This window comes from Alsobacter sp. R-9, from assembly GCF_054612375.1.
In genome coordinates, this window is record NZ_JBTSWJ010000002.1 from 503,421 (window position 1) to 558,796 (window position 55,376).

A 55,376-nucleotide genomic window follows, 5' to 3' on the forward strand; every position below is an offset into this window, starting at 1 on the left:
CCGGCATCCCCCTGCGGCGCCGGACATTTCCCATAACTGTGGCGGGAATTGTCCCATCTGCCACAATTCGGCCCCGTTCGCCCGGCTCCCTGCCGGCAAGGCTCTCGCCGGGCATGGCGACGGGGGCGATTCGGCGTGGGCTTGTCGGGAGACGGGCTTGCGCTTAACACTCCCTTCACGCTGCGAGAGCTAACAAAGCGTATGCGGTGTCAGGGCCGCACGAGGACGGGGTGGTCTTCGTGACGGTCGCAGGGGAAAGTCGCATGTCTGACCGGCCGGGCCTTGTGTTGCGTTCGCCCGCGATCCCGATGTTCGTCCGGCCGCAGGATGGCCGGTCTGCTCTGCGCATCGGACTTCGCCTCACCGCCGTCGCCTTGACGGGTCTCGTCGTCGCCAACTGCAGCTCGGCGCAGAAAGTCGCGTCCAGCCGCGGCGGCATCGACCCGAAATACGGCGTGGCGCCGAGCCCGAAGGTAGTGGCCGACGGCGAGGCCGTTCCCAAGGGCGGCGGCCGCGAGATGGTCGGCAAGCCCTACGTGGTGGCGGGCCGCCTCTACACGCCACGCGAAATGCCCAATTATTCCGCCGTGGGGACGGCATCCTGGTACGGGCCGTCCTTCCATGGCCGCATGACCGCCAATGGCGAGGTGTTCGACCGCATGTCGATCTCGGCCGCGCATCCGACGATGCCGCTGCCGAGCTACATCCGCGTGACCAACCTCTCCAACGGCCATTCGATCATCGCCCGCGTGAACGACCGCGGCCCCTACCACGGCAACCGGCTGATCGACGTGTCGCAGCGCGTCGCGGATGCGCTGGCGTTCCGCCACAAGGGCACGGCGCGCGTGCGCGTCGACTACGTCAGCCGCGCCTCCACCGCGGGCAGCGACGACGAGCGGCTCTACGCTACGCTGCGGACGGACGGACTGCCGGCGCAGTTGCGCGGCGGGCCGACCATGGTGGCCTCGGCGCCTGCGCCTGCGCCAGCGCCCGAGCCGGTCGAGACGGTCGTCGCGAAGACGCCGGCTCCGGTGGCGGCGCCCATGGCCGTGGCTCCGGCTCCGCGGCAGGCGACGCTGGCCAGCGCGCCGGTGGCGCCCGCGCCGATCATCGGCAAGCCGGCTCCCGGCGTGCCACTCCCGCCCGACAGGCCCTTCGATCTCGGCACCGCCGCCTCGGCCGCCCGGACGGCGCCCCTGCCGGTGCCGCGCACGGCCTCGACGCAGGGCCTGCGGACCGCAGGGCTGTTCTATGCCGAGGTCGAGCCTCAGACGGCCGCGCGCTTCCGCAAGGACGACCCGATGGCGGCGCTCATCGCGCAGACCTTCGTGCCGCTCAACGGCAAGGCTGGTTTCTGAGCCAGCCGGGCGCCCCGTGGCGTTGATTTCCCCCGCGTTCCCGCCCATCGTTCGGGTGGGTGTGGCGGGTGACTCGATGTTCAGGTCTTTCTCACGGCTCGTGCTGCCGGCCTTGGCGGCGCTGATCGTAGCGGTGGCGGCGCCCCGCGGGGCTCACGCCCAGGCGCAGCAGGCGTTCCAGACCACGGCGCCCTACGCCATCCTCATGGATTCCGACACCGGCGCCGTCCTCTTCGAAAAGGCGGCGGACGACCTCATGGTCCCGGCCAGCATGGCCAAGCTGATGACCATCGAGGTGCTGTTCGACCAGATCGCCAAGGGCAAGGTCAGCCTCGACGACGAGTTCCCGATCTCGGAGAGCGCATGGCGGCGCGGGGGAGGGCCCTCGGGCGGCTCCAGCATGTTCGCGGTGCTCAACAGCAAGGTGAAGGTCTCCGACCTGATCCTTGGAATCACGGTGATGTCGGGCAACGACGCGGCGATCGCCGTGGCCGAGGGACTGGCGGGGTCCGAGGGCGCCTTCGCCACCCGGATGACGGCGCGGGCGCGCGAACTGGGGCTCAAAAAGTCTGTCTTCACCAACGCCACCGGCATGGGCGACCCGGACCAGAAGGTGACGGCGCGCGAGCTCGCCCTGCTCTCGAACCACATCATCAAGACCTACCCGGATCTCTACAAGGCTTTCGGGCAGCGCGAGTTCACCTGGAACAAGATCAAGCAGCAGAACCGCAACCCGTTGTTGACGATGGACGTGGGGGCCGACGGCCTGAAAACGGGCAACATCGGCGACAGCGGCTTCGGGCTCGTCGGCTCGGCGGTGCAGAACGGCCAGCGGCTCATCGTCGTCGTCAACGGGCTCAAGACCGCCAAGGACCGCGCCGACGAGGCCCGCCGGATCATGACGTGGGGCTTCCGCTCGTTCGAGACGCGGGAGCTCTTCGCGGCGAACGACGCGATCGGCGAGGCGAAGGTGTTCGGCGGCGATCCGGGCAGCGTGCCGCTGACGGCGCGCGGACCTGTCCGCATCCTCGTGCCGCGCGGCAGCACGGAACGCCTCGTGGCGCGCATCGTCTATCAGGGGCCCCTGCGTCCGCCGGTGGCGGCGGGCCAGGAGGTGGGGCGGCTCAGGGTGCAGCGCGGCGACGTGCAGGTGCTCGACATCCCGCTGGTGGCGCAGGCGGACGCCGTTCGCGGGCCGCTGACCAAGCGTGCCTTCGACGCGGCGACCGAGTTCGTCATCACCACGGTGCGCAGCAAGTTCCAGAAGACCGGGTCATGAACGTCCCCGCGGCGCGCGGGCGCTTCATCACGTTCGAGGGCGGGGAGGGGGCCGGCAAGTCGACCCAGTGCGCAGCGCTGGCGGAGCGGCTGGGGGGCCTCGGGCTACGCGTCATCCGTACGCGGGAGCCGGGCGGGTCGCCGCGCGCGGAGGAAATCCGCAGCGTGATCCTCTCTGGCACGGCGGCGCGGCTTGGCCCGCTGGCCGAGGCGCTGCTGTTCTACGCCGCCCGCGCCGACCATCTCGCAGCGACGATCCGCCCGGCCTTGGCGCGCGGCGACTGGGTGGTCTGCGACCGCTTCTCCGACTCGACGCGGGCTTACCAGGGCGCGGCCGGCGGCGTGAAGGCCGATGTGCTCGCAGCGCTGGAGCGCATCGTAGTGGGCGAGGACCGGCCGGACCTCACCGTGATCCTTGACCTGCCGGCGGCGGTCGGGCTGGAACGGGCGGCCAGGCGCCGCGGGGACGGCGAGACCGACCGCTTCGAGCAGGAGGCGCTTTCCTTCCACGAGGCGCTGCGGGAGGGATTTCTGGCGATCGCCGCGCGCGAGCCCGGTCGCTGCGTCGTGATCGACGCCGGCGGAAGTCCCGGGTCCGTCGCGGACGCCGTCTGGAACGCGGTTCGCCAGCGCCTCAACCTCACGGGTCCGGCGGAGAACGCGTCGTGAGCGACGCGGCGGACATCCCCGAGGTCGACCGGCTCCCCGATGCGCCGCACCCGCGGGAGGCGTCCGTGCTGGTGGGGCACAGGCCGGCGGAGGCCGCGTTCCTGGATGCCTACCGCGGCGGGCGCTTCCCGCATGCGTGGATCCTCGGCGGGCCCGAGGGGATCGGCAAGGCAACCTTCGCCTACAGGGCCGCGCGATTCCTGCTCGCCAATCCGGATCCGTCCGCGCCGGCGGTGCAGGCGGCGGCCGACCTCTCGGTGCCTGCGTCCAGTCCCGTGGTTGCGCGGGTCGCGGCGCAGTCGCATGGCGGGCTGTTCGTGCTGCGGCGGCAGTGGAACGCCGAGAAGAAGTCGATGCCGACACAGATTCCCGTCGAGTTCGTGCGGCGGAGCCTCGATTTCTTCGCCTCGACCGCGGCGCTCGACGGCTGGCGCGTCTGTATCGTCGACAGTGCCGAGGACCTGAACGCCAACGGCGCCAATGCGCTGCTCAAGACGCTCGAGGAGCCGCCGAGCCGGGCCTTGTTCCTCATCGTGTCGCACGTGCCGGGCCGGCTGCTGCCGACGATCCGCTCCCGCTGCCGGATGCTCTCGTTGCGCCCGCTGGGAGCCGCAGACCTCGTGGCGGCGGCCCGCGCCGCCGGGTCCGAGGCGCCCGAGGCGGACCTCCTGCGGGCGGTGCCGTTCGCCGACGGCTCGGTGCGCCAGCTCCTCAAGCTGATGGACGAGGAGACGCTGGCGGTCGTCGCGCACATGCGCACCGCGCTGTCACGGCTGCCCGCCGTCGACTGGACGGACGCGCACGCGATTGCCGAGGGCGTGGCGGGGCGCGCCAACGACGCTACCTTCGAGGCCGTGGTGGAGAGCATGTTCACCTGGCTGAGCGAGCAGGCGCACGCCGCAGCTGGGGAGGGGGCGGCCCGCCTTGCACCCCTCGCGGAGGTATGGGACAAGATCGCCCGCGCCTTGCGCGAGGCGAGGGCGTTCAACCTCGATCGCCGGGCCCTGATCCTGTCCCTGTTCTCGGACCTGTCCGAGGCGGCGCGTCTGACGCGGGCCTCGTGAGGCCCGCATCCGAAGAAGCCGCGATGGCCGACCGCTCAACCTTCTACATCACGACCGCGATCTCGTATCCGAATGGCAGGCCGCACATCGGCCACGCCTACGAGCTGATCGCGACGGACGCCATCGCCCGCTTCCAGCGGCTCGACGGGCGCGACGTGTTCTTCCTGACGGGGACGGACGAGCACGGCCAGAAGATGCTCCAGACCGCGGCGAAGGAGGGCGTGACGGCGCGCGAGCTCGCCGACCGGAACGCCGCCGTGTTCCGCGACATGGGACGGGCGCTGAACGCGTCGAACGACGACTTCATCCGCACCACCGAGGCCCGCCACCACGCGACCTGCCAGGAGATCTGGAAGCGCATGGAGGCGGCCGGAGACATCTATCTCGACGCCTACTCAGGCTGGTATTCGGTGCGGGACGAGGCGTTCTTCGCCGAGAGCGAGACCACGCTCGGCGGCGACGGCGTGCGCCGCGGCCCGACCGGCGCGCCCGTGGAGTGGGTGGAGGAGGAGAGCTACTTCTTCCGCCTCAGCGCCTACCAGGACCGCCTCCTCGCGCTCTACGAGAGCCAGCCGGACTTCATCCGGCCGGAGGAGCGGCGCAACGAGATCATGAGCTTCGTGCGCTCGGGCCTGAAGGACCTCTCGGTCAGCCGCACGGCCTTCGACTGGGGCATCCCGGTGCCCGGCAACCCGCGCCACGTGATGTACGTCTGGGTCGATGCGCTGACGAACTACGTCACCGCCACGGGCTATCCCGATCCGGCGGCGCCGCGCGCCCGCTACTGGCCGGCGGACGTCCACATCATCGGCAAGGACATCGTGCGCTTCCACGCGGTCTATTGGCCTGCCTTCCTGATGTCGGCCGGCTGGCCGCTGCCCGGGAGCGTCTTCGGCCACGGGTTCCTTTTCAACCGCGGCGAGAAGATGTCGAAGTCGGTCGGCAACGTGATCGACCCGTTCTCGCTCGCGTCCCACTACGGCGTCGACCAGCTGCGCTACTTCCTCCTGCGCGAGGTGCCGTTCGGCCAGGACGGCAATTACTCGCACGAGGCGATCGTCGCGCGCATCAACGCCGACCTCGCCAACGACCTGGGCAACCTGGCGCAGCGCTCGCTGTCGATGGTGGCCAAGAACTGCGACGGCGTCGTCCCGGCGCCCGGGGCCTTCACGGCCGCCGACACGGCGCTGCTCGAGGCCGCCGCGGCGCTGCCGGAGCGGGCGAGGGGGGCAATGCGGGACCTCGCCCTGCACACCGTGCTCGCCGACATCTGGCGCGTGGTGGCGGACGCCAACCGCTACTTCGCCTCCGAGCAGCCGTGGGTGACGCGCAAGACGGATTCGGAGCGTTTCGGAACCGTCCTGTACGTGACGATGGAGACGCTGCGCATCATCGGCATCATGGCGCAGCCGGTCATCCCGACGGCGGCTTCGGCGCTGCTCGACCTCCTCGCGGTGCCCGCGGGCGAGCGTGCCTTCGCCGACATCGCGGGGCGACGGCTCGCCGCCGGAAGCCGTCTCCCGGCGCCCAGCCCCATCTTCCCCCGCTACGTCGAGGACGAGGCGGCGGGCGAGGCGCCGTAGGCGCCGATGCTGGTCGACAGCCACTGCCACCTCGATTTTGCCGACTTCGCGCCGGAGCGCGACGCTGTCGTGGAGCGGGCCCGTGCCGCGGGCGTGCGCACGATGCTCACGATCTCGACGCGCGTGAGCAAGTTCGACACCGTGCGCGGCATCGCCGAGCACTACCCGGACGTGTACTGCACGGTGGGCACGCACCCGCACAACGCCCACGAGGAACCCGACGTCAGCGCGGCGGACCTCGTGGCGCTGGCCGCGCATCCGCGCTGCGTCGGGATCGGGGAGGCGGGGCTCGACTACCACTACGACCGGTCGCCGCGTGACATTGCGGAGCGCGTGCTGCGCACCCACATCGCCGCCGCGCGGACGTCCGGCCTGCCGCTGGTGATCCACAGCCGCGACTGCGACGCCGACATGATCCGGATCCTGTCGTCGGAGATGGAGCAGGGGCGGTTCGACGCCGTGCTGCACTGCTTCAGCTCCGGTGCTGCGCTGGCGCGGGCAGGCGTCGAGATGGGGCTCTTCGTCTCGTTCTCCGGCATCCTGACGTTCAAGACGTCCGACGCCCTGCGCGCCATCGCGGCCGAGGTGCCGATGGACCGCCTGCTGGTGGAGACGGACGCGCCCTACCTGGCGCCCGTGCCGTTCAGGGGCAAGCGCAACGAACCGTCCTATGTGGTTCAGACGGCTCGCGTTCTCGCCGACGTGAAAGGCGTCGACGCCGGCACGATGGCGGCGGTCACGACTGACAACTTCTTCCGCCTGTTCGCCAAGGCGCAGCGACCGGAGGGGCCGGCCGCATGAGTGCAGGGCGCCTGACGATCCTCGGTTGCGGATCCTCCGGCGGCGTGCCGCGCGTGGGCTCGGGCTGGGGAGCGTGCGATCCGGCCAACCCGCTGAACCGGCGCCGCCGGTGTTCCGTGCTCGTCGAGCGCACCGGCCCGTCGGGCACGACCAGCGTCCTCGTCGACACGTCTCCGGACCTTCGCGAGCAACTGCTTGACGCCGACGTCACCGCGCTCGACGCGGTGCTCTACACGCACGACCATGCCGACCATACGCACGGCATGGACGACCTTCGGCCGCTCGTCATCCACCGGCGCCGCGTCATGCCGGTCTACATGGACGAGGCGACGTCCGCGCTCACGCGCGACCGGTTCCTGTACTGTTTCGTGTCGCCGCCCGGCAGCGACTATCCGCCGATCGTGCGCGAGTTCCGGATCACGCTGGGTCACGACGTCGTCGTCGATGGCGACGGCGGTGCGATCCGGGCGGCACCCATCCGCCTGGAGCACGGCAACCGCGATGCGCTCGGCTTCCGGTTCGGCACGATGGCCTATACGCCCGACGTGAGCCGGATCCCGGACGAGAGCGTCGGGCTGCTCGAGGGGCTCGACCTGTGGGTCATCGACGCGCTGCGCCACACGCCGCACCCGACGCATTTTTCGGTCTCCGAGGCGCTGGCCTGGATCGAACGGTTGGCGCCGAAGCGTGCCGTCCTGACGAACCTCCATACGGACCTGGACTACGCCGCGCTCAAGGCCTCGCTGCCGGCGAACGTCGTCCCGGCCCATGACGGCCTGCAGTTGTCCTTCGATCCGGACTGACTGTCGCGATCAGGCTTCACCTTCGACGACCGGAGCGGCGCAGATCGTTGGCTTTCCTGCCGCATCACGCCATCCGCTTGAGTTCCATAATATAGCTTATGCGAATCATGGACACGGGCGCGGGGCCCGTGCCCGGCGTCGTCAGGCTGCCGGCGACGGGACGCTCCCCTTCGGCGGGGCGAAGACCTCGATGGCGCCGGGGCGCACCACGAAGCGGGCCGGCGTCTCGGTGACGAGTTCGCCGTCGGTATTGATCGGCCGCGGGCGGCGCGTGCGGATCTCGAACTCCGTGCACCGCGCGGTCCTCACCTCCTTCCACGCGCCATGCTGGCCCTGGCGGAACGAGCGCAGCATCAGCGCAAGCTTCCAGACGTTGGCGAGTTCGAGGCTGTAGAGGTCGAGGTGCGCGTCGTCGATCTCGGCCGTGTGCTCGACGACGTTGCCGCCGCCGTAGTGCCGGCCGTTGCCGACGGCGATCTGCAGCGTCTTCACCCGGTCCTCGCCGCTGCGGCTCGTGATGGTCGCGCTGAAGGGTTCGGCACGGGCCAGGACCTTGGCGGCGGCGATGGCATAGCCCAGCCGCCCCCAGCGGCGCTTGATGTCCGGCGACAGCGTCTGCGCGAGTTCCGCGCTGAGGCCGATGCTGGCCACGTTGAAGAACGGATGGCCGTTGACCTCGCCGATGTCGATGCGGCGGGTGTGGCCGGCGGCGATGACACCTGCGGCATCGGTCAGGGTCATCGGCAGGCCGAGCGTGCGCGCGAGGTCGTTCGCGGTGCCCATGGGCATGATCCCCATCGGCAGTCCGCTCTCCATCACCGCCCTTGCTGCCGCGTTGATCGTGCCGTCGCCGCCGCACACGATCACGAGGTCCATGTCGGCGCGGCGGCGGGCGATGTCCGCGGCGAGTTCGTCCGGGGTCGCGAAGGTCTCGACCGCCGCGTCGATGCCGCCCGCGCCCAGCCGTTCGAGGATGCGGTCGAGCGGGGTCTTCCCCTGGCGGGCGTTGGGATTGACGAGCATGAGCGCGCGGCGGCGTGCGGCAGCGCCCGTCATCGGCGTCTGGTGTTCGGCGAGCGTCGACATGGCGCCGACTTGGCGAGCCGACCGGCGTGTTTCAACCCCCGGAGGCGAGCCGGGATACAGCCATGCCCGAGGCGTCGTCCTCTGCAAGCCTGGCCGCGAATGACGCGTAGAAGGCCGCAAACTCGGGTGCGGCCCGGGTCTCGCAGGCGCGGGCGAGGGCGATCGCGTCCTGGAAGCGCCCTGCCCTCCACGCCGTCATCATCGCATCGTGATCCGCCTGCAGCGCCTTGAAGGCCGGCGTCCCGGCCACCGTCTCATCGCCGTAGAGGGCGTACAGGCGCAGCGCCGCGGATTTCCCCTTCAGCGGGACGGCGTCGACGTCGAGCACGGCGAAGCCAGGCGCCTGCCGGACGGTGGCCTCGGACACGAGGATCTCGGTCGCGAAGCCCTTCGAGGCGGACTCGATCCGCGCCGCGACGTTCACCGCGTCGCCGACCGCCGAGTAGTTGAAGCGCCGCTGCGAGCCCATGTTGCCGACGCACGCTTCGCCGGTGTTGATGCCGATGCCGATCTTCACCGCGAGGTCGGTTCGGCCGGCCGCGCGGAAGCCGAAGGCGTCGGCGGCGTTCATCTCGCGCACGACCGACCGCATGGCGAGTGCGGCCCTGCAGGCCCTCGCGGCATGGTCCGGCACGTCCAGCGGGGCGTTCCAGAAGGCCATGATCGAGTCGCCGATGTACTTGTCGATGGTGCCGCCCTGCGCCTGGATGGCGTCCGAGAGCGGCGACAGGAGGCTGTTGAGGAAGCCGACGAGCTCCGTCGCGCTGATGGACTCGGAAATCGGCGTGAAGTCCCGCACGTCCATGAACATGATGGTCAGCGGCCTGATCTCGCCGCCGAGCACCATGCGGTCCGGCGCCTTCTCGAGCTCCGCGAGGAGCTGGGGCGCGAGGTACTGGCCGAAGGCCTGCCGGACGAAGCGACGGTCGCGGTCCGTGGTAACGAACAGGCCGCCGGTGACCGCGAGGTGCGTGGCGAGCGCCCCCAGCGCAGGATAGACAGGATCGAACAGAAGACTGGCCTGCGAGAACGCCACCCATGATGCGGCGAACGCCGCGCCCGCTGCGACCGTTCCGACCGCGAGCGACAGCGCCGGCCCGAACGCCAGGGTCAGTCCCAGCACCACGAGCCCCAGCACGAGCGTCGCCACGGTTTCCAGTCCGTCGGCCCAATCGTAACGGGTGAGGAACGACCCCTGCACCATCTGCTCGAGCACCTGCGCCTGCAGGTCGACCCCGGGGATCGATTCGCCGAGCGCAGTTCCCCACGAGTCCCCGAGGCCGGCCGCGGTGAGGCCGACCACGACGATCTGCCCGTCGACCCGCGAGGCGAGGTCGGCGCGGCGGGCGGTGTCGAGCACGTCCCGGGCCGAGATGCGCCGCTCCGGGCGGGTCCGGTCGTAGTAGACCCAGAATTCCCCGTCGCCGGTCATCGGCACGACGACGTCGCCGATGCGGGTGTCGATGAGGCTGGTGCGCCCTGCCCCGAATTCGCCGCTCGCGCCGGTGCCGCGGATCACGAGCGTGCGCGCGCCCTGCGCCACCCGCAGCGCTTCGACCGGGAAGGACGGGAACAGCGTCTTTCCGTCCGAGACGTAGAGCGGCACGCGCCGGACCACGCCGCCACTGATGCCGCCCGACCGGAGGCTCGTGGCCCCGATGCCCTTGGCCCCCTGCTCCAGCAGCGGGAGCGGCGGGGTCGTGCCGGCGAAGGGCGGGATGAGCCGCGCTGGGTCGGCGCTGGCATAGGCCCAGCGCGTCTTGACCTGCGGGCGGAGGGTGTTCGGCTCGCCCGTTGTCGCGAAGGCGAGGATGGAAGGCGTCGTGCGCAGCGTGGCCGCGAAGGCTTCGTCGGCGTCGGGCAACTCCGCGACGACCGCCTTGACGGCCGGCCGGTCGGCGACGTCGGCCGGCAGCTGGCGGACCATCTGCGCGGGGGACAGGCGGTCCGGCTCGCTGAACAGGACGGCGAAGCCGACCGCGGCGGCGCCGAGGTCGACGAGGGACTGCGTGAGCTCGGCCATCCGGGTGCGGGGCCATGGCCACTGCCCGAGCGCCGCGAGCGCGTCGTCGTCGATCGCGACGACCCGGACGGCGGGGTCGCCGTACTCGCGCGGCTTCAGGCGCTGGTAGGCGTCGAAGGTCAGGTTGCGGAGGCCGCTGACGATGCCGGGGTCCGCGGCGCGGACGCCGACGATGGCCATCAGCGTCGCGAGCGCAGCGAGCACGGGAAGGCGGCGCCGCGAAAGGGACGAGGCGACCGACATGTCAGGCCCCTGCCCTCATCGTCCGCCCGCCAGCGGCGCGCGCACGAACGGCCTCGCCTTCACCCGCGTGCGATGGTCGTCGGACGTCGCCTGCCCGTCGGGCGAGCGGCCCTGGTGGTAGTGACGCTGCCAGAGCGGTGCGTCGGCCGGACGGCCGGGCTCCAGAAGGCCTGCGTTGAACTCCCGCCGCGACCGGGCCCAGGCCGCATGGCCCGCGGCGAGGACCGGGTCCTCGGACAGGAAGGACCACTCCGGTTCCATCTCCTCCACCAGCCCCCGCCGCAACGGCATCAGGTGGGCGAAGGGCTCACCCGCCTCGAAGCGGACGGTCACGCCCGGACGGGTGAAGCGCCAGTTCATCGTGAACGTGGCTACGGCCCAGTCGGTCTCGACGATCCCGGTGAGCGCGGCGATGCCATCCTTGGCCGCGTTGAGGGGACCCGTGACCATCAGGTCGATGCCCTGCGGCGTCCGGAAGAGGCAAGGGATCCGGAAGGTGAGGATGCCGGCGCCGAAATGATCGATGGCCAGGGAGGGAACGGCGTCGTCGTCCGGCACGACGTGGACGCCACCCACCGCAGTGTCGCCGCCCCAGAGGGCCGAGAAACCCGAGGGGTTCAGCAGCTCCCAGCCGCTGGCGTTGGCGATGACGAGAGGCAAGCACCGGTAGGCGTGCCGTCCCGCGGGCGCATCCATCCACTCGCGCTCCACCGGTGCCGGACGGGCGTCGAGGGCGTGTCCGTCGATGACGTGCGCCTGGAGCTTCACGCCGCGCCCGCGTCAGTCGCAGTGCGGTGGTGGTGGAGGCGGAGGTGGCGGCGGCGGAGGGGGTGGCGGAGGTGGAGGTGGAGGGGGCGGCGGAGGCGGCGGGGCCGCGTTCTGGCTGATCCTCGGGGGCTGCTGCTGCGGAGCGGCGGTCCTGGAGGAGTTCGTGATCTGGTTGACGGTCTGCTGGGTGAACGGGCCGAAGGTGCTCGTGGTCTGCACGCCGCCGAAGCGGTCGGTCTGCGGGGGCGGCAGCGGCAGCCCCGCGTTGATCCGCGCCACCGTGCCGGCCGTCGAGGTGTTCAGCGTCAACCCGGTCGGGGGCGGTGCGGCGCCGGGCTGCACGCCCTGGCTGGCGCCGGCGAAGTCGGAATGGGTGGCCGGGGTCACAGAGGGCCCTGCCCCGCGCGAGCCGATGTCGAGCTTCTGGCCGATGGGGATGGTGATCGTCTGGCCGTTGTTCTGGTACGTCACAACACCGAACACGGGGATCACGCGCAGTTGCCCCGTGCGGCGGTTCATGGCGACGAAGACCACGCCGCCGCGCACGCCCACGGTGCCCGCCGGCGTGCGGATCGTCATGCCCTCGGTGTGGCTGATCTGGCCGCCGACGAAGCGCAGGGCGCCCTTGGTCAGGTTGGCGATCATCCGGCCGGTGCCGGCCTGCGGATTGTAGACGTACTCGTCGATGAGGACGTCGCTGTCGGGCCCCACGTTCAGGGTCGACTTGTCGACGAACAGCACCTGCGCGGCCCCGTCGACGGCCGTCGTCACGCGCTCCTTGAAGACGAGATCGTTGCCGATCTGCAGGACGCGGATCTGCCCGCTCGGGCGCGTGCCCGTGGTGGACGGCTTGACGGCCGCCGTGGTGCCGACGGAGGGCGGCGCCTCGGCCGACGCGGAGGCCGTCCCCGCGAGAAGGACGCCGAGGCCGGTGACGAGACGACTGCGCTTGCGGGCCATGTTGTCCCCTAGAACCGGAACGTCGTGCCGACGCTGACGGACAGGTTACGCGCGTCATAGTTGACGATGTTTGAGTCGATCACCGAATAACCGACCTGTGTGACGATTCCGACGGCCTTCGCCACGGGCACGTCCAGCCGGAGGCCCACCCGCCAGTCGAGATCGTTGCGCGTCACGCCCGGATCGACGCTCGGATCCGGCCCGTCATAGCGGAAGGTGCCGATCCCCGCGTTGGGGGTGAGGATCCACGACCCCTCCCCCAGCGTGACCGGACCGGTGAACTCGATCGGGAAGCCGATCTCGACCCCGACCTGCCTGAAGCTGTTGAACGCGGTCTGCGCGTCGTTGAGGTTGGCGAGCAGCCTGCCGACCCAGCGGACGCCAGGCACGACAGTGCCGGTCGTCTGCAGCGTGTAGCTCCAAAGGTTGCCGGTCTGCTCCGTTGCCAGCGGATAGTCCTCGGAGTTCTGGTAGAGCCGCCTGCGGTATTCGAGGAAATGATCGAACGTCCCGATTGGCCCCGTGTCGTGGCGCACGCTGAAGCCAGCCCCGCCGCCAGAAAAGTACGTGCTGCCGCCCAGCGCGGTGTAGGTGCCGATCGCATAGGGCCGCACCGACAGGTTGGGGACCGTGTCGTTGGGCAGGGCGAAGCGAGGGCCGACCTGCGCGTCCGCGATGGCCGCGTCGAGGCGGGTGATCCGGGCCTGCACCGCGAAATAGGTGGCAAGGTTGAACTCGACCGCGTCGCCACGCTCGTTGAAGGCCCAGGCGTAGTTCATGCTCGACAGCGCGAAGGCGTTCCAGTCCGGCGTCTGCGTCGTCGTCTGGTCGGCGAGCTGCGACTGCCCGAAGACGCGGATGATCGACTGGCTCGGGCCGGCGTTGGCGTTGGACTGCCAGCGGGCCCCGACGCTCGCATACATCGAGAAGGGGCGCCCTCCCCCGTTGTCGATCTGGCTGATGAACGCGCTCGCCGTGCGCCGGATCGACGGGGACGACTGCGGCGAGCTCTCCGCGGCCACGAAGTGCAGCCGCGCCATCTGCGGGGAATTCAACTGAAGATAGAGCCGGCCCAGTTGGAGCTGCACGTCACCGTTGGCGGGATTGTAGAAGAGCAGCCGCTCGTAAGCGCCGATCGCGGCCTCGTAGTCCTTCAGCGCGACCGCGATTTCGGCGAAGCGCAGGTTGGCATCGAGGTCGGACGGCGTCCTCAGGATCTGGACGAAGAGGCGCTCCATTTCCGACTTGCCGTCGGCAGCGTCCTGGGCTTCGGCGGGTCGCGCCCCCGCCATGGCCCCCGCGACCGTCAGCGCACACAAGAAACGGACGGCGTCGAAGAGGCGCATGACGGCTCCGCAAATTCCCATCCGTGGGTATCCGGTCTTGGTTAACGGATGGCAAACAATTGCGTGACGTTCACGCAATCCTTTCAATAAGGTGTTTCAGATCAATCGCTTGCAGTTCGCTGCTGCGAAGCGGTCCACCGGCCGCGCGAGCCGCCCGGCCGGAGCAGGCGAGCGAATCGGCGCGACGTTGCCGATGGCGATTCCGGCCTCGTCCGTTCACCTGCGACGTTAAGTCCAAGCTGGCAACGGCGCCGCCTTGGCTCTCAACGGTATCTCAATGCATGGTTGCAAATATCTGAGTCCATGATGCTTTCCACGGGAGCATCGGCCGCGGGCAGCGTCCCCTGACCGACGGATCGCTTTCCGCGCGTTAGGACTTGGTTCGCCAGTGTTTGAAACACTTTGCGAGAATCGGGCTGCGGTTATTGTTGGGGTGAGGGTTCGCAGGGCATGGTCGATTTGCGCGCACTCGAAAGGACACCTGTTCAGGACAGCAAGATGTCGCAATCGCCGGAGCCGGCATCGCCGACACGGGTTCTCGTCGTCGAGGACTCCCATTCCCTCAGGCTCCTGATCGCAAACTTCCTGACAACGCAGGGTTTTGCCGTCGCTGAGGCTACAAGCGTGGTGGCCGCGCAGGCGCAGTTGCGCCTGTTCCGTCCGCACATCGCGCTGCTCGACCTGACGCTGGACGACGGCGAGGGCTACGACCTGATCGCGGCGATGACGCGCCAGGGTGTCCCGGTGATGGTGATCTCCTCCAAGGACACCCCTCTGGATCGCATCCTCTGCCTCGAACTCGGCGCGGACGACTTCCTGATGAAGCCGTTCGAGCTGCGCGAGATGCTGCTGCGCATCCGCCGGCTGGTGAAGCTGATCCCAGCCGACGAAGGCGGGAAGGTGCCCAGCAGCGTCCTGACCTTCGGCAGCTTCAGCCTCGACCTGGTCGAGCGCACGGTGACGAAGACGAGCGGCGTGACGTCCAAGCTCACGGATGCCGAGTTCCGGCTGCTGCGGCTGTTCGTTGAGAATCCGCAGGTGGTGCTGGACCGCAAGCGGATCGGCCAGGAGATCTTCCAGCGAAGCTTCATGGACAACAGCCGGTCGATCGACGTGCTGGTGAGCAAGCTGCGCAAGAAGGTCGACAACCCCAACGGCGTGTCCACCATCACCAACGTGCGCAGCACGGGCTACGTGTTCAGCGCCGAGGCCGAGGTCCACCACGCAGGCCGCTAGCCGGTCAGTCGCGCCGGCCGTCCAGTTCCGTGAGCGTCCTTCTCGCCTCTGCGGCCATCCGCCGGGCTCGCCGCTCGTAGCGGTCGAGCGCGGCCATGTGGGACGCGGCGGCCGCCAGGGCCTCCGCGCTCGCGTCCGGTCCGTCCAGCTGGACGCCTGCCGCGGCGCGGGCCGCCCTCACCTTCTCGAGCATCGTCTCTGCCAACGCCAGCCGTGCCGCGGCCGACCGGGCCTCCGGTCCCGCGTCCGCCGGGACGAGCGCCGCCGCAAGGGCCGCCGTCTCGGCGGTGGCGACCACGGCAGGCAGCGAGGCGGACAGCCCGTGCTTCAGCGCGTTCAGGCGCGAGCGGGCCTTCCCGTCGGCGGAGCGAGGGCCGGTGCTGCGCTGCGCGTTGCGGCGGTTGGCCTCGATGCGCTTCTGCGACGCCATCGCCTCAGCCGAACAGGTCCTGCTGCGGATCGGCGGGAGGCGCCGCGCGCCGCACGGGTTCGTCCGCCGGCGGCTGGGCCATCTTCCGCGACGCGGGGCGCTTCGGCGGACGAGCGGGTTCTTCCGCCGTCACGACCTCGGCCTCGATCACCAGTTCGGTGGGGTCGTCCCTCCGCGCCGTCTGCATCGGCCGCGCCGGGCCAAAGGACGCCATGGCCGCGTCGCGCGCATCCTCGGCACGCCGGCGCAACCGTTCGAGGCGCTCATGCGTCTCAAGATGAGCGAGGAAGGCGCCGGCCATGATGGCCTCCTCGTCGAGGCCGGCGGAGGCCAGCGCCTGCGACACCTCGCGCTTCTCGCCGGGACGCCCGGCGATCCAGCCGCGCGCGATCGACTGGGCGGCCTTCTCGCGGGCCGCCGGATCCTCGATCCGCCCGGCCAGCAGCGACGACAGCACCTGCGTGGCCGAGCGCGAGCGCTCCAGTCGCAGCAGCGCGTCCCGATAGCGCTGCATCCGCAGGCTTTCCCACACACCGACCGCCACGTCCCGCAGACGCAGCCAGTCGATGACCGTGGCCGGCGCCAGCGCCTCGGCGAGCCCGTCGCAGAGCGCCTGCCACTCGGCCTCGCTTTCGCCCGGCGCGAGCGGCGGGTTGCGGAAGAGGAACGCGAGGTCCTGCGGCCGCCGAGGCCGGCTCCGGGGCGCGGACGCCCGCGTCACCGCAGCCGCCGTCCGGCTTCCGCCCTTGTCGTTGCGTGCGTCCATGGCCGTCGCCTGGTTCCGGGTCCCTACCCTCCCGCGGTAAGTCACCGGAGGGGGCCGGATCAAGCCGTTGCTGTCCCGCGGCGCTCATTGCCGTGGAAAACGCGCCCTCAGCGCAGCCCGAAGAAGCTGAGGACGGCGATGACCACGACGACGAGGCCGACGAGATAGATGATGTTGTTCATGACGAGGCTCCGCGTATCCGGTCCTTGGACCACTCATCGCCGAACGTCCCGCCCGGGGCCGCGGTTGCATCGCCACGCCAGCGGTCGAACGGCATGATCGGAATTCAGTCGGATACTCGAACCTGTAGCGGGGCCGGGACGACATCCGTCAAGTCGGATGCTGATAAAGGCCATAACGCGTTGAATTCACAGAACTTTAAGCCGCACTGGTCAAGCTCCTCCCAAGGGAGCGCAACCGTATGCATCCAGTACCTGCACACGAAAAAGATAGGATCGATTGCCTTCACTCGCTCGGCATCCTGTATACCGAGCCGTCCGACACCTTCGACCGGATCTGCGAGCTCGTGGCGTGCCAGTTCGGGACCTCGGCCGCCTTCCTGTCCTTCGTCGACACATCCACGCAGTGGTTCAAGTCCACGATCGGGCTCGACCTCAGCTCGACGCGGCGGGACGTCGCGTTCTGCGCGCACACCATCATGACCGACGACGTCTTCGTCGTTGAGGACGCCGGTGCGGATGAGCGCTTCCGGCTCAATCCCCTGGTGACGGACGGTCCGCGGATTCGCTTCTATGCGGGGGCGCCGCTGATCTATTCCCCCGGCCTCCGACTGGGCAGCGTCTGCGCCGTGGACCACGAACCCCGCCGCTTCAGCGCCCAGGAACGCCGGCTCCTGCAGAGTTTCGCGGCCATCGTCGTCTCCGAGCTGCGGCTGCTCGCAGCCGGCCGCCTGTTGCGCCGGAGCCTCGCGGAAGAAGCCGGCCGCACGCCCCCGCGGATGGCGCCCTACGCGGGTCGCCGCCAGGCCGCCGGCTAGTTGCGCCACCACTGCTGGTTGCGCCGCTCCTCTGCGCCGCAGTCGAGCGGCTGCGTCGCCTGGACCGGCACCACGGGAACGGCGGCTGCGGCGACCTCGCGGACGATCTTGGTGCGGACCGCCTCGGCGAACTGCTGGCGCTCGCGCACGGGCACGATGAAGGCGCCGGGGCCGCCGATGACGCAGTCACGGTAATAGACGTCCAGGTTTTCCGTATCGAAGGAGCCCGTCGGGCGCTTGAGCATGATCGGGAGGCCGTTGATCACGATTCCCTTGTCGAGCGCATCCTCGCGGGCCTCGACGATGCTGCGCCCCTGGTTGTTGGCGCCGTCGCCCGAGATGTCGATGACGCGTCGCAGCGCCTCGAAGCCCCCCTCCTCGAGCAGCTTCACGCTCGTGTCGATGGCGCCGGAGATCGACGTCCGGGGCCCGCGGCGCGGCGGGATGCGCGCCAGTTCGTCCGCAAAGGCCCTGGCCGAGGCCTGACCGTCGATGATCGTCCAGCGGACCACGACGTGCTGGACGTATGTCCCCGCCCACTCGAAGTAAGTGACGGCGATCCGCCCGACCATGCCGTTGCGGATCGCCTCGTGGACGAGCGGGGACCGGAAGGCTTCCACGAAGCCCTCGCGCTGCAGGGCCTGCTCCTCGGGATCCATCGAGTTGGAGATATCGACGGCGATGACCAGCGCCACGTCGACCTCCTCGGCGGCACGCGCCTGCGGGAGGGCGGCAAGGCCCGCCATGGCTGCCATCGCCGTGGCGATGAAGGCGCGCAGCAGCACCCTTCCGAGTCGCGTGTCGGTCATTGCAGTCCCTCCAACCGGGAGTTTGGGCCTCCATGGCGGGGTGACAAGGGACGGACGCGGGCGTCGCGGTCACAATTCCTTCAAGCGGCCTCTCCGGGCGGGCGGTCGCCGCTGTTGACGCCTCCGCGGAAGTTTGATCGGATGGTCAAATCATAGGGCGGCACGGCACGATGCCTGCCCGCCGACGCAGCCGGAGCGGAGGGGCTCATGAGCGAGACGTCAGACATCGCGGCAGGGCGCCTGTCGCAGGACGATTATGCGCGCGGGTTCGCGGACCTCCATCCGCCGTTGTCCCGCTACGAGGCCAAGGTCGCCGCCGACCGCTGCTTCTTCTGCTACGACGCGCCCTGCATGAAGGCGTGCCCCACCTCCATCGACATCCCCCTGTTCATACGCCAGATTTCCACGGGAAACCCGGTCGGCGCGGCCAAGACGATCCTCGACAGCAACGTGATGGGGGCGATGTGCGCCCGCGTGTGCCCGACCGAGCAGCTCTGCGAGGAGGCCTGCGTCCGCGAGGCCATGGAGGGCAAGCCGGTCGAGATCGGCCTCCTGCAGCGCCACGCGACGGATGCACTGTTCGACAGCGGGAAGCAGCTCTACCGGGCAGGCCCGGCGAGTGGCTTCAAGGTCGCCGTCGTCGGCGGCGGTCCCGCGGGCCTCTCCTGCGCCCACCGCCTCGCCACCCTCGGCCACGCCGTGACGCTCTTCGAAGCACGGGACAAGCTCGGCGGCCTCAACGAGTACGGCATCGCCGCCTACAAGGCGACGAACGGGATCGCGCAGGCGGAGGTGGAGTACATCCTCGGCGTCGGCGGCATCACGGTCCGCACCGGCACGAGACTTGGCACCGACGTGCATCTCGGCGACCTCGCCCGTGACTTCGACGCCGTGTTCCTCGGCCTCGGCCTCGGCGACACCAACGTCCTCGGCCTCGCCGGTGACGACGCGCAGGGCACGGCCGACGCGGTCGACTACATCGCCATGCTCCGGCAGGCGCCCGACCTCTCGGCGCTGCCGGTCGGGCGGCGGGTCGTCGTCATCGGCGGGGGCATGACCGCCATCGACATCGCCTCGCAGGCCAAGCGCCTCGGCGCGGAGGACGTGACCATCGTCTACCGCCGCGGGGCGGCAGAGATGGGCGCCTCGCCCTTCGAGCAGGAGGTGGCGCAGACGACGGGCGTGCTGATCCGCCACTGGGCCATGCCCAAGGCGCTGCAGGTCGAGGCGGGGCGCGTGACGGGCATCACCTTCGAGCGCACGGCGCTGCGCGACGGGCGGGTCGTGGGGACGGGCGAGACCTATGCCCTCCCCTGCGACCAGTTGTTCCGGGCCATCGGCCAGACCTTCGTGACCGCCGACCTCGAGGGCGGTCTCGAACTCGCGAACGGGCGCATCCGGATCGACGGCGGGCATCGCACCAGCCACCCGAAGGTGTGGGCGGGCGGCGACTGCGTCGCGATGGACAAGGACCTGACGGTCGTCGCCGTCGAGCACGGCAAGCGGGCGGCGCTGTCGATCGACGCGACGCTGCGCGCCGGTGCGGCGCGGGCCGCGTGAGGAGAGGAGGACGCCATGGCTGATCTTCGCGTCGACTTCGCCGGCATCAAGGCGCCGAATCCCTTCTGGCTCGCCTCCGCGCCCCCCACCGACAAGGCCTACAATGTCGTGCGCGCCTTCCAGGCGGGCTGGGGCGGCGTGGTCTGGAAGACGCTCGGCGAGGACGGCCCGCCGATCGTCAACGTCTCGGGGCCGCGCTACGGCGCCATCCACGCCGGCGACCGCCGCGTCATCGGCTTCAACAACATCGAGCTCATCACCGACCGGCCGCTGGAGGTGAACCTGCAGGAGATCAAGCAGGTGAAGCGCGACTGGCCGGACCGGGCGCTGGTCGTCTCCCTGATGGTGCCCTGCACCGAGGATGCCTGGAAGGCGATCCTCAAGCGCGTGGAGGAGACCGAGGCCGACGGCGTCGAGCTCAACTTCGGCTGCCCGCACGGCATGTCGGAGCGCGGCATGGGCTCGGCCGTGGGACAGGTGCCCGAATACGTCGAGATGGTGACGCGCTGGTGCAAGCAGCACACGCGCATGCCGGTGATCGTGAAGCTCACGCCGAACGTGGCGAGCATCAAGGGCCCCGCCATGGCGGCCCACAAGGGCGGCGCCGACGCGGTGTCGCTCATCAACACGGTCAACTCGATGATGGGGGTCGACCTCGACGCGATGACCCCGTGGCCCTCGACGGGCGGCAAGGGCACCCATGGCGGCATGTGCGGCCCGGTGGTGAAGCCCATCGCGCTCAACATGGTGGCCGACATCGCCCGCACCGCGGAGATGCGCGGCCTGCCGATCTCAGGCATCGGCGGTATCGAGACGTGGAAGGACGCGGCCGAGTTCATGGCGCTGGGCGCCTCCACCGTGCAGGTCTGCACGGCGGCCATGGTCTACGGCTTCAAGATCGTCGAGGAGATGAAGACCGGCCTCGCCGCCTTCATGGACGAGAAGGGCTATGCCCGCGTGTCCGACATGGTCGGGCGGGCCGTACCGCACGTCACCGACTGGCAGTACCTGAACCTCGACTACGCCGTGAAGGCGCACATCGACCAGGACCTGTGCATCAAGTGCGGTCGCTGCCACATCTCGTGCGAGGACACCTCGCACCAGGCGATCAGCGCCCTCAGGGACGGCGTGCGCCACTTCGAGGTGATCGAGGAGGAGTGCGTCGGCTGCAACCTGTGCGCCATGGTCTGCCCCGTCGAGGGCTGCATCACCATGGTGCCGCTGAAGGACGGCGAGGTGGACCGGCGCACCGGCCGGGTCGTCGGCACGCCGATCAACTGGACCCAGCACCCCAACAATCCGATGCGGGCGAAAGAGCCGGCGGAGTGAGCGGCGCATGCCCCTCAGCGGGGCAGGACGCCCTGCAGGATCGTTGCGGTGACGTGCTCGCAGGCCTCGGCGAAGAAGCCGGGGTCGGAGAGGTCGCGGCCCTCGATGGCCCTGACCTGCGCGGCGAAGTCGGCGTAGTGCTGGGTCGTCGCCCACACCGAGTAGATGAGGTGGCGCGGCAGGACGGGACGCAGCTTGCCCTGCTCGATCCAGCGGGCGATGGTGCCGGCGCTGTCCTCGACGATCGCCTTCAGTTCCTTCTCCAGCACCGGCCCGAGGATGGGTGCTCCCTGGATGACCTCCAGGGCGAAGAGCCGCGAGGCGGCCGGGTCGTCGCGCGAGGCAGCGAGCTTGCGGGCGATGTAGTCGCCGAAGGCGTCGGCAGGATCGCGGGCCGGGTCGAGCGTGCGCAGCGGCTCGAGCCACATGTCGAGCGTGCGCTGCAGGACGGCGAGGTAGAGGTCTTCCTTGGTGCGGAAATAGTAGAGGAGGTTCGTCTTCGACAGACCGGCGGCGGCGGCGATCTGCTCGATCCGCGAGCCCCTGTAGCCGAAGGTGGCGAAGACGGAGAGGGCCGCGTCGAGGATGCGCCCGACGTTCTCCTGCCCGGCCCGCGACCGGCCGGCCTCGGGTCGTCCCGCGGCCGTAGCCCCGTCCGAGACGGCATCCTGGACCAGCGCCATGGCAGCTGCCTCCCTGCGTCCGGTCCCGAGCGTCGCGCGGAACCTGTTGCCGGGGCCTTACCGCCCCTTGACCGTTCGATCAAGACTCGCGACCGTGCACCGTCTACGCGCCAGACCGACAAGCGGCGCGCGTTCCAGGCGGCATGGTGGAGGGGTTGTGGGCGTGCGTGAGGACGTGGCGACGGCACAGGCGCGGGCCGCGGGCAGCGGCCGCGGGCGCGTCATCGAGGTCGGGGGCCTCTCCCTCACCTTCGAGACCCGCGACGGCCCCGTCTACGCCCTCTCGAACGTCGACCTCACGGTCGAGCACGGCGAGTTCGTCTCCTTCATCGGCCCCTCCGGTTGCGGCAAGACCACGCTGCTGCGAGTCCTCGCGGACCTCGAGACGGGCACCTCCGGGTCGGTCCTCGTCAACGGCGTGACGCCGGAGGAAGCGCGGCGGAAGCGCCAGTACGGATACGTCTTCCAGGCGCCGGCGCTCTATCCGTGGCGCACCGTCGAGCGCAACGTCATGCTGCCGCTGGAGATCATGGGGTTCCCGGCCGCCGAGCGTCGGGAGCGCGCCCAGCGCAACCTCGCGCTCGTCAACCTCTCCGGCTTCGAGCGAAAGTACCCGTGGCAGCTCTCCGGCGGCATGCAGCAGCGCGTGTCGATCGCCCGCGCGCTGTCGTTCGACCCCGATCTCCTCTTCATGGACGAGCCCTTCGGCGCGCTCGACGAGATCGTCCGCGACAAGCTCAACGACCAGCTTCTCGCGCTGTGGCGGAAGACCGGCAAGACGGTGCTGTTCGTCACGCACTCGATCCCGGAGGCCGTCTACCTCTCCAGCCGGATCGTGGTGATGTCGCCGCGGCCGGGCCGGATCATCGACGTCATCGACTGCAACCTTCCGGCGGACCGCACGCTCGACATCCGCGAGACGCCGGAGTTCCTCGCCCTCGCCCACCGGGTGCGCGACGGGTTGCGGGCCGGACACAGCTATGACGACTGACGCGCTCGCCGCACCCCTGCCCGCCCCCCGGCGGACCGGGCTCGGCGCCGCGGTCGCCGGATCCTCCACCCTGGCCGTTCTCGCGGTCGTCGCCGTCATCTTGGCCTTCTGGTACGCGATGACCGTGCCGATGAATGCCGGGCTGCCGGCCATGCCGAAGGACGGCACGCTCGTCGAGCGCGCGCTCGCGGCGTGGTCGCTCGAGCGGCCGGTCCTGCCGGCTCCGCACGCCGTGGTCGCCGAACTGTGGAAGTCGACCGTCGAGACGCGGATGACGTCGCCGCGCAGCCTCGTCTTCCACGGCTGGGTGACGCTGTCGTCGACGCTGCTGGGCTTCGCCATGGGCACTCTGCTCGGCATCGCGCTCGCGGTCGGCATCGTCTCGGTGCCGGCGCTGGAGAAGAGCCTGCTGCCCTGGATCATCGCCTCGCAGACGATCCCGATCCTCGCGGTGGCGCCCATCATCATCGTCGTGCTGGGGTCGATCGGGCTCACCGGGCTGGTGCCGAAGGCCATCATCTCGATGTACCTGTGCTTCTTCCCGGTGACGATCGGCATGGTGAAGGGCTTCACGTCGCCGGATTCGATGCAGCTCGACCTGATGCGGACCTACTCGGCGAGCCGCGTGCAAACGTTCGCGAAGCTGCGCTGGCCGGCGTCCGTGCCGTTCCTCTTCGCGTCGCTGAAGATTGCCGTCGCCATCAGCCTCGTCGGCGCCATCGTCGGCGAGCTGCCGACCGGCGCGCAGGCCGGGCTCGGCGCGCGCCTCCTGTCGGGCTCCTACTACGGCCAGACGCTGCAGATCTGGGCGGCCCTCTTCGCGGCGGCGATCCTCGCCTCGTTGCTGGTGCTCGCCGTGACCCTCGCCGAGCGGCTGACGCTGCGCCTCATGGGAGGCCGCGCTTGAGCGTCCGGGCCGTCCCCGTCCGCCGTTCCGGGGCCCTCGGCCCGCTCGGCCTGCCGCTTGCGGCCCTGGCCGCACTCGCCCTCGTCACGCTCGTCGCCCATACCGACGGCATCGCCGGCAAGGCACCGGCCTGGTTCTGGGCGCTCGTCGTCGCGGCATGGGCCTTCACGTGGTGGGTGAACCAGCGCCTGTCCGTCGAGGACCTCCCGGCGGGGCCGCTTTCGAGGGCGCGCGACGTCGCCGTCGCCCTGCTCTTCGGGCTGACCGCGTTCGTCCTGTGGGAGGTGATCTGCGTCGGCGCCGGCGTCCCGCTGGTGCTGATGCCGCCGCCCTCGGCGATCCTCGCCCGGCTCGTCGGGGCCGTGCCGACGCTGGCGGCCGATTTCCAGCAGACCTTCGTGCGCGCCGTGCTGCCGGGATGGGCACTCGGCTCGCTCGCCGGCTTCGCCGTCGCCTGCGTCGCCGACCGCATTCCGTTCCTGCGCCGCGGGCTGCTGCCGCTCGGCAACTTCGTGTCGGCGCTGCCGATCATCGGCATCGCGCCCATCATGGTGATGTGGTTCGGGTTCGACTGGCACTCGAAGGTGGCGGTCGTCGTCGTGATGACGTTCTTCCCCATGCTGGTGAACACGGTTGCCGGCCTCGAGGCGTCCGGACGGCTGGAGCGCGACCTGATGCGCTCCTATGCCGCCTCCTACGGCCAGACGCTGGCTCTGCTGCGGCTGCCCGCCGCGCTTCCCTTCATCTTCAACGGCCTCAAGATCAACTCGACGCTGGCCCTGATCGGGGCCATCGTGGCCGAGTTCTTCGGCACGCCGATCGTGGGCATGGGCTTCCGCATCTCGACCGAGGTGGGCCGCATGCAACTCGACATGGTGTGGGCCGAGATCGTCGTCGCGGCCGTCGCCGGCACCCTGTTCTACGGCGCCATCGCGCTCGTGGAGAGGTGGGCGACCTTCTGGCATCCATCGTACCGCCCCCGTCGGGGCGCTTGAAGTCCGGCAACGAACCCGGGCGAGGGAGAGGAGAGAGAGGATGAAACGGACCATTCTGGCGGCAGGCGCCCTTCTGGCGGGGCTGGTGTCGGCCCAGGCGCAGGACAAGCTGACGCTGCAGCTGAAGTGGGTCACGCAGGCCCAGTTCGCCGGCTACTACGTCGCCAAGGACAAGGGCTTCTACAAGGAAGTCGGCCTCGACGTGACGATCAAGCCGGGCGGCCCGGACATCGCGCCCCCGCAGGTGATCGCCGGCGGCGGCGCCGACGTGATCGTCGAGTGGATGCCGGCCGCGCTCGCCGCCCGCGAGAAGGGCGTGCCGCTCGTCAACATCGCCCAGCCGTTCAAGAAGTCGGGCATGATGCTGACCTGTCGCAAGGAGACCGGCATCAAGTCGCCCGAGGACCTCAAGAACCGCACGCTCGGCGTCTGGTTCTTCGGCAACGAGTACCCCTTCATGGCGTGGATGGCCAAGCTCGGCCTCAAGACCGACGGCTCGGCCGGCGGCGTGAAGGTCATCAAGCAGGGCTTCAACGTCGACCCGCTGCTGCAGAAGCAGGCCGACTGCATCTCGACCATGACCTACAACGAGTACTGGCAGGTCATCGACGCGGGCATCAAGCCTGAGGACCTCGTGGTCTTCAAGTACGAGGACCAGGGCGTGTCGACGCTCGAGGACGGCCTCTACACGACCGAGGCCAAGCTCAACGACGCCAAGACCGCGGACGCGCTCGCCCGCTTCGTCAAGGCCTCGATGAAGGGCTGGGAATGGGCCCGTGCCAACGGCCCGGCCGCCGCCAAGATCGTCCTCGACAACGACGCCACCGGCGCCCAGACCGAGAAGCACCAGGTGCGCATGATGGGCGAGGTCAACAAGCTCACCGACGGCTCTTCGGGCAAGCTCGACCCGGCCGACTACGAGCGCACCGTGAAGACCCTGCTCTCTGCCGGCGGCGAGACGCCGGTCATCACCAAGGCGCCGTCCAACGCCTGGACGCACAAGGTCAGCGACGCCGCCGGCCTGAAGTGAGCCGCCGCCAGCGCCGGGAGCCATCCCGCGCGGCGCAGGACGCGGGAGGGGCCACGGCCCCTCCCCCAGTACGCAAGACACCTAAACGGAGACGATCATGGCCCTTCTCATTCGCGGCGGAACGGTGGTGAACCACGACACGTCCCGGCGAGCCGACGTCCTCGTGGAGGACGGGCGGATCGTCGCCGTTGCCGAGAAGCTCGACATCCCGGCCGGCGCCGAGGTGATCGACGCGGGCGGGTGCTACGTCATGCCCGGCGGCATCGACCCGCACACGCACTGCGAGCTCATGTTCATGGGCACAGTGTCGGCCGACGACTTCGAGTGGGCGACCAAGGCCGCGATCTCCGGCGGCACGACCATGATCGTCGACTTCTGCATCCCCGGCCCCGGCCAGTCGATGCTCGCCGCCTACCAGGACTGGCGCCAGCGCGCCGAGAAGGCGGCGGCCGACTACTCCTTCCACATGGCTGTCACGTCGTGGACGAAGCAGATCCACGACGAGATGGAAACGGTCGTGAAGACCTACGGCATCAACACGTTCAAGCACTTCATGGCGTACAAGGGCGCCCTGATGGTGAACGACGACGAGATGCACCAGTCGTTCAGCCGCTGCGCCGCGCTCGGCGCCATGCCTCTCGTCCACGCCGAGAATGGCGACGTGGTGGCCCGGCTGCAGGAACACTACATGAGCACGGGCGTGACTGGCCCGGAGGGCCACGCCTACTCCCGGCCGCCGGAGGTCGAGGGCGAAGCGACGAACCGCGCCATCATGATCGCCGACATGGCCGGCGTGCCGCTCTACGTCGTGCACACCTCCTGCCGGCAGGCGCACGAGGCCATCGCCCGCGCCCGCGCCGAGGGCAAGCGCGTCTTCGGCGAGCCGCTGATCCAGCACCTCGTGCTCGACAGCGACGAGTACCTCAACAAGGACTGGCAGTACGCGGCGCGCCGGGTGATGTCTCCGCCCTTCAGGCCCAAGGAGCACCAGAAGAGCCTGTGGGCCGGGCTCCAGGCCGGATCGCTGCAGGTGGTGGCGACCGACCACTGCTCCTTCACCGACGAGCAGAAGCGCCTCGGCGCCAAGGACTTCCGTATGATCCCGAACGGCACGGGCGGCCTCGAGGACCGCATGCCGGTGCTGTGGACGGCCGGCGTGAACACCGGGCGCCTCACCAAGGAGGAGTTCGTCGCGGTGACCTCGGCCAACATCGCGCGCATCCTCAACGTCTATCCGCGCAAGGGCGCGGTCGCCGTGGGATCGGACGCGGACATGGTGGTCTGGGACCCGGCGAAGTCGAAGACCATCGCAGCGAAGAACCAGGTGTCGCGGATCGAGTACAACGTGTTCGAGGGGTACACCTGCAAGGGTGCGCCGGTGGCGACGATCTCGGGCGGACGGATCGCGTGGCTCGACGGCGACCTGCGGGCGAAGCGCGGCGACGGCCGCTACGTCGAGCGGCCCGCCTTCCCGGCCGTCCACGTCGCCAACAGCACGTGGCGCGAATTGACCGCGCCGCGCAAGGTGGAGCGCCTCGAGGTGACGCCGTGACGGCGCCCACCAACCTCCGGATCAATCCGCAGCGCCTCTGGGATGCGCTGATGGAGACGGCGAAGATGGGCGGGACCGCCAAGGGCGGCATCCGCCGGCTGACGCTGTCGGACGAGGACAAGCGCGTCCGCGACTGGTTCAAGGCGCAGTGCGAGGCGCTGGGCTGCACCGTGACGGTCGACGAGATCGGCAACATGTTCGCCCGCAGGCCGGGCAAGGACAACGCGCGGGACCCGATTTGCATGGGCTCCCACCTCGACACCCAGCCGACCGGCGGCAAGTTCGACGGGGTGCTGGGCGTGCTCGGCGGCCTCGAGGTGCTGCGGACGCTGCACGAGACCGGCTACGAGACGACCGCGCCGATCGAGCTCGTGAACTGGACGAACGAGGAAGGCAGCCGCTTCGCCCCCGCGATGCTCGCGTCCGGCGTCTTCGCCGGAGCCTTCGACACGGAGTTCGCCTACACGCGCGCCGACCGCGACGGAAAGCTCTTCAGGGACGAACTGGAGCGCATCGGCTACCGCGGCGAGGAGAAGGCCGGCGGGCACCGGCTCGGCGCGATGTTCGAGCTGCACATCGAGCAGGGCCCGATCCTGGAGGCCGAGAGCCGCGTCATCGGGGTCGTGACGGGCGTGCAGGGCATGCGCTGGTACGAGGTGACGGTCACCGGGCAGGATGCCCACACCGGCGCCACGCCGATGCACCTGCGCAAGAACGCGCTGCTCGGCGCGGCCCGGATGATCGAGGCGGTGCACCGGATCGCCCTGGAGCACGCGCCCAACGCGGTCGGCACGGTCGGCCTCATCGAGAACCGGCCGAATTCCCGCAACGTCGTGCCGGGCGAGGTGTTCTTCACCGTGGACTTCCGTCATCCCGACGAGGCGGTGCTGGACGTCATGGAGCGCAAGTTCCGCGAGGCGCTGCCGAAGGTGATGGACGACCTCGGCCTCGGCTTCGAGGAAAAGCGGATCTGGATGTCGCCGGCGGTGAAGTTCCACCCGGACCTCATCGACTGCGTCCGCCACGGCGCGTCGAAGGCCGGCCTCCCGTCACGCGAGATGGTGTCGGGCGCAGGCCACGACGCGGCCTATATCGCCCGGGTGGCGCCGACGACGATGATCTTCGTGCCCTGCCTCGGTGGGGTCAGCCACAACGAAGCGGAATCGACCACCTTCGACGAGTGCGCGGCCGGCGCGCAGGTGCTGCTGGAGGCCGTGCTGGAGTACGATCGCCGCCACGCCTGACGGCCCGGTCGCGCAGGCGTGATCGATCCACGCCGCCCGGCCCGCGCGTAGGCGGAAGGGCGGGACGGACTGCGGTGTTGTCCCGGGCACGGGAGGATCGCATGGCAACGAGCGAGCCAGTCTCCGGGACGAGGCACCAGTCAGAGGTCGCTTCGCATGACCTCCGGCGGCGCCGGGGCATCATCATCGGTTGTTGCGCCGCGGCGCTCGTCGCGCTGGGGTTGACTCCCGGCCCCTCCGCCGACGCCGCCACCCGGGCGGCGTGGAAGGTCGATCCGGACCGCACGCGCATCCTTTTCGCCATTGATGCCGTCGGCTGGCCTCGCACGCAGGGCGTGTTCCGAGCCTTCGATGGCCGCATCGCGCTCGACTTCGACAGGCCCGCGCAGAGCCGCGTGACATTCCGGGTCGCTGCGGCATCGGTCGATACCGGGTCCGGGCTGCTCGACGACTTCATCCGCGGCTCCGCCTTCCTGAACACGTCCAGGCACCCGGACGTGCGCTTTGCCTCGACGGGCGTGGAGAAGCTGGACGGGCGAACGGTCCGCGTCACGGGGGACTTCACGCTGCTGGGCGTCACGCGGCCGGGGACGATGACGGTGGAGGTCGAACCACGGACCGCCGCACGGGAAAGGGTCGGGTTCGTCGCGCGGGGATCCATCAAGCGGTCGGACTTCGGCATGACGGCCGGACTTCCGCTGATCGACGACGTGGTGCAACTGACAGTCACCACCGAGGCCGTGGCGGAATGACGGAAACGTCGCCGCCGCGTGTCTGGACGCCCCTCCAGCGCGCGTTTCACTGGGGCATGGCTGTCCTGGTGCTCGCCATGCTGACGATCGGCTTTTCGATGACGGCGATGGAGAACGCCGGCGATCGCTTCGCCTGGACACAGACCCACAAGTCGCTGGGCTTCGTCGTGCTGGCGCTCATCGTGGTGCGCAGCGTGGTACGGCTGCAGTCAGGCGCCCCGGCGGCAGAGCCGGGCTGGCGGGGAATGGCCGCCAAAGCGGTGCACGGCCTGCTCTACGGGCTCATGGTCGCCCTGCCGCTGACGGGTTGGCTGCAGGCCTCCGCCTCCCCCATCCCGATCCCGATCACCGTGTTCAGGATCGTGCCTCTGCCTGCGCTGGTCTCGCCCGACATGGAGTTGCTGAAGCTGTTCAAGTCCCTCCATGCCGCGCTGGCCCTGGCGCTGTCGGGTCTCGTCGCCCTTCACGTGCTGGCCGTGATCTGGCACGTCTTCGCGCTCGACGACGACGTCCTGTCGCGGATGACGACGGGCCGCTGAAACGCCGCCGCCCCGGGGCGGGAAGCCCGGGGCGACGGTCGCGATCTGTCCGGTCAGGCGGACAAGGCCAGCCTGACGCGGGCGGTGGCCGGAATATCCACCTCCACCTCCAGCGTGCTCATCTGCTCGCCGCGTTCCATGCGCACGCGCAGGTGGTCGGGGTCGAGCGTCACGTGCTTGGCGATCACGGCCAGGATCTCCTCGCGCAGCACTGCGACGAGATCGGTGCGGCCGATCGAGGCCCTCTCATGGGCGAGCAGGACCTGAAGCCGCTCCCGGGCGACGGGCGCCGTGGGCTTCTTGCGGAACAGGTTGAAGATCGTCATGCGGCCCTCCGGCCGAAGAGACGCCCGAAGAGGCCCGGCCGCTCCTGCTGCGTCAGCGGGATCGACATGGGGATCGGGTCGCCCTTGAGGCGCCGCGCGGCGTCCGCATAGGCCTTGCCGGCTGGTGTGTCGGGCCCGGAGACGGTGACCGGCTGGCCGATGTTGGAGGCCCGCAGCACGTCCTGGCTCTCCGGCACGATCCCCACGAGCGGGATCGAGAGGATCTCCAGGACGTCCTCGACCTTCAGCATGTCGCCGCGCTCGGCGCGCAGCCTGTCGTAGCGGGTGAGGAGCAGGTGCTTCTCCATCCGCTCGCCGCGTTCCGCCTTCAGCGTCTTGCTGTCGAGCAGGCCGATGATCCGGTCGCTGTCGCGCACCGAGGAGACCTCGGGGTTGGTGACGACCACGGCGACGTCGGCGTGCCGCATTGCCAGCGACGCGCCGCGCTCGATGCCGGCCGGGCTGTCGCAGATGACCCAGTCGAACTTCTCGCGCAGCTCGTCCATGACGCGCGTGACGCCGTCCTCGGTCAGCGCGTCCTTGTCACGCGTCTGGGAGGCGGGCAGCAGGGCCAGCGTCTCCAGCCGCTTGTCGCGGATCAGCGCCTGGGCGAGCTTCGCCTCGCCCTGGATGACGTTGACGAAGTCGTAGACCACGCGCCGCTCGGCGCCCATCACCAGATCGAGATTGCGCAGGCCGACGTCGAAGTCGACGACGACCACGCTCTGACCCATCTGGGCCAGCGCTGCGCCGAGCGCGGCGGTCGAGGTCGTCTTGCCGACCCCTCCCTTGCCCGACGTCACCACCAGAACCTTGGCCATGGCTTGATACCCTCCTGTTGCTTTCGTTGTCGTCGTCAGTCGATGGGCTGAACGACGAGCGCGTCTTCGACGATCCTGGCGGACACGGCACGGCCGTGGACGGCGGGATCGATGTCGTCAGCGGACTTGTAGAGCCCGTCGATGGCGAGAAGCTCGGCCTCGAACCGGCGGCAGAAGATGCGAGCGCCCGGCTGTGCCGCGATGCCGGCGATGGCGCGGCCGCGGAGCGCTCCGTAGACATGGATCGAGCCGCCGGCGACGATCTCGGCGCCCGACGACACCGAGCCCATCACCACGACATCCCCGCGGGGATGGAACACGGACTGGCCGGAGCGGATGGGATCCTCGATGAAGAGCGTCGTCGCGTCGGCCTGCAGCGCCTTACCGCGCGCAGGCGCCGGCGCGGCCGGAGCCTGTGGCGGGACCTGCGCGTCGCGCCCGTGGGCGATGACGGGCGGGAGCCCGAGGCCGAGGCCCCCGGAGTCCATGCCCTCGACGGCCATGATGCGGATGCCGCGGCTGTCGAGATCGGTGATGAAATGCTTGAGGGCCGCGACCTCCATGGGGGCGCCCGCGACATCGAGGATCACGGCCCGACCGGAAAAGAAACCGGGAGAGCGCTCGAGCCAGGCGTCGAGGTCGGCGAGCCAGGCGTCGAGCGGCGCTTGTGGCGCCAGCGAGAGCGCCAGGAACGAACGGCCTCTGAAGCGAAGGGCCGGGCGGGGAGCAGTCTTGACCTTGGGTTGAGCTGACACGGCGTGGAATCTCCTGCCCCCCGATTTCAGGCGGAGATGGTTAACGAGCCGTAAAGCTCTGACCTATTCCGGGACAGCCTTTGGCGCGCGCCGGTTGAACGTTTCATCAAATTAATGAAACGGACGTCGGCCACGGCTTCGTTGCGAGTCTGCAGTTCAACCCGAAGACGCCTAGAATCATTGGCGAATCGGCTGACTTAACTGCGTCAAGCCCTAAACTGCGCCACGCCTAGAGCGAGAGTGAAAAAACTGTTAAGAACTTTTTTAGCAAGCGTTGTGTTGCGGAGTGGGTGCGTTCATGCCCGGTTTCGTCAGAACCCTCGGCGCCGTCGTCGTGTACGCCGCCGTCACGGGTCCGTTGGCCGCCCAGGAAGTGAGCGGAAAGGCCGTCTCCGTCATTCCGGACGCGGAGGCGCTTCGCAGCGCGGCACAGGTGCGGATCCTGATGCCGGACCAGCCGGTCTTCATGGGCGACCGGGTCAAGACGGGGCCGGTGGGCGAAGCGCAGTTGCTGTTCAGCGACGACACCCGCATGGTCGTCGGACCCAATTCGAGCCTGCTCGTCGAGCGCTACGTCCTCAAGAGCGACAACCGCGTCACGAACATGACGGTGAACGCCCTGCGCGGGACGTTTCGCTTCATGACGGGCGACAGCCAGAAGGACGCCTATGCCATCAAGACGCCGACGGCGACGATCGGCGTCCGCGGCACGCAGTTCGACATCGCCGTAGGTGCGAACGGCGAGACCCACTTCGTTCTGTTCGAGGGCGAGGCGCAGGTCTGCTCGGGCCGTGACTGCGTGACGGCCACGGACTCCTGCGCCATGGTCCAGATCGGCGGTCCGGGCAGCAGCCCGCTAGCGATCCAGGATGTGGCTGAGCGCAATTCTCGGTTGCGCGAACTCTTCCCTTACGTGACCGACCGGGCCAACATGCTCCGGTTGGATTTTCAGGCGGACACACGCGGCTGTGGCATCGTCAACCAGAAGGCTCTCGAGCCCGGGCCGCCGGACCGGATCCAGGTCGTGCAGGTGGCGGCTCCCTTCGTCGCCGCCGCGCCTCCTCCCCGTCCCCCGGCTCCGCCGCCCCCGCCCCCTCCTCCGCCGCCGAAGGAGGAGTATCATCACCCCCACAAGCCGCATCACGGCCATCATCATCCGCGCGATGACGATGACGACGACCGTCATCGGCACGGGCCGCGCAAGGTCGGGTACGACAAGCCGGGCCCGCGGCACGGGTACATCGACCACCGCGAGAGGATGGAGCGGCAGGCAGCGCGCGATCGTCGGGACCGCGACGACCGGCGCGGCGGCTACGACCGCCGCGACCGTGACGATCGACCCACGAGCCGGCGCGAGCGGGAGCGCAACGAGCGGGATGCCCGCCAGCGCGACTACGAGGAGCGTTCGCACTCCTTCTCCCGGCACGCCGGGGGTGGGATCGACTGGAACGCGCCCCGCGAACGTGCCGACGTGCGCGACCATGATGACCGGCGCGCGGGACGGGGTGATCGTGGCCGCGATCGCGACGGGCGCAGGGATGACCGCCCGGAGAACGCGTCCTATGGACGTCACGCCGGCGGCGGCATCAACTGGAACGCGCCAACGGGCGATGAGCGAACGTCCTCGCGGGACGATCGGCGCGAAGGCCGCAGCGACCGCGGACGCGATCGGGATCGCGACGGTCGCCGTGACGGCGGACGTGACGGCCAACCGCCGGCCGGTGGCCCGTCCTACGCCCAGCATGGCGGCGGGGGCATCAACTGGGAGGCTCCAACACCCGGCGTTGCCGAGGCCCGGGAAGGCCGCGGAGGCCGCGACGGACGCAATGGCCGCGACGGCCACGGAGACCGCAGCGCCATGGGCTATGGCGAGGGGCGCGGCTCGGACGGCGGCCGAGGCGACGGCGCACGCGGCGAAGGCGGGCGTGATGGCGGTCGGTCTGATGGCGGCCGCTCGGAAGGTGGTCGCTCGGAGGGCGGCTCGGGCGCGGGTTCCGGCGCATCCGCCGGCCCCGGCGGCAACGGAGGCGGACCGGCCGGTGGTCCCGGAGGCGGCGGGCGCGGGTCCGACCGTGACGGCGGACGGGACGGGCGAGGAGATCGCGACGGGCGAGGAGACCGCGACGGCCGGGGCGACCGCGACGGACACGGCGACCGTGACGGCGGATACGGTGGGCGCGACGGTGGCCATGGTGGCCGTGGCGAAGGGAGCCGCGGCGGCGACCACAACTGATCTCGTCCGGCGGGGACGGCCATGACGCGATCGCGCTGGTTCGCCCTCGCCGTCGGCATTCTCTTCAGCATTCTGTGCGGGCTGCTCAGGGTCGGCGACCCGGGGCAGCTTCGCCTGTTGCGCGAACTGCTGTTCGACGAATACCAGCGGCTGTCGCCGCGCCCCTACGAGCCACTTCCCGTCAGGATCGTCGACATCGACGAGGCCTCCCTGAAGGCCATCGGACAGTGGCCCTGGCCCCGCAATGAACTGGCGACGCTCGTCGAGAGGCTCAACGCGCTCGGCGCGGCCTCCATCGCCTTCGACTTCGTGTTCCCCGAACCGGACCGGCTGTCGCCGGCGCATTTCGCGCGCCGTCCCGACGTGCAGGGCGCCATCGGCGCCGAACTTTCGGGCACAATCGCGCAGAAGCTCCCGGACAGCGACGCCGTGTTCGCCGCGGCCATCGCCAACCGGAACGTCGTCCTCGGCTTCGGCATCGTGACGGAACCCAACGACGTCCGCCCCCCGGTCAAGAACGGCTTCGCCTACACGGGCGAGAACCCCGCGCTGTCTCTCCAGCGATTTGCCGGCGTCACCAAGAACCTCGCCCCCCTCGAGCAGGCGGCGGCTGGGGTCGGGCTGTTCAGCGTGTCCCCGAATGACAACCAGGGGATCCTGAGGCAGATTCCGCTGTTCTGGAGCGACGGCAGGCAGACCTTCCCGAGCCTCGGCATCGAGGCGCTGCGGGTCGCGCAGGGCATCGACACCATCCTGATCCGCTCGACGCATACCACGCCCGCGGCGTCCATCGGCGCGCGTGTCGGCGAGTTCGAGATTCCCACGACCCGGACGGGCGAGCTGCGCGTCCATTTCTCGCGCAACGTGCCCGAACGCTACGTTTCGGCCCTGAGGATCATGCGCGACGCGCCGGACGCGGCGCTGCGGGAGCTGATCGAGGGCCACATCGTGCTGATCGGCACGTCCGCCGTGGGGCTGCTCGACAACCGGACGACGCCGTTGGCCGAGACGGTTCCCGGCGTCTCCATCCACGCTCAGGTGATCGAGCAGATCCTGACGGGCCATCACCTGACCCGGCCCGACTGGGTCGATCCCCTGGAGGCCTTGTGGACGATCCTCCTCAGCAGCGCCATCGTGGTCCTGGGTACTTTCGGCGGCCCTATGCTGACGCTGGTGCTCGGCGGCGCGCTGGCGCTGTCGACCTTCGCAGCCTCCTGGATCGCGTTCTCGCAGTACGGGATCCTGCTCGATCCGCTTTACCCGGCCCTGTGCGCCCTGCTCCTGCACTTCGCAATGACCAGCTTCCGCTTCCTCGTCACGGACCGGGACAAGCGGTTCGTCCGGCGCGCCTTCGGCCGATACGTCTCGCCGTCGGTGCTGGCGCGCCTGGAGAAGGACCCGTCGGCCCTGCGTCTCGGCGGCGAGGAGCGCGAGCTCACCATCATGTTCATGGACGTGCGCAGTTTCACGTCCCTCAGCGAGACCATGAGCCCGACGGAGCTCGTCGAGTTCGTCAACCGCCTGCTGAGCCGCCTCAGCGAGGAGATCGTCGAGGAGGCGGGGACCATCGACAAGTACATCGGCGACTCGATCATGGCGTTCTGGAACGCCCCGCTCGACGTGCCCGACCATGCCCTGCGCGCCTGCCGCGCATCGCTACGGATGCGCAGCAAGCTCATCGAGCTCAATGACGCGGATGCCTTCGGCCTGAAGAAGATCGATCCCGATGCCACCGTCCGTATCGGCATCGGTCTCAATCTCGGCTTTGCCTGCGTCGGCAACGTCGGGTCGGAGAACCGCTTCAACTATTCCTGCCTGGGCGACAGCGTGAACGTGGCCTCGCGCATCGAGGGCCTCTGCAAGGACGTGGGAACGGACATCCTCGTGTCGGAAAGCGTCGTGCAGCAGGCGCCGGACCTGGCATGGGTCGAGGCGGGCTCCGTCGCCGTCCGTGGCCGGCAGGGTGAAACGCGCCTCTTCGTCCTCGTCGGCGACGAGAACGTCGCGAAGTCCGACGATTTCGTGCGGCTCTCGGCGGCGCACGAGCGCCTTCGCCGCGCCTGGGACGATCCCGATCCGAGGCAGTGGGACGAACCCGCGAGCACGTGCATCGCCATCGCAGAGGAAGGCTTCCCCTGGATGCTCACGTTCTACAGGAAGCCCGGGCCGCGCCTCGGCCGCAAGCCGACACCTCCCGCCCTGCCGGTGGCCGCCCCGGCCGCGGAATGAAGGGCGCCTAGCGGAAGAAGCCGTCCCGCCCCGTCCCCTCGCCCCATCGGGAGACGACGTAGCACGCCATGCTGGCAACGAGCGCCGCGAACAGGGCGGCGCGCATGAGAAAGACGATCTCGGGGGTCATGACGGGTTCCGGGCAGGGGTGCGTGCGCCTGCCTAGCGGCCCCGGCAGTCCGGCGGCAGTCCGTCCGATTGCGGATCAGCCCGTGGTTCCGCCGGCAGCCGGCCGGAGGGACGGATTCTGCTCGCCCTTCATCCCCGTCATCATCCGCTCGACCATCGCCTGCATCGTGTGCGGACGGGCGCCGATCATCCTCACCCTCCCGCCGTCCAGCACGGCCAGCCGGTCGATGGACGCAAGCTGCGGGGGCCGCTGGTGGAAGGAGACCACGATGCCGCCGCGCTGGCGCAGTGCGCCGATGGCTCCGTCGAGCGCACGCTCCCCCTCGCCGTCAAGCCACGCCGTGGGGTCGTCGAGCACCAGCACGAACGGATGGCCGTAAAGCGCGCGGGCCAACCCGACCCGCTGGCGCTCGCCGGCCGAGAGGTTCCGTCCCCCTTCCTCGAGCGGTGTCCCGTATCCCTGAGGCAGGGCGGTGACCCAGTCATGGAGACCCGCCGCGATTGCGGCAGCCTCGACGGCCGCAGGATCGGCATCCGTCGCAAAGCCGGCGATGTTCTCCGCAATCGTCCCGGCAGCCAGCGTGACCTCCTGCGGCACGTATCCGACCGGCAGGTCGGACGCATCGCCCCAGCGCTCCAGCGCGACACCGTCGAGGAGGACGGCGCCCCGCACCGGCGACGCGCGACCGGCGAGACAGCGCGCCAGCAGCGACTTGCCGGACCCGCTCGGACCCACGATGGCGAGGGCTTCGCCGGCCCGCAGCCGAAGGTGCATCCCGGCCAACGCCGGCCCCCCGGCGGCCGGCCCGGCCTCGAGGTCGTCGATGCGCATCGTGCCGTGGGGCATGGGGAGGATGGGAGACCGAGCCGCCTCCCCCGCCTGCGGCGCAAACTCGGCCAGTCGGCCGAGCGCGGCATGCGCCGACATGACTTCGGGCATCACCATGGCCAGGGACCGGATGGCTCCGATCGTGCGCGACGCGAGCAGCGCGCTGGCGATGGCGAAGGCCACGGCGGTGCCCTCATCGACGTCGAGGTGGAGCACCAGGGCGAAGGTGACCACCGCACTGGCGGCGACCACGCCCGACCCAGCCGAGGAGAGCCGCTGCACGAGCGTGTCCCACCGCCAGTGGGCGGACCAGAACCGGCGATGTGCGGCCGCCACCGGCTCGACCGGGAGCGTGCCTGCGCCGGGCCGCGACAGCAGGGCCGCCAGGGACGAGAACTGACGCGCTTCCGCATGTTCGCCAACCCGCGAGCGGACGCCGGACCCGACCCACGCAAGCAGGGTCACGGCGGCCGCGACGCTGGCCGCGAGGAGGAAGGCCCCGACGCGGGGGTCGATCATCCACGCGGCACCCACGAAAAGCGCGATCCAGGGCAGATCACAAAGCACGGCCCCCGCCCGCCCCCCGAGGAGCCTGAGCACGGCATCGAGATCGGACGCCGGTCCGTCATCGGGCGCGCGCCCGCTGCTGGCCTGGCGGACGAGGGTCGGCGTCACCCATTGCGACTGGACACGGTCCGCGAGGGTCTGGAGCCAATGGCGCCGCAGGTCGACCAGCGCGTACCGTGCCGCCAGCGCCGCGAGAACCGCCAGCGTCGCCTTCATGATGACGGCGGCCGACCCTCCGGCCTCGAGATGGACGAGCACCACGAGCGCATAGGCGGGGGCGGCGAGGTGCAGCAGGTTGATTCCGAGCGATGCGATGCCCGTCGCGACAAGACGCGCGCCTTCGCCGCGAACGACGTCACGAAGGATCCGCCAGCGGAGACCGACCGTTCCAAGCGACATGACGCAGCACCACCATGCAACGCGGACGCCGACCGGCTCGCCGCTGGTTCAGCGCGCGAGACGTCCGGTGATCCTGGCCATCGAAGGTTCAGAGGGGGCGCGGCTTCTGCCGCATCAATCCGCCTCTTGAGTAAAGCAAATCGGCCCCCCGGACCAGAGTTGACGAATTCTGAACTCGATATTCGACGGCCTGCGATGCCCCGTCCGAACAACCGCTAAGGTTCTGTGATACAAAGTGATTTCTGGTGGCTCGGACGACGGCGTCACGACGCGCGGACGACGTGGTGGAAAAGGTTCCACACTTAATCTGCGACTTAATCTAAATGGCTTCCTGACGCGTTCTCAGACTCTCGGGGTCTTTTGCCGAGGGCCCTGTCTCAGCGGGCCGAGCCGCCCCTCAGAAGCCCGATCAGCTCCCGCGCCTCGGCCCGGGTCGCCGCTTCCACAGCGTTGCGCACCTCTGCGATGACCGTGGCGGACGGGGCCGGATCGCGCGTCTTCAGGGCCATCGCGACGCGCTGCTCCTGCCGGTCGGAACACGCTCTCATCACTCCCGAGACTGCGTCTCCGGACGTCGCGCTCATCGTCGAGATGACGGCGCGGGCCATGCAGACGCGATGACGCTCGACGGCGGCCTCGAGCGTGAGCGAGGGAACCTCCGTCACCGTCTTCCCGATCGTGCTTGTCCCACCTTCGTCGACCGATTGCTGTCCCGCGCCCGGGGGCAACGAGGCCGTCCGCTCGGGCTGCCCAGGGCTTGCCGCGCTCGGCACTTGTGGCGGTGCATCCTGCACGCCGTCGGCGACACTGGGGCTCGTGGGAACCCGGGGTGTGGGGGTGACCTCGGGTGTGGGGGCGACCTGGGGTTTGGCGGGGACTTCGGGCGCGGTGGCGAACTGCGGTGCCGTGGCGGCCTGGGGCGCATCGGCGTCCGTCGCTCCGCTCCGGGGCCGTCCAGGCAGGTGCCGGGGCGTGGGGCTACCGATGGTCGTCGGCGGCCGTGCCGGAAAGTCATCCATCTCGGCGATCGCGGCGCCCCGGCCCGGCGGGGGCATTCCCGGCTCGTCCACGGGAGCGTTGCCTTCCGGCCCGGGTCCGGGTGCCTGGACAGTGCCTGCGCTGGCCACGGTCTCCTGCGCGGCCCGATCCTCGGACGGGCCCGCAGCGAGGCTGCCCGCGTCAGGCCGCGGAGCTGCCGGAGCCTGATCCGTCGTCGATGGCGGAGCGACCGGCAGGGCCGACGAGGCGGCTGTGCGGTCGGGAGCCGCCTCTGCCTGCGGTGCGGGAGAGGGTTCCGAAGCCACCTGTTGGCCCGGCACCGCGCGCGCCGCAGCCGGAGCATTGGCGGGTGGGATCGGTAGAAGGCCCGGCGGCGGCGACGCAGGCGGCGCGGGCAGCGCGGCCTGGGGCGTCGTCGCGGTCTCCGGTGCCGAAAAGGCCCGACCATCCGCTTCCGACCGGGTCACGACCGACGGGCTTCCGTCCCCGGCCGTGGTGGCCGCAGGCCTCTCGAATGGAAGACGGCCCGCCTGGACCGGATCCGCCGACGGCCCCGGCGCCCGCCGGGTCGCGACGTCGGCCGCGACGGGTTGCGTCTCGTCGGTTCGCCCTGGGCTCGCCGCTGGATTCGTCCGTTTCGGAGCCGCGATTGCCGTGTCAGACATGGAACCCCGGTCGGCGGCCGGCCCGCTTCCTGCTCCCGGGAGATCCTTCGGACGTTCAGGCGGCAAGGGGACGTTGGCGAAAGCCGGCAACCGGGGCGAGGCCTCGCCGGTCGCGGGCGGCTGCTCAGTCGCCGCAGGCTCCTCGTTGACGCCCGATGGCGGCGCCCCTCGGTTCGCGGAACCCGCGGCAGGCGGCAGCGACGGCGAAGCAATCGCCGGCCGCGACTTCAGCTCGGCCGCGGCAACCTCGTCATAGGCCGCCTTCAGCTGGCGCCGGATCTGCTGGTACCCTTCGCGCATGACCCTCCGTCCCGCCTCGGCCGAACCACCGTCGGGGAGGATCGTCTGGCGGTAGGCGGCGAACGGGACCCGGCACCCCGTCCAGAGGGTCGACTCGATGGCGGTGTAGGGACGGCTGGGATTGGCCTTCGCCTGGTTCGTGAAATGGGCAACGCCGCAAGCCGCCAACGCGGCGAGAGCGGCACGCTGGGCCTCCGGACTGGCGGGCTGGGGACGAGACAGTTCCAGCGGCCCCGCCTGGGCGTCGGACGACGCCTCCTCTTCCGCCTCCTGGGCCTCGGAACGGACGGCCTGCGCCAGGGCTTCCTGGGCGATGGCGGCGGATGAACCGGCCGCGGCGAAAAGCACCGGCGCCACGACCACGGCCCGCGCAAGACGTTGCCGCGCCCAGCCGGACAGGACCCGCATTCTCAGGAACGGCCGCACCATAGATCCCCGGAGGACAATGTCCCCGTCTTCTCTCGTCATGGGTGTGCCGCCCCGAGTTTTTGGCAGTGGCAGGCCTGCGCGTCAACCCACCGCATTAAGTTAAGGGTTGACAATTGTCCGGTGCACCGGCCCCGCCCTGATTCCCAGTTCCCTAGGGGCGCAAGGCGTCGATAAGCTGTGGAAATCTGGCTCGAAGGAGGGCAATCCCATGTCAGAGACGCGTCGCGCCATCACGACCGGGTCCCGGTTCGAGGCCTGGGCGGGGTACTCACGCGCCGTCGTCGACGGAGAATGGATCTTCGTCTCCGGCACCGCGGGCTACGACTTCACCGATGATTCGATCAGCGACGACGCGGCCGAGCAGGCGCGACAGGCGCTGCGCACCATCGAAGCCACGCTGCGAAAGGCCGACGCCTCCCTGGCAGACGTGGTGCGCGTGCGCGTCTATCTGTCCGACCGCGCCTGGGTGATGCCGGTCTGCGAGGTCCTCGGCCAGACCTTCAGCGATCCGAGACCCACGAACACCACGATCATCTGCGGGTTCGCCATGCCGGAGATGAAGGTGGAAATCGAGGTCACGGCGCTCCGGCGGCGCTGACGGCAACGGTCTCACGCCGCTGTAGGAAAAGCTGAATTTGGCCCTTTCGCCGGGCAGCGGCGCATGCTTCATTCCCCGGGTTTGCGGGGTGGGGGCTCAACCGGTTCATGCTCGAGATCAGCGGGCTCGTGAGGTCGTTCGGCAGCATGAATGCCGTGGACGGCGTCAACCTCACCGTCGAGCAGGGGCGCATCACCGGGCTCATCGGACCGAACGGCGCGGGCAAGACGACCCTCTTCAACCTCGTTGCGGGGTCGCTCAAGCCGTCGCGCGGCGAGATCAGGTTTCGCGGCGAGCGGATCGACGGCCTTTCGCCGGACCGCATCTTCCACAAGGGGCTCGCCCGCACCTTCCAGATCCCCCGCCCCTTCCCGCGCATGACCGTGCTCGAGAACGCCATGCTCGTGCCGCTCGCCCAGGCGGGCGAACGCTTCTGGCTCAACTGGCTGCGCCCCGCGGAAGTGGCGCGCCAGGAACGCGAAAACCGTGATCGCGCGGTGGAGGTGCTGCGGTTCTGCGGCCTCGGCGCCAAGCTTGACGATCAGGCGGGCACGCTCTCGGGCGGGCAGCAGAAGCTGCTGGAGCTGGCGCGGGTCCTGATGATCGAGCCGGCGATGATCCTGCTCGACGAACCCGGCGCGGGCGTGAACCCGACCCTGCTCGAGACGCTCGTCGAGAAGATCCTCGCGCTGCACGCGCGCGGCATCTCCTTCCTCCTCATCGAGCACAACATGGACCTCGTGATGCGCATCTGCCACCCGATCGTGGTCATGGCGCAGGGGCAGGTGATCCACAGTGGAGACGCGCAGTCGGTGCTGGCCGATCCGCGTGTGCTCGACGCCTATCTGGGAGACCTGCCGGCATGACGGGTCCCCTGCTCGTCGCCCGCAGCGTGGTGGCCGGCTACGTGCCCGGCCTGCCGATCGTGAAGGGCGTGCATGGCGATGTCGCGGGCGGCGAGATCGTCACCATCATCGGGCCGAACGGCGCCGGCAAGTCGACGTTCCTGAAGGCGCTGGCCGGGCTCGTCCCGATCGAGAGCGGCGAGGTGCTGCTGCGCGGCGCGCCAGTGACAGGGCTTCCGACCCATGAACTCATCGCCGCCGGGCTCGCCTTCGTCCCGCAGACCGGCAACGTGTTCACGACGCTCACCATCCACGAGAACCTGATGGTGGGCGGCCACACCGTCGGCTCCGCGCTGCGGCGGCGGCTCGATGCCGCCTATGCGCTGTTCCCTGCCCTTGCCGAGAAGCGCGGCCAGCGGGCCCGCGTGCTCTCGGGCGGGCAGCGGCAGATGCTCGCCATCGCGAGGGCCCTGATGACGGAACCTGCCGTGATCATGCTCGACGAACCGACGGCCGGCCTTTCGCCGAAGGTCGTCGGCGAGGTCTTCGCCGACCTGCGGCGCCTCGCCCAGTCGGGCGTCGCCGTCTTCATGGTGGAGCAGAACGCCAAGGCGGCGCTGCGCATCTCCGACAGGGGATACGTCCTCGCCGACGGAGAGAACCGTTTCGAGGGGAGTGCGGCGTCGCTGCTCGACGACCCCGCGGTCGCCGAGGCCTTCCTCGGCGCACGCAAGGCGGGCACGGTCGCCACGGGAGGTCACTGATGCTGGGGCAGGCCATCGCCGACGGGATCCTGACCGGCGCCATCATCGCGCTCGGGGCGATCGGCGTGTCGTTCGGGCTGCAGATCCTGCGCTTCGCCAACTTCGCCCACTCCGAACTCGTCACCTGGGGCGCCTATCTGGCACTCGTTGTCGTGGCCTTCGCCGGCCCCGGCACGCCGACCGGGCCGCTGTCGTTCGGATGGCAGCTCATCGCGGCGATGGTCATCGCCGGCGTGCTGACCGGCGGGCTCGCCTGGCTCGTCGACATCCTCGTCTTCCGCCGTCTCCGCAACTCGGGCGCCCACCCTCTCTCGATGGTCTTCGCGGCGTTCGGCGCGGCCCTGATCATGCGGCACGTCATCGTGCTGATCTGGGGGCACGGCTCCTACTTCTACACACGCGAGCTGCAGATCGCCGTGCAGGTCCTGCCGGGCATCCGGATGCTGCCCGACCAGATCTTCATCCTCGGGCTGACGGTCGTGGTGGTGGTCGGCATGCACCTGTACCTGACCTACAGCCGTACCGGGATGGCCATGCGCGCCATGGCGGAGAGCCCGGCTTTGGCGCAGGTGTGCGGCGTGCAGGTGGAGAGCGTCGTGCGGTGGACGTGGTTCATCTCGGGCGGGCTCGCCGCGATGGCCGGCGTCTTCCTCGGGCTCACCCCGCAGATCCACCCTGAAATGGGGTTCAACCTGCTGCTGGCCCTCTTCGCCGCCGCGATCCTGGGCGGGGCGGGCTCCCTCGTCGGCGCCGTTGTCGGGGGATTGCTCGTGGGGCTGGCGGAGAACCTCTCCGTCCTCGTCATCAGCCCGGGCTACAAGACCGCGATGCCGTTCCTCGTGCTGCTCGCCGTCCTCTTCGTGCGGCCGCAGGGCCTCTTTGGCGAGAAGCAGTGAGACCGGCGCCATGACCATCGGCCTCTTCTCCTACGGCGTCTTCTTCCTCAGCGTGGTGCTCATCCTCGGCATCGTCGCACTCGGGCTCAACCTGCAGTGGGGCTACACCGGGCTCTTCAACGCGGGCATCACCGGCTTCTACGCCATCGGAGCCTATACCCACGCCATCATCACCACCCCGCCGCGCGCCGATCTCATCGCCAACATGGGCCTGCCCTGGCCGGTCGGCATCCTCGGCGCCATGGCCGTCACGGCCGTGGCGGCCTGGATCGTCGGCGTCGCGACGATCCGCCTGCGCGGCGACTACCTGGCCATCTCGACCTTCGGCATCGCGGTGACGATCCAGCTCGTGACGCTGAACTTCGAGGCGCTCACGGGCGGGTCGCAGGGCTTCACCGGCATTCCGCGCCCGCTCTACGCGGTACTCGGCTCGCCACTCGCCTTCAACCTCTTCTTCCTGGCCTTGCTCCTCGCCATCGTCGGGCTCGTCTACTGGGGTCTCGAGAGCATCCTGCGCTCGCCCTGGGGACGGGTGCTGAAGGCCGTGCGCGAGGACGAGACGGCCGCCATCGCGCTCGGCAAGAGCGCCATGAACTTCCGGCTGCAGGCCTTCGTCATCGGCGCCACGCTGATGGGCCTGGCCGGAGCGCTCTACGTCAGCTTCATCGGCTTCGTCAGCCCGTTCGACTTCCTGCCCATCCTGACCTTCCAGATCTGGGCGATGGTGATCGTCGGCGGCAGCGGCAACAACAAGGGCGCCCTGCTCGGGGCCTTCGTCGTGTGGGCGATCTGGGCCTCGTCGGGCGTCGCCATCACCAAGCTCGTTCCGGCGGCGCATGCCGCGCAGGGCGGCGCGATCCAGGTCATCCTCATCGGCCTCATGCTCGTGCTCGCCCTCCTCTTCCGCCCGCGCGGCCTGATCGGCGAGGAGACGGTGGTGTCGCGGCACGCGTCGGGCGACAGATGAGCGCGGGGCGCGTCCCGACAGGTGCTGGAGGGACGCCGGCGATTGACAGCACCGGGTGAAACCCGGAAGTTCAACATGTTGAATTCTGGCCGAGATTTCCGGTCATCGGGAGCCGGCGAAGAACAGGGAGAGGGATGATGAAGACGACCATGGGGGTGGCCGCCGCGCTGGCCACGTTCGCGCTGGCGATGCCGGCGCCGGCCTCCGCGCAGCAGGTCTCCTGCCCGGTGAAGATCGGCGGCATCCTGCCGATGACGGGTTCGATGGCCCCGATCACCAAGAAGATCGCCGAGGCGGCCCAGCTTGCGCTCGAGCACATCAACCAGGGCGGCGGGATCAAGGGCTGCCCGGTCGAGCTCGTGCTGCGCGACGACCAGGGCCAGCCGACGGTGGGCGTCGACGCCGCGAAGTACCTCGTCGAGGTCGAGCGGGTCCCGGCCATCACAGGCACCATCTCCTCGGGCGTCACGGGACCGATCATCGCTTCGGTCACCGGCCCCTCGAAGGTCGTGCAGATCTCCTGCTGCTCGACAGCCAGCGCCTTCACGCTCGACGGGCGCAGCGGCGGCTACTTCTTCCGCACGCTGCCCACGTCCAAGACGCAGGCCTTCGCCACGGCCTCCGAGATCACCCGGCGCGGGCTGAAGAAGACCGCGATCATCTACGTCAACACGGACTTCGGCGTCGACATGACGAAGTTCGTGAAGCAGGCGCTGCCCAAGCTCGGCGGCGACATCGTCGCCGAGGTGCCCTACAACGACAACCAGCCGAGCTACCGGGCCGAGGTGACCAAGGCGCTCGCTGCGAAGCCGGAGTCGCTGCTCCTCATCGGCTTCCCGAAGGACGCGGTCACGATCGTGCGCGAATGGCTGTCGCTGGGCGGGCCGCAGCAGATCGCGCTCAACAACTCCATGCGCGTCATGGACTTCGTCAACGGCGTCGGCCCGAAGTTCCTCAACGAGAGCTTCGGCATGGACAACGCCCAGGTGGCCGGCCCGACCGTGGACGCGTTCAACCAGGCGTTCGAGGCCAAGTACAAGTACGACAGCAAGGGCCCCGGCGTTCACACCCAGTATGACGCGATGATGGTGCTGGGCCTCGCGATGAACATCGCCAAGGACCTCACCGGCCCCTCGATCAAGGACGCGGTGCGTCAGGTCCACGCCGCTGGCGGCGCGCAGGTCGGCACCGGCCCGGAGGAGTTCAAGAAGGCCGTCGCCCTGATCAAGGAAGGCAAGCCGATCAAGTACAGCGGCGCGACCGGCCCGATCGAGTTCGACGCGAACGGCGACGTCACCGGCCCGGCCCTCGTCTGGAAGATCAAGGACGGCGAGATCGTCACGGACCGCGTCATCTCGATCGAGGAGATGCAGGCGCTCTTCAAGAAGGTCGAGAACTGAGGGGGGCTTCGCTCCTCACGACCCGAAACGCGAAGGGCCCCGGTTTCCGGGGCCCTTTCTCGTTGGCGGGTTCAAGCGGCGATGGCTGATTCCGGGCCGCAGTCCGCGTAGCCTCAGTGGATCAGGTCCTTCGCCTTCCGCTGCCAGCGGTCGGCGGCCTTCTCTTCGGGCGGCTTGCGGATGCCCAGCAGGGCCTGAGGCGCCTGGTCGAAGAGGTTGGTCGGGTCCTCGTCGAAGAACGTCGCCATGCGCTGCCACAGCGCCTTCGGGGCGAACGGCTTCTTGAGCACGTGCTTCACGTTGCGCTCGGAGGCCTCGTTGATGATCCGCCGCGTCGGCGATGCCGACATCACGATCACCGGCACGTCGGTCTCGCTCGACGTCTTGGGATCGCGCAGCACGTCGAGGACGCCCTTCGCGTTCAGGACGGGAAGGTTCCAGTCGAGGATGATCAGCGCCGGCTTGAACTGGGCGAGGCGCTGAAGCGCGTCGCCGCCGTCCGAGGCCTCGTAGATCTGCCGGATTCCGACAGGCTCCAGCATGCTGCGGAGGATGCGGCGCGCGAAGGGGCTGTCGTCGACCACGAGGACCGGGACGTTGGGAAACACCGGTGTCTTGAACATAGGGGCCCGATCCACATCGCGACCGTGGGATAGGCCACAGTAGGGCCCCACCGGTTGCAACAATTGTGTCCGGTTTCCCTAAAACTCGATGCAATTCCCACGAGTCACGGCGCAGACGCTTAACGGTTCGTCGCGGCCCGCGGAGAAACCCGCGCGCGGACAGATGGCTGCCGCCGCGACCATGCCGCCCCACGAGACTGCGCAATGAAAAAGCCGCCCGGGCGGGCGGCTTGCGGAGAGGAGTGGCGGGAGTGACGGGGCTCGAACCCGCGGCCTCCGGCGTGACAGGCCGGCGCTCTAACCAACTGAGCTACACCCCCGCGGGCAGACGGTGTTGTCCGCTGCGGTGGCGGTGACTTACGGGACGCCCCTCCCCCTGTCAAGCGGCCTCGGCCACCGTCGTGGAAGCCTTCGAACGGTCACGGTGAACGAGGTCTCGCTCGGCCGCCGAGGGGGCCAGCACGCGCAGTGCGTTGAGCACCACGGCGACGTCGATCCCCTCCTGAATCAGCGCGCCCTGGAGCGGCGTGAGGTAGCCGAACGCCGCCGCGACCATGCCCAGCGTCGAGAGCGTCATGCCCACGAAGACGCTCTGCAATGCAATCGCGCGTGCCCGCCGCGCCACGGCGAGCGCGCGCGGCAACCGGTCGAGGCTGTCGACGAGAATCACGGCGTCCGCCGCTTCGGACGAAGCGGCCGCCCCGCGGGCACCCATGGCGATGCCCACGTCCGCGGCCGCAAGGGCGGGCGCGTCGTTGACGCCGTCGCCCACCATGACCGAGGGCCCCTCGACGGACTCGCGCCGGACGACCTCCACCTTGGTGGTGGGCGTGGCGTCCGCCACCACCTCGTCGATCGTCAGGCGGGCCGCGACCACCTTGGCGACGTCGGCCCGGTCTCCGGTGACGAGAATGATCCGACGGATTCCCCCTGTCCTCAGGTCCTCGAGGGCCTGCTCGGCCTCGTCGCGCACCTCGTCGGCCATCACGACCAGTCCCGCGAAGCGTCCGTCGATGGCCACGGCCGTCACCATCCGGTCGGCGGCGACGTCGGCCCCCGCAACCTGACCGCGCGCGGTTTCAGGAAGATGGGAGGTGACGTGGTCCAGCGTGCCGAGCGCGACGGGTCGCGAATCGACGACGCCGATCAGGCCGGCGCCGTGGTCCTCCCGGACGGCCGCCGGCGGTGACAGCACCAGCCCTCGTTCGCGCGCCTCGGTGACGAGCGCCGCCGAAACCACGTGCTGGGAGCCCTGCGCGACGGAGGCGGCGAGCCGCAGGAGTTCCGATCCGTCGATCCCGTCCGCCGGCTCGACCGCGACCACGGCAGGCGCCCCGCCGGTCAGCGTGCCGGTCTTGTCGAAGAGCAGCGTTCTCGCCCGGGCCATCGTTTCGAGGGCACCGGCGCTTTTCACGAGGACGCCGTGCGCGGCCGCCCGCGACAGCCCCGCGACGATGGCCACCGGGACGGCCAGGATCAGGGGACAGGGTGTCGCCACCACGAGGACGGCGAGCGTGCGCACGGGGTCATGCGTCCACACCCACGTCGCCCCCGTGAGCGCCAGCGTGAGGGCTAGGAAGGCAAGCCCGTAACGGTCAGCGAGCCGCGCCAGGGGAGCCTTCGACTCCTGCGCCGCCTGCACCAGCCGCACGATTCCGGCATAGGTGCTCTGCTCGGCCGTACGCTCCGCGAGAAGATCGAAAGCCCCGGCGGCGTTGGTGCTGCCGCTCATGACCGGCTGGCCGACGGCTCGGCGCACCGGGATCGGCTCGCCGGTCATCGCCGATTCGTCGACGAGGGCATCATGGTCCGCAACGGTCCCGTCGACAGGCACGACCTCGCCGGGGCGGACGAGGATGCGGTCGCCGGGGCGGAGGTCTTCCAGCGGCACCTGCCGCAGGTGCCCGTCCTCGTGGCGCGTGGCTGTTCTCGGGACGCGGGCGAGCAGCGCCGTCATTTCGCGCCGGGCTCGCACCTGCGCGTGATCCTCCAGGACCTGTCCGCCGGCCAACATCAGGGCGATGACGTTGCCGGCGAGCGGTTCGCCGATCAGCAGCGAGCCCCCCATGGAGAGCGCAGCGACGATGTCGAGGCCGAACTCGCCGCGCGACAGCGAGCGAACGATGATCACGAGCAGGACGGCGAGCACGCCCGCGGTCCCCGCCGACCAGACGCGGGCCGCGTCGTCCCCCTGCCCCATCCATTGCAGCACGAGGCCGCCGGCAAGGGCGGCCACGGTGAAGGCCAGGAGTGTCCTGAAACTGAAGATGCGTGCCATGTGCGTCCCTGCCGCATGATTATCGCGGCAGGGACGTCCTCACCATGGCTCAGATCAATGGCAGCTGCTTCAGCCGGCAGCGAGCCGGTCGTACTCAGCCGCGTAGTGGGCCTGCTCCGCGGCGTCGCAGGTGACCATCGGCGGCAGCGGGGCGGCGAAGGCGGCATCCTTGTGGATGTGCGCCAGCGTGGCCTTAACGCCCGAGATCAGCACCTTGCCGTCGAACATCTTGCGGATGGCGACGGCCGTGGCGAGCGCCTTCTCGTCCCCCTGGTGGAAGCCCTTGCCGCACCACGCGCTGTTGAGGTTGGCCGTGGCGGAGATGCAGCCGGCGAAGATGCCCGTCCGCGCCTCCATCAGCGTCGCCTCGTTGGAGGGGAACACGGCAAAGCCCGGATGGGTCCTGGCGATCCCGCGCGCATACTCCATGTCGCCCGACGAGTCCTTCAGGCCGACGACGCGCGAGCCGAACGCGGCGAGCAGGTCCGCCACGAGCGAAGGCGTGTAGGGCACGCCCGACAGCGTGGGGAAGTGGTAGAGGTAGAGCGGGACCGGCGTGTCGGCGGTCGCCTTCGCCAGACGCTCGAAGAACCGCACCATCCCGGCATTCGAGATGCCCTTGTAATAGAAGGGCGGGATGATCAGCGCGCCGGCGAAGCCGAGCGACGCGGCATGCTTCGTGAGGTCCTCCGCGTCAGCGATGGAGGCGGCGCCCGTCCCCACCATCAGGCGATTCATCGGCAGGCCCGCGTCCTTCAGCGCGCTCATGACCCGCTTGCGCTGGGCGAGGCTGAACGAGGTGGCCTCCCCGGTGGTGCCGAGGATGTTCAGCGCATCGCAGCCATTGTCGAGCAGGTGGCGGGCCAACTTCAGGTAGCGCGGCAGATCGGGCTCGCCGGCGGCGTCGACGGGGGTGGCGATGGCGGCGATGACGCCCTTGAGGGGTGCAGACACGACAGTCTCCAAGAGGACTTGCGGGAGGCGAAATGTCCGGCGGGCTACTCCGACAGGTGGAAGGTGAGCACGCCGGAGAGGACGAGCAGGATACCCACGATCTTCGCCGAGTCGAGTTCGACGACGGGAAGACCGAACAGGCCGAAACGGTCGGCGGTGACCGCCCCGATCATCTGACCCGCGATCACCGACATCACGTAGACGAAGGTGCCCGTGTGCGGGACGATGAGCAGCGCGCCCATGACGAAGACCGCGCCGGTGATGCCGCCGAGCCAGGCCCACCACGGCCCGGCCCTCATCGCGGCGACGTCGGGCCGGAAACCGACGGTGACGGCGACGAAGACGGTGACGAGCAGGAAGCTCAGCCCGATCGACAGCATCGCCGCGAAGGCCGGCGAGCCGAGGCGGCGCGCCGCCTCGGCGTTGACGGGAGCCTGCCACGTCAGGAGCAGGCCGAGCACGAGGCAGGCCGCGATCCAGCCGAGGCGCGCGACCGCGTCGATCGACATGCCTCAGCCGGCCTTGCGGCGGCTGGCGAGTTCCGCCTGGCGCTGCGGCATCTTCACGACGATCTTGATGGCGTCGTCGATCCGGTTGCGCGCGTAGTGCAGCGCCTTCGGCAACTCCTCCATCATGAAGGTGTGGGTGTGGATCTTCGTGGCGTCGAAGCGCTTCTCGGCCATGAAGGCGTGCGCGCGGTGGGTGGCGCTGCGTCCCTCCCCGCGGATGCCGTAGACGTACATGTTGTTGCGGACGAGGTGCGCCACGTCGACGACGGCCGGATCGTGCGGGAAGGCCGCGAGGCAGAGCTTGCCGCCGCGATTGAGCATGCGGCCGGCCTCGTTGATCGCGTCGGGCGCGCCGGAGCACTCCAGCACGTAGTCGACCCCCTTGCCGCCGGTGATGCGGCGCACGGCCTCGACGCCGTCCTCGTTGCGCACGTTGATCACGTGGTCCGCGCCGAGTTCCTTGCCGGTCTGCAGACGGTTGTCGCGCGTTCCGGTGAGGATCACCGGCGAGGCGCCCAGCGCCTTGGCGACCGCCACGCCGAGCAGGCCGATCGGCCCCGGCCCCATGACGACGATGCTCTCGCCGGCAATCAGGCCACCGAGCTCGGTGAGCCCGTACATCGACGTGCCCGCGGTGACGACGAGGGTCGCCTCCTCGTCCGACATCTCGTCGGAGATCTTGATCAGCGTGTTGATGTTGTTGATGGCGTACTCGGCGAAGCCGCCGTCCGAGGTGAAGCCGTTGGCGCGGTGACCCTTGTCCACGTCGCCGTAGTTCAATCCGTAGTTGAGGCAGCTCGTGTACATGCCCATGCGGCAGCGCTTGCACTGACCGCAGCCGGCGTGGATCTCGACCGTGATGCGGTCGCCGATGGAGAACTCGTCGACGCCCGGCCCGAGCGCCACCACCGTGCCCATGTACTCGTGGCCGGGGGTGAAGTTCTTGTTGAACGGCAGCCCGCCCTGGATCATCGCCGGCGGGCCGCTGGAGATCACGTCGAGGTCCGTCGCGCAGATGGCGATGGCGTCGACGCGCACAAGCACCTCGGCCTTCTTCGGCACCGGGACGGTCTTCTGCACGAGGCTTAGCTGCTCGGGATCACCGAGGACCCAGGCCTTCATCGTCTCCGGGATCGGGAAGGCGGGGTCGGTCTTCACGCCGGGGGGAGAGTACATCGAAGCCCTCCCCTCAGGCCGGAACCTTGAGCCGGATCGAGTCCGGCACCGGCAGCGGGGCGTTCGGGCTGCCCTTCTTGAACTCCACGGTGGTGAACAGCAGGTCGGTGTCGCCCGTGTTCATCACGCTGTGGAGCATCGACTCGCCCTTGCCGAAATAGAGGTGCCGGGTATCGCCCGGGAAGTGCTTCACCTCCTTCGTCGTCCCGTCCTCGAAGTAGTTGCGGGCCGAGCCATGCGAGTGGCAGGTCCAGAAGTAGTTGAGGACGTGACGGTGGAACGGGCAGCGGTAACCCGGCTTCAGGTGCAGGTGCCACACGCGGACGTCGTCCGTCTCGGACACGAGAACGCTGCCGACGATTCCGCTGAACTCGTTGGCTGCCGCGTCCTCCCGCATCTCGGGCGACAGATTCGGCCATTTATCCTGTGCAGACATGACGTTCCTCCCAGTTCTTGTGGTCCGGCCTCAGGGCACGAGCAGCGTCGACCCGATGGTCTTGCCGGCTTCGAGGTCGCGATGCGCCCGGGCTGCGTCGGCGAGCGGATAGCGCTGCCCGATGTGCGGCTTGAGCTGCCCGGACGCGACCATGTCGAGCACGGCCTTCGCCGAGGCGGCATAGTCCGCCGGGTCGCTCGAATAGGTGACCAGCGTGGGGCGGGTGAAGTAGAGCGAGCCGCGCTTCTGCAGCGTCGCTGCCTCGATGGGCGGCGGGGCGCCGGTCGTGGCCCCGAAGGAGACGAAGTAGCCGCGCGGCGCGAGGCAATCGAGCGTCATCTCGAAGGTATCCTTGCCGACGCTGTCGAAGACGGCCGCCACGCCCTTGCCGCCGGTGAGTTCCTTCACGCGGGCGACGATGTCGTCGGTCTTGCGGTCGAGGACAGCGAAATAGCCGTTGGCGCGCGCCAGCGCGCACTTCTCGGCGCCCGCAGCGACGCCGATCAGCTTGATTCCCCGGGCCTTGGCCCACTGGCCCATCAGGAGGCCGACGCCGCCGGCCGCGGCGTAGGTCAGCGCGAAGTCGCCGCTCTTCAGGGGCGTGCAGCGGTCGAGCAGGTACTCCACGGTCATGCCCTTGAGCATGATCGCGGCGCCAAGGTCCTCCGAGACGCCGTCGGGCAGCTTCACCAGACGGGCGACGGGCATCAGGCGGTGCGCCGCGTAGGACCCGATCTCGCCTCCCTGATAGGCAACCCGGTCGCCGGGCTTCAGCGCCGTGACGCCATCCCCCACGGCCTCGACGACGCCGGCGCCCTCGCTGCCGACGCCGGACGGCATCGGGAGCGGATAGGCGCCCGACCGGTGGTACACGTCGAGGAAGTTGAGGCCGATGGCCGTCTGGCGCACCAGGACCTGGCCGGGACCGGGGGCGGCGAGTTCGACCTCCTGGAGCTCCATCACGTCGGGAGCGCCCTGGCTGGCCATGCGGATCGCGCGGGTCTTCATCGTCGGGACTGTCCTGTTCAGGGGATGACGGAAAGGGCTTCGAGCGCCGCGAAGACGCGCTTGCGCGACCCTTCGGCGTGGTCGCGGCTCAGCGCCACCGCCTGTCGCTTGTCGCGGCGCTGCAAGGCATCGATGAGGCCGCCGTGCTCGGCGACGAAGCGGGACCGGCCACCCGGCCCGCTCTGCTCGACGCTCATCGTGGTGAGCCGGTCGAACTGGTCGAGCACCTGACGGGTCATGCGGGCGAGCCGCGAGTTGCCGGAGGCGTCGGCCAGGGCGCCATGGAAGGCGCGATTGTACTCGATCCAGTCCGCAAGCGGCATCGCCCCGTCGACGTTGCGGAACTGGTCGAGAGCCGCCAGCGTCGCGTCAGGAGCGCTCTCGACCGCCTTCGACACGCATTCGCGCTCGAGAAGCAGGCGGAGGTCATAGAGTTCGCGCGCATCGGCCAGCGAGATCGGTCGGACGCGGTAGCCCTTGCGCGGCATGATCTCGACGAGGCTCAGTTCCTCGAGCTTCAGCATGGCGTCGCGGATCGGCGACTTCGACACGCCGTAGCGCTCGCAGAGCTGCTTCTCCTGCAATTGCGAGCCGGGTCGCAGGGCACACGACAGGATGTCCGAACGCAGCCGGTGGTAGACGGCCGTGCGGATCAGTTCCGAGCTGTCTTCAACGACCGACATCGCGATCCAAACGCCCTGATGGAGCGCCGTCCAGACATCTCTGGACACGCTCCAATGCCCCTCTCTGATATCTCTGCCAATTGGCTCGCGTCAACCCGAGCGTGACAAAAATCGTGCATTTTCAGGGTCGACAAAATTTTGCCGTGCGCCAGTTGACAGCCAACTGAGATATCTGCCGAATACGCGCCGATTTCTCGGGAGGAAATCAGGAGGGCCCCCATGAAGCATTGGCTGAAGGCCGCCGTTGCCGCCGTCGCGCTGGCAGCGGCCACGACGGCGAGCAAGGCGGAGGAGATCAAGCTCCGCATCGCGTCCGGTCACCCGCAGGTGAACACCTACGTGAACCTGATGAACACGTTCTTTGTGCCGGAAGTGTCGAAGCGCGTCGCCGCCCGCACGTCCCACAAGGTCGAGTTCATCGAAGGCTACGGCGGCGCCATGGTGAAGGTCGCCGACACGCTCGAGGGCGTGCAGAGCGGCATCATCGACATCGGCGGCTACTGCTTCTGCTTCGAGCCGTCGAACCTGCCGCTGCACGCCTTCCAGGTCATGCTGCCGTTCGGTTCGATGAGTTCGGTCACTAGCGTCAAGCTCGCGCGTAGCGTGTACGACAAGGTGCCGTACCTCTCGAAGGTGTTCGAGGACAAGTACGGGCAGGTGCTCATCGCCCTGATCTCGGACAACGGCTACAACCTCGTCACGACCTTCGACTGGAACACCGTCGCCGACCTCAAGGGCCGCAAGCTCGCCGGCGCTGGCCTCAACCTGAAGTGGCTGGAATTCGCGGGCGCCGTGCCCGTCCAGTCGTCGCTGCCGGAGGCCTACACCTCCATGCAGACGGGCGTTTACAACGGCTGGATCATGTTCCCGTCGGGCGTGGTCAACTTCAAGCTCAACGAGGTGGCGAAGTACTACACCGAGATCGGCTTCGGCGCGATCACGTGGCACGGCCTGACGATCAACAAGTCCCGCTTCCAGCGCCTTCCGAAGGACGTGCAGGACATTATCCTCGAGGTTGCCCGCGAGTACGAGGCGATGACGGGGACGGTCAACGACGCCAACTACCCCAAGCAGATCGAGCAGCTGAAGCAGATCGGCGCGGTGGTGAAGCAGCTGCCTCCGCAGGTCGCGCAGGACTGGGCTTCGTCGCTGAAGGCGTGGCCGCAGGAGAAGGCGACCGAGCTCGACAAGGCCGGCCTGCCCGCCTCCCAGGTCCTGAAGCTCACGATCGAGGAAGCCGAGAAGCTCGGCCACAAGTGGCCGGTGCGCTACGAAGTGAAGTGACGACCGCAGGGGACCGGGCCACGCCCGGTCCCCTTCTTCGTTCTCCGGGGCTGGGGATCCCATGTTCGAGAAAACGCTCGACACGGCGGCGCGCACGCTGCTCGTCGTCGCTTCCGTGCTCGCCTTCCTTCTGAGCTTCGTCGTCGTCGCCGACGTTACCGGTCGCGTGCTGTTTAACAGCCCGCTCAAGGGAACGCCGGAGCTCGTCTCCAGCACCATCGTCATCGTCTGCTACCTCATGGCGTCCTACGCCATCCTCACGGGCGGCATGCTCCGGGTGGACGCCATCACCGACCGCGTTCCGGCGACGTTGCGCGGCCTGATGGATATCGCCGGCTCGCTGATCGCCATGGGGCTGTTCGCCATCATCATCGTCGGAACCTGGGAAGGCTTCCTTCACGCCTGGTCGAGCGGCGAGTACGAGGGCGAGGGCGCGCTGCGCGTTCCCATGTGGCCCGTCCGGCTGTCGGTG

52 protein-coding genes and 1 tRNA gene (1 of these 53 only partly in view) are annotated in these 55,376 nt (G+C 69.5%); 29 read left to right on the forward strand and 24 right to left on the reverse strand.

All coding sequences use genetic code 11. The features are described from left to right. Positions 1-263: 263 nt before the first annotated feature. The 7 genes from ACX9GQ_RS05060 (at position 264) to ACX9GQ_RS05090 (ending at position 7,556) form a co-directional block, all read left to right on the forward strand. Positions 264-1,358: a septal ring lytic transglycosylase RlpA family protein gene (locus ACX9GQ_RS05060; RefSeq protein WP_459628446.1), complete on the forward strand. Its 1,095-nt coding sequence runs from the start codon at positions 264-266 to the stop codon at positions 1,356-1,358. 76 nt (positions 1,359-1,434) lie between these two features. Next, positions 1,435-2,637, forward strand: a complete 1,203-nt coding sequence (locus ACX9GQ_RS05065; protein WP_459628447.1) for a D-alanyl-D-alanine carboxypeptidase family protein — start codon at positions 1,435-1,437, stop codon at positions 2,635-2,637. Further along, positions 2,634-3,305 (forward strand): dTMP kinase, encoded by a 672-nt coding sequence (gene tmk, locus ACX9GQ_RS05070; protein WP_459628448.1) that lies wholly within the window; start codon positions 2,634-2,636, stop codon positions 3,303-3,305. Before ACX9GQ_RS05065 ends, tmk begins: the two co-directional genes overlap by 4 nt. Then, the gene (locus tag ACX9GQ_RS05075) at positions 3,302-4,369 is read left to right on the forward strand and encodes a DNA polymerase III subunit delta' (RefSeq protein WP_459628449.1); all 1,068 of its coding nucleotides are present in this window, start codon (positions 3,302-3,304) and stop codon (positions 4,367-4,369) included. The genes tmk and ACX9GQ_RS05075 overlap by 4 nt, the downstream gene beginning before the upstream one ends. 23 nt (positions 4,370-4,392) lie before the next feature. Next, positions 4,393-5,952 carry a methionine--tRNA ligase gene (gene metG, locus ACX9GQ_RS05080; RefSeq protein ID WP_459628450.1) on the forward strand — a complete coding sequence of 520 codons (1,560 nt, stop codon included), beginning with the start codon at positions 4,393-4,395 and terminating at the stop codon, positions 5,950-5,952. Positions 5,953-5,958: 6 nt separating this feature from the next. Further along, positions 5,959-6,753, forward strand: a complete 795-nt coding sequence (locus ACX9GQ_RS05085) for a TatD family hydrolase (protein ID WP_459628451.1) — start codon at positions 5,959-5,961, stop codon at positions 6,751-6,753. Then, positions 6,750-7,556 (forward strand): MBL fold metallo-hydrolase, encoded by an 807-nt coding sequence (locus tag ACX9GQ_RS05090; RefSeq protein WP_459628452.1) that lies wholly within the window; start codon positions 6,750-6,752, stop codon positions 7,554-7,556. Before ACX9GQ_RS05085 ends, ACX9GQ_RS05090 begins: the two co-directional genes overlap by 4 nt. A 141-nt stretch (positions 7,557-7,697) precedes the next feature. Here ACX9GQ_RS05090 and ACX9GQ_RS05095 read toward each other — a convergent pair whose 3' ends face one another. The 5 genes from ACX9GQ_RS05095 to ACX9GQ_RS05115 are packed head-to-tail and all read right to left on the reverse strand — an operon-like array spanning position 7,698 to position 13,982. Then, entirely contained in the window at positions 7,698-8,642 is a 945-nt protein-coding gene (locus ACX9GQ_RS05095) for a lipid kinase (RefSeq protein WP_459628453.1), read from the reverse strand. A gap of 31 nt (positions 8,643-8,673) precedes the next feature. Next, a complete protein-coding gene (locus ACX9GQ_RS05100) occupies positions 8,674-10,908 on the reverse strand; it encodes a CHASE2 domain-containing protein (protein ID WP_459628454.1) in 2,235 nt (744 codons plus the stop codon). 15 nt (positions 10,909-10,923) lie between these two features. Continuing rightward, positions 10,924-11,676 (reverse strand): DUF6065 family protein, encoded by a 753-nt coding sequence (locus tag ACX9GQ_RS05105; RefSeq protein WP_459628455.1) that lies wholly within the window; start codon positions 11,674-11,676, stop codon positions 10,924-10,926. A 12-nt stretch (positions 11,677-11,688) separates the two neighbouring features. After that, on the reverse strand, positions 11,689-12,636 hold the full coding sequence (locus ACX9GQ_RS05110) for a FecR family protein (protein ID WP_459628456.1): 948 nt from the start codon (positions 12,634-12,636) through the stop codon (positions 11,689-11,691). A gap of 8 nt (positions 12,637-12,644) precedes the next feature. Next, a complete protein-coding gene (locus ACX9GQ_RS05115; protein ID WP_459628457.1) occupies positions 12,645-13,982 on the reverse strand; it encodes a surface lipoprotein assembly modifier in 1,338 nt (445 codons plus the stop codon). 498 nt (positions 13,983-14,480) lie between these two features. Here ACX9GQ_RS05115 and ACX9GQ_RS05120 point away from each other — a divergent pair, with 498 nt between their 5' ends. Next, positions 14,481-15,218 carry a response regulator transcription factor gene (locus tag ACX9GQ_RS05120; protein ID WP_459628458.1) on the forward strand — a complete coding sequence of 246 codons (738 nt, stop codon included), beginning with the start codon at positions 14,481-14,483 and terminating at the stop codon, positions 15,216-15,218. A gap of 4 nt (positions 15,219-15,222) precedes the next feature. Here the strand turns inward: ACX9GQ_RS05120 and ACX9GQ_RS05125 are convergent, their stop codons facing one another. Further along, a complete protein-coding gene (locus ACX9GQ_RS05125; RefSeq protein WP_459628459.1) occupies positions 15,223-15,648 on the reverse strand; it encodes a hypothetical protein in 426 nt (141 codons plus the stop codon). Positions 15,649-15,652: 4 nt separating this feature from the next. Next, on the reverse strand, positions 15,653-16,414 hold the full coding sequence (locus ACX9GQ_RS05130) for a hypothetical protein (RefSeq protein WP_459628460.1): 762 nt from the start codon (positions 16,412-16,414) through the stop codon (positions 15,653-15,655). 421 nt (positions 16,415-16,835) lie between these two features. Here ACX9GQ_RS05130 and ACX9GQ_RS05135 point away from each other — a divergent pair, with 421 nt between their 5' ends. Beyond that, entirely contained in the window at positions 16,836-17,411 is a 576-nt protein-coding gene (locus ACX9GQ_RS05135; protein WP_459628461.1) for a GAF domain-containing protein, read from the forward strand. On the opposite strand, the gene ACX9GQ_RS05140 is transcribed toward ACX9GQ_RS05135, so the two are convergent. Then, positions 17,408-18,220: a DUF1194 domain-containing protein gene (locus ACX9GQ_RS05140; protein ID WP_459628462.1), complete on the reverse strand. Its 813-nt coding sequence runs from the start codon at positions 18,218-18,220 to the stop codon at positions 17,408-17,410. The two genes, ACX9GQ_RS05135 and ACX9GQ_RS05140, sit on opposite strands and share 4 nt — an antisense overlap. A gap of 207 nt (positions 18,221-18,427) precedes the next feature. Here ACX9GQ_RS05140 and ACX9GQ_RS05145 point away from each other — a divergent pair, with 207 nt between their 5' ends. Next, on the forward strand, positions 18,428-19,780 hold the full coding sequence (locus ACX9GQ_RS05145) for an NAD(P)-dependent oxidoreductase (RefSeq protein WP_459628463.1): 1,353 nt from the start codon (positions 18,428-18,430) through the stop codon (positions 19,778-19,780). Between the two features lie 15 nt (positions 19,781-19,795). Then, the gene (gene preA / locus ACX9GQ_RS05150; protein WP_459628464.1) at positions 19,796-21,109 is read left to right on the forward strand and encodes an NAD-dependent dihydropyrimidine dehydrogenase subunit PreA; all 1,314 of its coding nucleotides are present in this window, start codon (positions 19,796-19,798) and stop codon (positions 21,107-21,109) included. 14 nt (positions 21,110-21,123) lie between these two features. Here preA and ACX9GQ_RS05155 read toward each other — a convergent pair whose 3' ends face one another. Continuing rightward, positions 21,124-21,792, reverse strand: coding sequence for a TetR family transcriptional regulator C-terminal domain-containing protein (locus ACX9GQ_RS05155; RefSeq protein WP_459628465.1), 669 nt, complete (start codon positions 21,790-21,792; stop codon positions 21,124-21,126). A gap of 223 nt (positions 21,793-22,015) precedes the next feature. On the opposite strand from ACX9GQ_RS05155, the gene ACX9GQ_RS05160 reads away from it, so the two are divergent. The 8 genes from ACX9GQ_RS05160 (at position 22,016) to ACX9GQ_RS05195 (ending at position 29,802) form a co-directional block, all read left to right on the forward strand. After that, positions 22,016-22,783 carry an ABC transporter ATP-binding protein gene (locus ACX9GQ_RS05160; RefSeq protein ID WP_459628540.1) on the forward strand — a complete coding sequence of 256 codons (768 nt, stop codon included), beginning with the start codon at positions 22,016-22,018 and terminating at the stop codon, positions 22,781-22,783. Further along, entirely contained in the window at positions 22,773-23,690 is a 918-nt protein-coding gene (locus tag ACX9GQ_RS05165) for an ABC transporter permease (RefSeq protein WP_459628466.1), read from the forward strand. The genes ACX9GQ_RS05160 and ACX9GQ_RS05165 overlap by 11 nt, the downstream gene beginning before the upstream one ends. Positions 23,691-23,800: 110 nt before the next feature. Beyond that, on the forward strand, positions 23,801-24,685 hold the full coding sequence (locus ACX9GQ_RS05170; RefSeq protein ID WP_459628541.1) for an ABC transporter permease: 885 nt from the start codon (positions 23,801-23,803) through the stop codon (positions 24,683-24,685). A 40-nt stretch (positions 24,686-24,725) separates the two neighbouring features. Next, on the forward strand, positions 24,726-25,715 hold the full coding sequence (locus ACX9GQ_RS05175; RefSeq protein WP_459628467.1) for an ABC transporter substrate-binding protein: 990 nt from the start codon (positions 24,726-24,728) through the stop codon (positions 25,713-25,715). Between the two features lie 97 nt (positions 25,716-25,812). After that, positions 25,813-27,267 (forward strand): dihydropyrimidinase, encoded by a 1,455-nt coding sequence (hydA, locus tag ACX9GQ_RS05180; protein WP_459628468.1) that lies wholly within the window; start codon positions 25,813-25,815, stop codon positions 27,265-27,267. Beyond that, a complete protein-coding gene (locus tag ACX9GQ_RS05185; RefSeq protein ID WP_459628469.1) occupies positions 27,264-28,511 on the forward strand; it encodes an allantoate amidohydrolase in 1,248 nt (415 codons plus the stop codon). Before hydA ends, ACX9GQ_RS05185 begins: the two co-directional genes overlap by 4 nt. Before the next feature lie 101 nt (positions 28,512-28,612). Beyond that, complete coding sequence (locus tag ACX9GQ_RS05190) at positions 28,613-29,263, forward strand: YceI family protein (protein WP_459628470.1); 651 nt, start codon at positions 28,613-28,615, stop codon at positions 29,261-29,263. Then, positions 29,260-29,802, forward strand: coding sequence for a cytochrome b (locus ACX9GQ_RS05195; RefSeq protein WP_459628471.1), 543 nt, complete (start codon positions 29,260-29,262; stop codon positions 29,800-29,802). Before ACX9GQ_RS05190 ends, ACX9GQ_RS05195 begins: the two co-directional genes overlap by 4 nt. 53 nt (positions 29,803-29,855) lie before the next feature. On the opposite strand, the gene minE is transcribed toward ACX9GQ_RS05195, so the two are convergent. From minE to minC, 3 genes are read right to left on the reverse strand one after another with little or no spacing between them, the layout of a single operon-like run. Further along, on the reverse strand, positions 29,856-30,128 hold the full coding sequence (gene minE, locus ACX9GQ_RS05200; protein ID WP_459628472.1) for a cell division topological specificity factor MinE: 273 nt from the start codon (positions 30,126-30,128) through the stop codon (positions 29,856-29,858). Continuing rightward, the gene (gene minD, locus ACX9GQ_RS05205) at positions 30,125-30,949 is read right to left on the reverse strand and encodes a septum site-determining protein MinD (RefSeq protein WP_459628473.1); all 825 of its coding nucleotides are present in this window, start codon (positions 30,947-30,949) and stop codon (positions 30,125-30,127) included. The genes minE and minD overlap by 4 nt, the downstream gene beginning before the upstream one ends. 35 nt (positions 30,950-30,984) lie before the next feature. After that, positions 30,985-31,704, reverse strand: coding sequence for a septum site-determining protein MinC (minC, locus tag ACX9GQ_RS05210; protein ID WP_459628474.1), 720 nt, complete (start codon positions 31,702-31,704; stop codon positions 30,985-30,987). Between the two features lie 298 nt (positions 31,705-32,002). Here minC and ACX9GQ_RS05215 point away from each other — a divergent pair, with 298 nt between their 5' ends. Further along, entirely contained in the window at positions 32,003-33,937 is a 1,935-nt protein-coding gene (locus ACX9GQ_RS05215; RefSeq protein ID WP_459628475.1) for a FecR family protein, read from the forward strand. A 21-nt stretch (positions 33,938-33,958) separates the two neighbouring features. After that, a complete protein-coding gene (locus ACX9GQ_RS05220; RefSeq protein ID WP_459628476.1) occupies positions 33,959-36,166 on the forward strand; it encodes a CHASE2 domain-containing protein in 2,208 nt (735 codons plus the stop codon). Between the two features lie 7 nt (positions 36,167-36,173). On the opposite strand, the gene ACX9GQ_RS05225 is transcribed toward ACX9GQ_RS05220, so the two are convergent. The 3 genes from ACX9GQ_RS05225 to ACX9GQ_RS05235 form a co-directional block, all read right to left on the reverse strand. Further along, positions 36,174-36,296, reverse strand: a complete 123-nt coding sequence (locus tag ACX9GQ_RS05225; RefSeq protein WP_459628477.1) for a hypothetical protein — start codon at positions 36,294-36,296, stop codon at positions 36,174-36,176. A 75-nt stretch (positions 36,297-36,371) separates the two neighbouring features. After that, positions 36,372-38,090 carry an ATP-binding cassette domain-containing protein gene (locus ACX9GQ_RS05230; protein ID WP_459628478.1) on the reverse strand — a complete coding sequence of 573 codons (1,719 nt, stop codon included), beginning with the start codon at positions 38,088-38,090 and terminating at the stop codon, positions 36,372-36,374. 377 nt (positions 38,091-38,467) lie between these two features. Next, positions 38,468-40,462, reverse strand: coding sequence for a hypothetical protein (locus ACX9GQ_RS05235; protein WP_459628479.1), 1,995 nt, complete (start codon positions 40,460-40,462; stop codon positions 38,468-38,470). Positions 40,463-40,691: 229 nt separating this feature from the next. On the opposite strand from ACX9GQ_RS05235, the gene ACX9GQ_RS05240 reads away from it, so the two are divergent. The 6 genes from ACX9GQ_RS05240 (at position 40,692) to ACX9GQ_RS05265 (ending at position 45,953) form a co-directional block, all read left to right on the forward strand. Further along, the gene (locus tag ACX9GQ_RS05240; RefSeq protein ID WP_459628480.1) at positions 40,692-41,081 is read left to right on the forward strand and encodes a RidA family protein; all 390 of its coding nucleotides are present in this window, start codon (positions 40,692-40,694) and stop codon (positions 41,079-41,081) included. A 107-nt stretch (positions 41,082-41,188) separates the two neighbouring features. Then, positions 41,189-41,947 (forward strand): ABC transporter ATP-binding protein, encoded by a 759-nt coding sequence (locus ACX9GQ_RS05245; RefSeq protein WP_459628481.1) that lies wholly within the window; start codon positions 41,189-41,191, stop codon positions 41,945-41,947. Further along, on the forward strand, positions 41,944-42,690 hold the full coding sequence (locus ACX9GQ_RS05250; RefSeq protein WP_459628482.1) for an ABC transporter ATP-binding protein: 747 nt from the start codon (positions 41,944-41,946) through the stop codon (positions 42,688-42,690). Before ACX9GQ_RS05245 ends, ACX9GQ_RS05250 begins: the two co-directional genes overlap by 4 nt. Next, on the forward strand, positions 42,690-43,586 hold the full coding sequence (locus tag ACX9GQ_RS05255) for a branched-chain amino acid ABC transporter permease (protein ID WP_459628483.1): 897 nt from the start codon (positions 42,690-42,692) through the stop codon (positions 43,584-43,586). Before ACX9GQ_RS05250 ends, ACX9GQ_RS05255 begins: the two co-directional genes overlap by 1 nt. Before the next feature lie 10 nt (positions 43,587-43,596). Then, entirely contained in the window at positions 43,597-44,553 is a 957-nt protein-coding gene (locus ACX9GQ_RS05260) for a branched-chain amino acid ABC transporter permease (protein WP_459628484.1), read from the forward strand. Positions 44,554-44,690: 137 nt separating this feature from the next. Continuing rightward, a complete protein-coding gene (locus ACX9GQ_RS05265; protein WP_459628485.1) occupies positions 44,691-45,953 on the forward strand; it encodes an ABC transporter substrate-binding protein in 1,263 nt (420 codons plus the stop codon). Between the two features lie 113 nt (positions 45,954-46,066). Here ACX9GQ_RS05265 and ACX9GQ_RS05270 read toward each other — a convergent pair whose 3' ends face one another. The 9 genes from ACX9GQ_RS05270 to ACX9GQ_RS05310 all read right to left on the reverse strand — a co-directional run bounded on the left by ACX9GQ_RS05270 (position 46,067) and on the right by ACX9GQ_RS05310 (position 53,620). Then, positions 46,067-46,576, reverse strand: coding sequence for a response regulator (locus ACX9GQ_RS05270; RefSeq protein WP_459628486.1), 510 nt, complete (start codon positions 46,574-46,576; stop codon positions 46,067-46,069). 243 nt (positions 46,577-46,819) lie between these two features. Further along, positions 46,820-46,896: transfer RNA gene (locus ACX9GQ_RS05275), tRNA-Asp, on the reverse strand. Positions 46,897-46,955: 59 nt separating this feature from the next. Next, a complete protein-coding gene (locus ACX9GQ_RS05280; protein WP_459628487.1) occupies positions 46,956-48,854 on the reverse strand; it encodes a heavy metal translocating P-type ATPase in 1,899 nt (632 codons plus the stop codon). Between the two features lie 69 nt (positions 48,855-48,923). Further along, positions 48,924-49,808 (reverse strand): dihydrodipicolinate synthase family protein, encoded by an 885-nt coding sequence (locus ACX9GQ_RS05285; protein WP_459628488.1) that lies wholly within the window; start codon positions 49,806-49,808, stop codon positions 48,924-48,926. Positions 49,809-49,852: 44 nt separating this feature from the next. Then, positions 49,853-50,317 carry a DMT family transporter gene (locus ACX9GQ_RS05290; RefSeq protein WP_459628489.1) on the reverse strand — a complete coding sequence of 155 codons (465 nt, stop codon included), beginning with the start codon at positions 50,315-50,317 and terminating at the stop codon, positions 49,853-49,855. 3 nt (positions 50,318-50,320) lie between these two features. Then, a complete protein-coding gene (locus ACX9GQ_RS05295) occupies positions 50,321-51,493 on the reverse strand; it encodes a zinc-dependent alcohol dehydrogenase (protein WP_459628490.1) in 1,173 nt (390 codons plus the stop codon). 13 nt (positions 51,494-51,506) lie between these two features. Then, the gene (locus ACX9GQ_RS05300; protein WP_459628491.1) at positions 51,507-51,929 is read right to left on the reverse strand and encodes a cupin domain-containing protein; all 423 of its coding nucleotides are present in this window, start codon (positions 51,927-51,929) and stop codon (positions 51,507-51,509) included. 30 nt (positions 51,930-51,959) lie between these two features. Beyond that, entirely contained in the window at positions 51,960-52,937 is a 978-nt protein-coding gene (locus ACX9GQ_RS05305; RefSeq protein ID WP_459628492.1) for a quinone oxidoreductase family protein, read from the reverse strand. Positions 52,938-52,954: 17 nt separating this feature from the next. Beyond that, complete coding sequence (locus tag ACX9GQ_RS05310) at positions 52,955-53,620, reverse strand: GntR family transcriptional regulator (protein ID WP_459628493.1); 666 nt, start codon at positions 53,618-53,620, stop codon at positions 52,955-52,957. Positions 53,621-53,839: 219 nt separating this feature from the next. Between ACX9GQ_RS05310 and ACX9GQ_RS05315 the strand changes: the two genes are divergently transcribed. Together ACX9GQ_RS05315 and ACX9GQ_RS05320 are read left to right on the forward strand one after the other, a co-directional pair. After that, positions 53,840-54,904 (forward strand): C4-dicarboxylate TRAP transporter substrate-binding protein, encoded by a 1,065-nt coding sequence (locus ACX9GQ_RS05315; RefSeq protein WP_459628494.1) that lies wholly within the window; start codon positions 53,840-53,842, stop codon positions 54,902-54,904. Positions 54,905-54,965: 61 nt separating this feature from the next. Beyond that, positions 54,966-55,376, forward strand: partial view of a TRAP transporter small permease subunit gene (locus ACX9GQ_RS05320; RefSeq protein WP_459628495.1) — the 5' portion only. Its footprint extends 105 nt past the window's final position; 411 of the gene's 516 nt are visible here — the first part of the coding sequence; its start codon is at positions 54,966-54,968; its stop codon lies off the right edge, out of view.

Excerpts from the sequence above, each read along its gene's own strand:
- ACX9GQ_RS05060 (WP_459628446.1), top strand. The coding sequence starts at position 264 with ATGTCTGACCGGCCGGGCCTTGTGTTGCGTTCGCCCGCGATCCCGATG.
- ACX9GQ_RS05065 (WP_459628447.1), top strand. The coding sequence starts at position 1,435 with ATGTTCAGGTCTTTCTCACGGCTCGTGCTGCCGGCCTTGGCGGCGCTG.
- tmk (WP_459628448.1), top strand. The coding sequence starts at position 2,634 with ATGAACGTCCCCGCGGCGCGCGGGCGCTTCATCACGTTCGAGGGCGGG.
- metG (WP_459628450.1), top strand. The coding sequence starts at position 4,393 with ATGGCCGACCGCTCAACCTTCTACATCACGACCGCGATCTCGTATCCG.
- ACX9GQ_RS05085 (WP_459628451.1), top strand. The coding sequence starts at position 5,959 with ATGCTGGTCGACAGCCACTGCCACCTCGATTTTGCCGACTTCGCGCCG.
- ACX9GQ_RS05090 (WP_459628452.1), top strand. The coding sequence starts at position 6,750 with ATGAGTGCAGGGCGCCTGACGATCCTCGGTTGCGGATCCTCCGGCGGC.
- ACX9GQ_RS05095 (WP_459628453.1), bottom strand. The coding sequence starts at position 8,642 with ATGTCGACGCTCGCCGAACACCAGACGCCGATGACGGGCGCTGCCGCA.
- ACX9GQ_RS05100 (WP_459628454.1), bottom strand. The coding sequence starts at position 10,908 with ATGTCGGTCGCCTCGTCCCTTTCGCGGCGCCGCCTTCCCGTGCTCGCT.
- ACX9GQ_RS05110 (WP_459628456.1), bottom strand. The coding sequence starts at position 12,636 with ATGGCCCGCAAGCGCAGTCGTCTCGTCACCGGCCTCGGCGTCCTTCTC.
- ACX9GQ_RS05115 (WP_459628457.1), bottom strand. The coding sequence starts at position 13,982 with ATGCGCCTCTTCGACGCCGTCCGTTTCTTGTGTGCGCTGACGGTCGCG.
- ACX9GQ_RS05120 (WP_459628458.1), top strand. The coding sequence starts at position 14,481 with ATGTCGCAATCGCCGGAGCCGGCATCGCCGACACGGGTTCTCGTCGTC.
- ACX9GQ_RS05125 (WP_459628459.1), bottom strand. The coding sequence starts at position 15,648 with ATGGCGTCGCAGAAGCGCATCGAGGCCAACCGCCGCAACGCGCAGCGC.
- ACX9GQ_RS05130 (WP_459628460.1), bottom strand. The coding sequence starts at position 16,414 with ATGGACGCACGCAACGACAAGGGCGGAAGCCGGACGGCGGCTGCGGTG.
- ACX9GQ_RS05135 (WP_459628461.1), top strand. The coding sequence starts at position 16,836 with ATGCATCCAGTACCTGCACACGAAAAAGATAGGATCGATTGCCTTCAC.
- ACX9GQ_RS05140 (WP_459628462.1), bottom strand. The coding sequence starts at position 18,220 with ATGACCGACACGCGACTCGGAAGGGTGCTGCTGCGCGCCTTCATCGCC.
- ACX9GQ_RS05145 (WP_459628463.1), top strand. The coding sequence starts at position 18,428 with ATGAGCGAGACGTCAGACATCGCGGCAGGGCGCCTGTCGCAGGACGAT.
- preA (WP_459628464.1), top strand. The coding sequence starts at position 19,796 with ATGGCTGATCTTCGCGTCGACTTCGCCGGCATCAAGGCGCCGAATCCC.
- ACX9GQ_RS05155 (WP_459628465.1), bottom strand. The coding sequence starts at position 21,792 with ATGGCGCTGGTCCAGGATGCCGTCTCGGACGGGGCTACGGCCGCGGGA.
- ACX9GQ_RS05165 (WP_459628466.1), top strand. The coding sequence starts at position 22,773 with ATGACGACTGACGCGCTCGCCGCACCCCTGCCCGCCCCCCGGCGGACC.
- ACX9GQ_RS05175 (WP_459628467.1), top strand. The coding sequence starts at position 24,726 with ATGAAACGGACCATTCTGGCGGCAGGCGCCCTTCTGGCGGGGCTGGTG.
- hydA (WP_459628468.1), top strand. The coding sequence starts at position 25,813 with ATGGCCCTTCTCATTCGCGGCGGAACGGTGGTGAACCACGACACGTCC.
- ACX9GQ_RS05190 (WP_459628470.1), top strand. The coding sequence starts at position 28,613 with ATGGCAACGAGCGAGCCAGTCTCCGGGACGAGGCACCAGTCAGAGGTC.
- ACX9GQ_RS05195 (WP_459628471.1), top strand. The coding sequence starts at position 29,260 with ATGACGGAAACGTCGCCGCCGCGTGTCTGGACGCCCCTCCAGCGCGCG.
- minE (WP_459628472.1), bottom strand. The coding sequence starts at position 30,128 with ATGACGATCTTCAACCTGTTCCGCAAGAAGCCCACGGCGCCCGTCGCC.
- minD (WP_459628473.1), bottom strand. The coding sequence starts at position 30,949 with ATGGCCAAGGTTCTGGTGGTGACGTCGGGCAAGGGAGGGGTCGGCAAG.
- ACX9GQ_RS05215 (WP_459628475.1), top strand. The coding sequence starts at position 32,003 with ATGCCCGGTTTCGTCAGAACCCTCGGCGCCGTCGTCGTGTACGCCGCC.
- ACX9GQ_RS05220 (WP_459628476.1), top strand. The coding sequence starts at position 33,959 with ATGACGCGATCGCGCTGGTTCGCCCTCGCCGTCGGCATTCTCTTCAGC.
- ACX9GQ_RS05225 (WP_459628477.1), bottom strand. The coding sequence starts at position 36,296 with ATGACCCCCGAGATCGTCTTTCTCATGCGCGCCGCCCTGTTCGCGGCG.
- ACX9GQ_RS05230 (WP_459628478.1), bottom strand. The coding sequence starts at position 38,090 with ATGTCGCTTGGAACGGTCGGTCTCCGCTGGCGGATCCTTCGTGACGTC.
- ACX9GQ_RS05235 (WP_459628479.1), bottom strand. The coding sequence starts at position 40,462 with ATGCGGGTCCTGTCCGGCTGGGCGCGGCAACGTCTTGCGCGGGCCGTG.
- ACX9GQ_RS05240 (WP_459628480.1), top strand. The coding sequence starts at position 40,692 with ATGTCAGAGACGCGTCGCGCCATCACGACCGGGTCCCGGTTCGAGGCC.
- ACX9GQ_RS05245 (WP_459628481.1), top strand. The coding sequence starts at position 41,189 with ATGCTCGAGATCAGCGGGCTCGTGAGGTCGTTCGGCAGCATGAATGCC.
- ACX9GQ_RS05250 (WP_459628482.1), top strand. The coding sequence starts at position 41,944 with ATGACGGGTCCCCTGCTCGTCGCCCGCAGCGTGGTGGCCGGCTACGTG.
- ACX9GQ_RS05255 (WP_459628483.1), top strand. The coding sequence starts at position 42,690 with ATGCTGGGGCAGGCCATCGCCGACGGGATCCTGACCGGCGCCATCATC.
- ACX9GQ_RS05260 (WP_459628484.1), top strand. The coding sequence starts at position 43,597 with ATGACCATCGGCCTCTTCTCCTACGGCGTCTTCTTCCTCAGCGTGGTG.
- ACX9GQ_RS05265 (WP_459628485.1), top strand. The coding sequence starts at position 44,691 with ATGAAGACGACCATGGGGGTGGCCGCCGCGCTGGCCACGTTCGCGCTG.
- ACX9GQ_RS05270 (WP_459628486.1), bottom strand. The coding sequence starts at position 46,576 with ATGTTCAAGACACCGGTGTTTCCCAACGTCCCGGTCCTCGTGGTCGAC.
- ACX9GQ_RS05280 (WP_459628487.1), bottom strand. The coding sequence starts at position 48,854 with ATGGCACGCATCTTCAGTTTCAGGACACTCCTGGCCTTCACCGTGGCC.
- ACX9GQ_RS05290 (WP_459628489.1), bottom strand. The coding sequence starts at position 50,317 with ATGTCGATCGACGCGGTCGCGCGCCTCGGCTGGATCGCGGCCTGCCTC.
- ACX9GQ_RS05295 (WP_459628490.1), bottom strand. The coding sequence starts at position 51,493 with ATGTACTCTCCCCCCGGCGTGAAGACCGACCCCGCCTTCCCGATCCCG.
- ACX9GQ_RS05300 (WP_459628491.1), bottom strand. The coding sequence starts at position 51,929 with ATGTCTGCACAGGATAAATGGCCGAATCTGTCGCCCGAGATGCGGGAG.
- ACX9GQ_RS05305 (WP_459628492.1), bottom strand. The coding sequence starts at position 52,937 with ATGAAGACCCGCGCGATCCGCATGGCCAGCCAGGGCGCTCCCGACGTG.
- ACX9GQ_RS05310 (WP_459628493.1), bottom strand. The coding sequence starts at position 53,620 with ATGTCGGTCGTTGAAGACAGCTCGGAACTGATCCGCACGGCCGTCTAC.
- ACX9GQ_RS05315 (WP_459628494.1), top strand. The coding sequence starts at position 53,840 with ATGAAGCATTGGCTGAAGGCCGCCGTTGCCGCCGTCGCGCTGGCAGCG.